At 71.9% G+C, this 54589-nt stretch carries 45 protein-coding genes and 1 pseudogene (1 of these 46 running past the window's edge); 21 read left to right on the top strand and 25 right to left on the bottom strand.

Translation table 11 applies throughout. From position 1 onward, the window contains the following. Positions 1-227 (top strand): annotated as a pseudogene (locus B4N89_RS44740) (SAM-dependent methyltransferase); the annotation flags it as partial. A gap of 102 nt (positions 228-329) precedes the next feature. On the opposite strand, the gene B4N89_RS44735 reads toward B4N89_RS44740, so the two are convergent. Further along, positions 330-1025: a response regulator gene (locus B4N89_RS44735; protein ID WP_078982345.1), complete on the bottom strand. Its 696-nt coding sequence runs from the start codon at positions 1023-1025 to the stop codon at positions 330-332. Beyond that, entirely contained in the window at positions 1010-2323 is a 1314-nt protein-coding gene (locus B4N89_RS44730) for a sensor histidine kinase (RefSeq protein WP_321170761.1), read from the bottom strand. The genes B4N89_RS44735 and B4N89_RS44730 overlap by 16 nt, the downstream gene beginning before the upstream one ends. A gap of 222 nt (positions 2324-2545) precedes the next feature. Between B4N89_RS44730 and B4N89_RS44725 the strand changes: the two genes are divergently transcribed. The 6 genes from B4N89_RS44725 (at position 2546) to B4N89_RS44705 (ending at position 9566) form a co-directional block, all read left to right on the top strand. Further along, positions 2546-3238: an ABC transporter ATP-binding protein gene (locus B4N89_RS44725; RefSeq protein ID WP_101897557.1), complete on the top strand. Its 693-nt coding sequence runs from the start codon at positions 2546-2548 to the stop codon at positions 3236-3238. Then, a complete protein-coding gene (locus tag B4N89_RS44720; protein ID WP_078982343.1) occupies positions 3235-5685 on the top strand; it encodes an FtsX-like permease family protein in 2451 nt (816 codons plus the stop codon). Before B4N89_RS44725 ends, B4N89_RS44720 begins: the two co-directional genes overlap by 4 nt. Before the next feature lie 135 nt (positions 5686-5820). Continuing rightward, on the top strand, positions 5821-5958 hold the full coding sequence (locus tag B4N89_RS50400) for a hypothetical protein (RefSeq protein ID WP_161501033.1): 138 nt from the start codon (positions 5821-5823) through the stop codon (positions 5956-5958). Positions 5959-6163: 205 nt separating this feature from the next. Next, complete coding sequence (locus tag B4N89_RS44715) at positions 6164-6469, top strand: hypothetical protein (RefSeq protein WP_078982342.1); 306 nt, start codon at positions 6164-6166, stop codon at positions 6467-6469. 158 nt (positions 6470-6627) lie between these two features. Next, the gene (locus B4N89_RS44710; protein WP_078982341.1) at positions 6628-8481 is read left to right on the top strand and encodes a DUF4157 domain-containing protein; all 1854 of its coding nucleotides are present in this window, start codon (positions 6628-6630) and stop codon (positions 8479-8481) included. 263 nt (positions 8482-8744) lie between these two features. Continuing rightward, positions 8745-9566, top strand: a complete 822-nt coding sequence (locus tag B4N89_RS44705; protein ID WP_078982340.1) for a tryptophan 2,3-dioxygenase — start codon at positions 8745-8747, stop codon at positions 9564-9566. Between the two features lie 15 nt (positions 9567-9581). On the opposite strand, the gene B4N89_RS44700 is transcribed toward B4N89_RS44705, so the two are convergent. Next, complete coding sequence (locus B4N89_RS44700; protein WP_161501032.1) at positions 9582-10649, bottom strand: KR domain-containing protein; 1068 nt, start codon at positions 10647-10649, stop codon at positions 9582-9584. Between the two features lie 229 nt (positions 10650-10878). On the opposite strand from B4N89_RS44700, the gene B4N89_RS44695 reads away from it, so the two are divergent. The 7 genes from B4N89_RS44695 to B4N89_RS44665 all read left to right on the top strand — a co-directional run bounded on the left by B4N89_RS44695 (position 10879) and on the right by B4N89_RS44665 (position 16603). Beyond that, complete coding sequence (locus B4N89_RS44695) at positions 10879-12087, top strand: cytochrome P450 (RefSeq protein WP_078982338.1); 1209 nt, start codon at positions 10879-10881, stop codon at positions 12085-12087. Between the two features lie 124 nt (positions 12088-12211). Continuing rightward, a complete protein-coding gene (locus B4N89_RS44690; protein ID WP_078982337.1) occupies positions 12212-12715 on the top strand; it encodes a GNAT family N-acetyltransferase in 504 nt (167 codons plus the stop codon). 309 nt (positions 12716-13024) lie between these two features. Beyond that, the gene (locus B4N89_RS44685; RefSeq protein WP_143658317.1) at positions 13025-13207 is read left to right on the top strand and encodes a hypothetical protein; all 183 of its coding nucleotides are present in this window, start codon (positions 13025-13027) and stop codon (positions 13205-13207) included. After that, entirely contained in the window at positions 13204-14109 is a 906-nt protein-coding gene (locus tag B4N89_RS44680; protein WP_078982335.1) for a sigma factor, read from the top strand. The genes B4N89_RS44685 and B4N89_RS44680 overlap by 4 nt, the downstream gene beginning before the upstream one ends. Next, positions 14106-14756 carry a hypothetical protein gene (locus B4N89_RS44675; protein WP_078982334.1) on the top strand — a complete coding sequence of 217 codons (651 nt, stop codon included), beginning with the start codon at positions 14106-14108 and terminating at the stop codon, positions 14754-14756. Before B4N89_RS44680 ends, B4N89_RS44675 begins: the two co-directional genes overlap by 4 nt. 144 nt (positions 14757-14900) lie before the next feature. After that, positions 14901-15884, top strand: coding sequence for a GlxA family transcriptional regulator (locus B4N89_RS44670; protein ID WP_078982333.1), 984 nt, complete (start codon positions 14901-14903; stop codon positions 15882-15884). 113 nt (positions 15885-15997) lie between these two features. After that, complete coding sequence (locus B4N89_RS44665; protein WP_078982332.1) at positions 15998-16603, top strand: isochorismatase family protein; 606 nt, start codon at positions 15998-16000, stop codon at positions 16601-16603. 27 nt (positions 16604-16630) lie between these two features. Here the strand turns inward: B4N89_RS44665 and B4N89_RS44660 are convergent, their stop codons facing one another. Both B4N89_RS44660 and B4N89_RS44655 read right to left on the bottom strand, forming a co-directional pair. Continuing rightward, positions 16631-17335, bottom strand: coding sequence for a hypothetical protein (locus tag B4N89_RS44660; RefSeq protein WP_078982331.1), 705 nt, complete (start codon positions 17333-17335; stop codon positions 16631-16633). A 138-nt stretch (positions 17336-17473) separates the two neighbouring features. Beyond that, positions 17474-17980 carry an Lrp/AsnC family transcriptional regulator gene (locus B4N89_RS44655; protein ID WP_078982330.1) on the bottom strand — a complete coding sequence of 169 codons (507 nt, stop codon included), beginning with the start codon at positions 17978-17980 and terminating at the stop codon, positions 17474-17476. 90 nt (positions 17981-18070) lie between these two features. Here B4N89_RS44655 and B4N89_RS44650 point away from each other — a divergent pair, with 90 nt between their 5' ends. The 3 genes from B4N89_RS44650 (at position 18071) to B4N89_RS44640 (ending at position 20608) form a co-directional block, all read left to right on the top strand. After that, positions 18071-19063 carry an EamA family transporter gene (locus tag B4N89_RS44650; protein WP_161501031.1) on the top strand — a complete coding sequence of 331 codons (993 nt, stop codon included), beginning with the start codon at positions 18071-18073 and terminating at the stop codon, positions 19061-19063. 157 nt (positions 19064-19220) lie between these two features. Then, complete coding sequence (locus B4N89_RS44645; protein ID WP_078982328.1) at positions 19221-19778, top strand: TetR/AcrR family transcriptional regulator; 558 nt, start codon at positions 19221-19223, stop codon at positions 19776-19778. A gap of 35 nt (positions 19779-19813) precedes the next feature. Further along, a complete protein-coding gene (locus B4N89_RS44640) occupies positions 19814-20608 on the top strand; it encodes a hypothetical protein (RefSeq protein ID WP_078982327.1) in 795 nt (264 codons plus the stop codon). A 30-nt stretch (positions 20609-20638) separates the two neighbouring features. Here the strand turns inward: B4N89_RS44640 and B4N89_RS44635 are convergent, their stop codons facing one another. Further along, entirely contained in the window at positions 20639-21133 is a 495-nt protein-coding gene (locus B4N89_RS44635) for a hypothetical protein (protein WP_143658316.1), read from the bottom strand. Between the two features lie 118 nt (positions 21134-21251). Here B4N89_RS44635 and B4N89_RS44630 point away from each other — a divergent pair, with 118 nt between their 5' ends. Then, positions 21252-21998, top strand: coding sequence for a hypothetical protein (locus tag B4N89_RS44630; RefSeq protein WP_143658315.1), 747 nt, complete (start codon positions 21252-21254; stop codon positions 21996-21998). Between the two features lie 52 nt (positions 21999-22050). On the opposite strand, the gene B4N89_RS44625 is transcribed toward B4N89_RS44630, so the two are convergent. The 5 genes from B4N89_RS44625 to B4N89_RS44600 form a co-directional block, all read right to left on the bottom strand. After that, a complete protein-coding gene (locus B4N89_RS44625; RefSeq protein ID WP_078982324.1) occupies positions 22051-23316 on the bottom strand; it encodes an aspartate kinase in 1266 nt (421 codons plus the stop codon). Positions 23317-23395: 79 nt separating this feature from the next. Beyond that, a complete protein-coding gene (locus B4N89_RS44620) occupies positions 23396-24754 on the bottom strand; it encodes a diaminobutyrate--2-oxoglutarate transaminase family protein (RefSeq protein WP_078982323.1) in 1359 nt (452 codons plus the stop codon). A 76-nt stretch (positions 24755-24830) separates the two neighbouring features. Further along, positions 24831-28898, bottom strand: a complete 4068-nt coding sequence (locus tag B4N89_RS44615; RefSeq protein ID WP_235619347.1) for a Pls/PosA family non-ribosomal peptide synthetase — start codon at positions 28896-28898, stop codon at positions 24831-24833. A 900-nt stretch (positions 28899-29798) separates the two neighbouring features. Beyond that, positions 29799-30017 carry a hypothetical protein gene (locus B4N89_RS44610; protein WP_078982321.1) on the bottom strand — a complete coding sequence of 73 codons (219 nt, stop codon included), beginning with the start codon at positions 30015-30017 and terminating at the stop codon, positions 29799-29801. 446 nt (positions 30018-30463) lie between these two features. Beyond that, positions 30464-31006, bottom strand: a complete 543-nt coding sequence (locus B4N89_RS44600) for a tetratricopeptide repeat protein (protein ID WP_078982319.1) — start codon at positions 31004-31006, stop codon at positions 30464-30466. 394 nt (positions 31007-31400) lie between these two features. On the opposite strand from B4N89_RS44600, the gene gyrB reads away from it, so the two are divergent. Beyond that, on the top strand, positions 31401-33410 hold the full coding sequence (gyrB, locus tag B4N89_RS44595; protein WP_268812612.1) for a DNA topoisomerase (ATP-hydrolyzing) subunit B: 2010 nt from the start codon (positions 31401-31403) through the stop codon (positions 33408-33410). 67 nt (positions 33411-33477) lie between these two features. On the opposite strand, the gene thrS is transcribed toward gyrB, so the two are convergent. Then, positions 33478-34728 (bottom strand): threonine--tRNA ligase, encoded by a 1251-nt coding sequence (gene thrS / locus B4N89_RS44590; RefSeq protein ID WP_321170762.1) that lies wholly within the window; start codon positions 34726-34728, stop codon positions 33478-33480. 351 nt (positions 34729-35079) lie between these two features. Between thrS and B4N89_RS44585 the strand changes: the two genes are divergently transcribed. Then, complete coding sequence (locus B4N89_RS44585) at positions 35080-37020, top strand: LamG-like jellyroll fold domain-containing protein (protein WP_078982436.1); 1941 nt, start codon at positions 35080-35082, stop codon at positions 37018-37020. A 19-nt stretch (positions 37021-37039) separates the two neighbouring features. On the opposite strand, the gene B4N89_RS44580 is transcribed toward B4N89_RS44585, so the two are convergent. Continuing rightward, entirely contained in the window at positions 37040-37429 is a 390-nt protein-coding gene (locus tag B4N89_RS44580; RefSeq protein WP_078982316.1) for a DUF1801 domain-containing protein, read from the bottom strand. Positions 37430-38059: 630 nt separating this feature from the next. Between B4N89_RS44580 and B4N89_RS44575 the strand changes: the two genes are divergently transcribed. Next, positions 38060-39748, top strand: coding sequence for a helix-turn-helix domain-containing protein (locus tag B4N89_RS44575; protein ID WP_143658314.1), 1689 nt, complete (start codon positions 38060-38062; stop codon positions 39746-39748). A gap of 14 nt (positions 39749-39762) precedes the next feature. Here B4N89_RS44575 and B4N89_RS44570 read toward each other — a convergent pair whose 3' ends face one another. The 12 genes from B4N89_RS44570 to B4N89_RS44515 all read right to left on the bottom strand — a co-directional run. Beyond that, positions 39763-40698 (bottom strand): hypothetical protein, encoded by a 936-nt coding sequence (locus B4N89_RS44570; RefSeq protein ID WP_078982314.1) that lies wholly within the window; start codon positions 40696-40698, stop codon positions 39763-39765. Then, the gene (locus tag B4N89_RS44565) at positions 40691-42241 is read right to left on the bottom strand and encodes a hypothetical protein (protein ID WP_143658313.1); all 1551 of its coding nucleotides are present in this window, start codon (positions 42239-42241) and stop codon (positions 40691-40693) included. The genes B4N89_RS44570 and B4N89_RS44565 overlap by 8 nt, the downstream gene beginning before the upstream one ends. Continuing rightward, the gene (locus tag B4N89_RS44560; protein WP_143658312.1) at positions 42238-44514 is read right to left on the bottom strand and encodes a transglutaminaseTgpA domain-containing protein; all 2277 of its coding nucleotides are present in this window, start codon (positions 44512-44514) and stop codon (positions 42238-42240) included. Before B4N89_RS44560 ends, B4N89_RS44565 begins: the two co-directional genes overlap by 4 nt. Then, positions 44511-45692, bottom strand: a complete 1182-nt coding sequence (locus B4N89_RS44555) for a DUF58 domain-containing protein (protein ID WP_078982311.1) — start codon at positions 45690-45692, stop codon at positions 44511-44513. Before B4N89_RS44555 ends, B4N89_RS44560 begins: the two co-directional genes overlap by 4 nt. Beyond that, positions 45692-46726, bottom strand: coding sequence for an AAA family ATPase (locus tag B4N89_RS44550; RefSeq protein ID WP_101897556.1), 1035 nt, complete (start codon positions 46724-46726; stop codon positions 45692-45694). The genes B4N89_RS44555 and B4N89_RS44550 overlap by 1 nt, the downstream gene beginning before the upstream one ends. 85 nt (positions 46727-46811) lie before the next feature. Continuing rightward, entirely contained in the window at positions 46812-49454 is a 2643-nt protein-coding gene (locus tag B4N89_RS44545; RefSeq protein WP_078982309.1) for a fibronectin type III domain-containing protein, read from the bottom strand. Between the two features lie 174 nt (positions 49455-49628). Further along, entirely contained in the window at positions 49629-51104 is a 1476-nt protein-coding gene (locus B4N89_RS44540; protein ID WP_143658311.1) for a hypothetical protein, read from the bottom strand. A 234-nt stretch (positions 51105-51338) separates the two neighbouring features. Beyond that, positions 51339-52001 (bottom strand): hypothetical protein, encoded by a 663-nt coding sequence (locus B4N89_RS44535; RefSeq protein ID WP_078982307.1) that lies wholly within the window; start codon positions 51999-52001, stop codon positions 51339-51341. A gap of 1 nt (position 52002) precedes the next feature. Further along, positions 52003-53166 carry an NlpC/P60 family protein gene (locus tag B4N89_RS44530; protein WP_078982306.1) on the bottom strand — a complete coding sequence of 388 codons (1164 nt, stop codon included), beginning with the start codon at positions 53164-53166 and terminating at the stop codon, positions 52003-52005. Positions 53167-53210: 44 nt separating this feature from the next. Then, positions 53211-53390 (bottom strand): hypothetical protein, encoded by a 180-nt coding sequence (locus B4N89_RS44525; protein ID WP_078982305.1) that lies wholly within the window; start codon positions 53388-53390, stop codon positions 53211-53213. A gap of 22 nt (positions 53391-53412) precedes the next feature. Beyond that, the gene (locus tag B4N89_RS44520; RefSeq protein WP_078982304.1) at positions 53413-53949 is read right to left on the bottom strand and encodes a DUF4913 domain-containing protein; all 537 of its coding nucleotides are present in this window, start codon (positions 53947-53949) and stop codon (positions 53413-53415) included. After that, positions 53946-54589, bottom strand: partial view of a type IV secretory system conjugative DNA transfer family protein gene (locus B4N89_RS44515; RefSeq protein WP_235619346.1) — the 3' portion only. It continues 1111 nt past the right edge of the window; the window shows 644 of its 1755 coding nt (coding positions 1112-1755); its start codon lies off the right edge, out of view; its stop codon occupies positions 53946-53948. The genes B4N89_RS44520 and B4N89_RS44515 overlap by 4 nt, the downstream gene beginning before the upstream one ends.

Here is a 54589-nt window from a genome sequence, read left to right as displayed (position 1 = left end):
GCGCCGAGACCACCGCCAACGTCACGGTCGAGTGGCAGCACGGCATCGGCGAGGTGGTCAGCGCGCTGACCGCGACGGGCCTGCGCCTGGAGTTCCTGCACGAACACGACCACACCCTGTTCGCCCGTTTTCCCGCGCTGGAGGAACGGTCGGGCATCTACCGCTACCCGGCGGACTCCCCGAGGGTCCCGCTGATGTACTCCCTACGCGCCGGCAAACCGGCGTAGGACCTGTCCGAACGGCCCTTCCCCGCAGGTGATTTCCGGCCGGGGACGGGCGCGGCGGTCGCGCCGGCGGGGCGGGTCGGGGGTGCGGGTCGGGGGTGCGGGTCAGGGGGGCGATCCCGGGGAGATCAGGCCGGATTCGTAGGCCAGGACGACCGCTTGGACACGGTCGCGCAGGTCGAGTTTGTTGAGGATTCGGCCGATGTGGGTCTTGATCGTGGTCGGGCTCAGGGTGAGGCGGTCGGCCAGTTCGGCGTTGCTGAGGCCGGTGGCGAGCAGGCGCAGGACTTCGAGTTCGCGGGGGGTGAGATCGGAGAGGTCGCGGTGCAGCGCGGCGGGGGGTTCGTCGCGGTGGGCGAAACGTTCGATCAGGCGCCGGGTGATGGTGGGGGCGAGCAGGGCGTCGCCGGAGCGCACCAGGCGTACCGCCGCGACCAGGTGTTCGGGGGTGACGTCCTTGAGCAGGAAGCCGCTCGCGCCGGCGGTGAGCGCGGCGTAGACATAGTGGTCGAGGTCGTAGGTGGTCAGGATGATCACCCGGGTGCCGTCGGCGCCGTCCGGGCGTTCGGCGAGGATGCGGCGGGTGGCCTCGATGCCGTCCATGCGCGGCATGCGGATGTCCATCAGCACCACGTCGGGACGGGTACGCCGGACCGCGGCCACCGCGTCGGCGCCGTCGGCCACCTCGGCCACGACCTCGATGCCGTCCGCGCTCAGGATCATCCCGAACCCGGTGCGCACCAGGGCCTGATCGTCGGCGATCACCGCGCGCAGCGGCGCCCCGCTCACGCCGTCCGCCACGGGATGTGCGCCCGGATCCGGTAGCCGCCGGTCAGCGTCGGTCCGGCGGTCAACTCGCCGGAGTAGAGCGCGAGCCGTTCGCGCAGCCCGAGCAGGCCCCGCCCGCTGCCGCCGCCGACCGGTGTCGGTCCGGCCGGCGCGACACCGGTGTCGGTGACCTCGATCTCCAGCCGCTCTCCGGTGTAGCCGATCGTCACGTGCGCGTCGGCGCCGGGCGCGTGCTTGATCGTGTTGGTCAGCGCCTCCTGCACCACGCGGTAGGCGGTCAGGTCGACTCCCGGTGGCAGCGGCTCGGGGGGCAGCGACACGGCCAGGCGTACGGGTGTCCCGGCCGCGCGGACCCGGTCGATCAGCGCGTCGAGCCGGTCCAGGCCCGGCTGCGGCTCGAGTTCGTCGGGGCGTTCGGCGTCGGGGGCGGCGAGCAGCCCCATCACGTGGCGCAGTTCGGCCATCGCGGCCCGCCCGCCGGCCTCGACCGCGAGCAGCGCCGCCTTCGATCGTTCCGGCGCCGCGTCCATCACCGTGCGGGCCGCCCCCGCCTGGATCACCATCACGCTCACATTGTGGGTCACCACGTCGTGCAACTCGGCGGCGATCCGGGATCGTTCCTCCTCGACGGCCCGGCGGGTGGCCTCGGCCTGGGCGCGTTCGAGGTCGGCGTATCGCTGCCGACCGGCCGCCAGCTGCCGCTGCCAGAACAACACCAGACCGGCCAGGGCGCCCGCGATCAGGATCACCACCCCCGGGCTGGACCAGCCGGGCAACATCGGCGCGGTGTCCCGGAACGCGGCGCCGGCCAGCACGGCGGCCAGACCCAGGACGACCACCGCGCGGCTTCGATAGCGGCTGTGCACCACGGCGCTGTAGGCGGCCAGGACGCAGGTGGTCACGTTGATCCAGGACGCGTGGTCCTCGCCGATGCGCACCGTCGCGCCGAGGATCACCGCGAAGGCGACCAGCGGATACCGGCGCCGGGCCGCCAGCGGCAGCGCGGACAGCACGACCAACGGCCAGGCCCCCGGGTCGAGTCCGTGCTCTTCCGGCGGCGCGAACCAGGGCAGCGGCGGCTCCGTCGGCTCCGGTGGCTCGGGCGGCATCGGTTGATCGCCCACCGGACCGATCGGCCCCGGCCCGGCGTCCGGATAGCGCGCCGCGACCACCAGCGCGATCAAGGTCAGCACCACCGCGAGCAACAGATCGGCGTACCGCGCCCGCCGCGACAGCGGCGCCGGCTCGGCATCAGGGCGCAGCACGACCCCCAGTTGCCCGCGCCATCGGCGCCAATCGTCCCTGAACACCGGCCCATTGTGCGACCTGCCCGCCGGCCGCCGCATCCCCCCGCACGACCGGTGCCCCGGGCCGAGCGGCGTACGTCGCAGGGATGACCCCGCCCGCGGATCCTTCCCGGGAAGGGCCGGATGTCGGCGCGGCGGCCGACGCGCCGCGAGCACCCGCGCCCCTAGCGTCGCCGGGCCGGCAGACACACGCCCCTCCCACAACGCCAAGGACGGACGACTCCCATGACCCCTGTGATCGAACTCGCGGGTGTGGCCAAGCGCTACGACGCCGGCGGAGCGCCCGCGCTCGGCCCGCTCGACCTCGGCGTGGCCCGCGGCGAGGCGCTGGCGGTGACCGGTCCCTCCGGCAGCGGCAAGTCCACGCTGCTCAACCTGATCGCCGGCCTCGACCGACCGAGCCAGGGCACGGTGACCGTGGCCGGGCAGCGCATCGACGGGCTGAGCGAGCACGCGCTGGCCCGCTTCCGCCGCGAACACATCGGCATGGTCTTCCAGTTCTTCAACCTCCTCGACGACCTCACGGTGAGCGACAACATCCGGCTTCCGGCGCAGTTGACCGGAACCGGCCGACGCAAGACGGCGGCGCGGGCCGACGAGCTGATGGAGGTGCTGGGCATCGCGAAGCACGCCCGCGCCTACCCGGGGCGACTGTCCGGCGGGGAGCGCCAGCGGGTCGCGGTGGCGAGGGCGCTGGTCAACCGGCCCGCACTGCTGCTGGCCGACGAGCCGACCGGGGCGCTGGACAGCGCCTCCGGCGCGGACGTGCGGGAGTTGCTGACCGAGTTGCACCGCGACGGGCAGACCATCGTGCTCGTCACGCACGATCCGGCGCTGGCCCGGGCGTGTGCGAGCCGGGCGATCCACCTCGTCGACGGGCACCTGGCGCTCGACCCGCACGCGGAGGCGATCCGATGATCGGGCTCGGCGGCGCGCTCGGCCGGGTGGTCCGCTCCGGGGTGTCCAGGCGGCGGGTGCAGACCGTGGTGATCGCGTTGGCCACGATGATGGCCGTGGCCTCGGCGGTGGTCGCCGGCTCGCTCGTGGTCGCCGCGAACGCGCCCTTCGACCACGCCTTCGCCCACCAGCACGGGGCGCACCTGAGCGCCCAGTTCGACCCGGGCAGGGTGGGCGCGGCGGACCTGGCGGCCACCGGGCACCTGACCGGCGTCACCGTGAGCGCGGGACCGTACCCGACCGCGACGATGCATCCCACCGACGGGCGCGGCGGGCACTTCCCGGCGCTCACCGTCGCCGGTCGCGCCGGCCCGCACGCGGCCGTCGACGACCTCGACCTCACCTCGGGCCGCTGGGCGGAGAAACCGGGCGAGATCGTACTGTCCACCGAGTTCGCCGGCCCCGACATGGCCCTCGGCTCCACCCTGACCGGCTCCGACGCCCCCGGCGCGCCGATCCTGACCGTGGTCGGCGTCGCCCGATCGGTGAGCCGCACGGCCGGTGCCTGGGTCACTCCGGACCAGGTCGCCGCGCTCGCGTCCACGAACGAGCCGGCCGGGTCGCAGATGCTCTATCGCTTCGCCGCCGCCGGGACGGACGGCAAGGTCGCCGAGCGCCGGGCCGAGATCGAGTCGGCGGTGCCGGCGGGGGCGTTCCTGGGCGCCCGATCCCACCTGGACACCAAGCGCGCGGCCGACGGCAACGCCGCGCCGACCATCCCGTTCCTGACCGCGTTCGGCGTGCTCGGCATCGCCATGTCGGTGATCATCGTCGGCAGCGTGGTCAGCGGCGCGGTCGGCACCGGGTTGCGCCGGATCGGCATCCTCAAGGCGATCGGCTTCACCCCGCGCGAGGTGGTGCGCGCCTATGTGGCCCAGGCGTTGGTGCCGGCCGCCGTCGGCATCGGGCTCGGCGTGGTGCTCGGGAACCTGATGGCGCTGCCGCTCCTGGCGGACACCGAACAGCTCTACGACGACACCTCGTTGTCCGTGGCCTGGTGGGTGGACGTGCTGGTCGCGGTCGGCGCGCTCGTCGTGGTCGGGGTCGCCGCGCTGGTGCCGGCGCTGCGGGCGGGTCGGCTGCGTACGATCGAGGCGATCGCGGTCGGCCGGGCGCCGCGTACGGGGCGGGGACGGTGGGCGTACCGGGTGACCGGGCGGCTGCCGCTGCCCCGGGCGCTGACGTACGGTCTCGCGAGCCCGTTCGCGCACCCCGTGCGGAGCCTCGCGATGGTGCTCGCGGTGGTGTTCGGCACCGTCGCGGCGACGTTCGCGGTGGGCCTGACCGCGTCGCTGAACGCGGTCGGGGACGCGCAGGACCCGGAGAACCGGGCGGCGGTCACGGTGATCGCCGGCGGCGCGGGCGGACCGGGCGGGGCGCCGGCGGGCGGTGCGGGCCCGGGGGTGAACGCGGGCCCGGCGGGCGGCAACGCCCCCGCCGGCGGCGCGGGGCCGGGCGGCGGCAACGCCTCTGCCGGGGGTGGTCCTTCCCCCGCCGACTCGGCGCGGATCCGGGACGCGGTGGTGGCCGCGCCCGGCACCGCCACGAGCTACGGCATGGCATCCGTCGACGTCACCGTCACCGGCATCCCCGGCGCGGTCCGGGCCGCGCTGTACCAGGGCGACTCGCGGCCCGGCGGCTACCCGATGATCGCCGGGCACTGGCTCGACGGCCCGGGGCAGGTCGTGGTGCCCACCCGGTTCCTGGCCCGCACCGGCACCCGGATCGGCGACACGATCCGGGTCACCCACCAGGGCGACGCCCAGGGCCTGCGGATCGTCGGCGAGGCCTTCGACACCTCGGACGACGGCACCCGGATCCACGCCGACATGGCCTCCTTCGCCTCGGCCCGCCCCGACGTGTACCTGATCGGCCTCAAGCCCGGCGTGTCCCGCGACCGCTACGCCACCGATCTCGCCCGGGTGGTGGAGCCGTTGGGCGGCGCGGTGCTCGGCCGCGACGCGTCCTCGGGCCGGGACGGCCTGATCCTGGTCCTGGACGCGATGGCCGCGCTGCTCACCTTGATGCTGGTCGCCGTTGCGGGGCTGGGTGTGCTCAACTCGGTCGTGCTCGACACCCGGGAGCGGGTGCACGACCTCGGCGTCTGCAAGGCGCTCGGGATGACCCCGCGGCAGACGGTGGGCCTCGTGCTCGCCTCGGTGGTCGGAATCGGTGTGGCCGGCGGCCTGATCGGAGTCCCGGTCGGCTACGCGCTGCACGGCTACGTGGTGCCGAGGATGGGCCACGCCGCCGGCACGAACCTGCCGCCGAGCGTGCTCGACGTGTACGACCTTCCCGAGTTGACCCTCCTGGGCCTGGCGGGCGTCGCCATCGCGGCCCTCGGCGCCCTCCTCCCGGCGACCTGGGCGGCCCGAACCCGCACGGCCACGGCGCTGCGCACCGAGTAGGGCGGCGACACGCGCCGGCACCCCGTACCGCCCCGCCCGATCCGCGCCGCCGATCCGCCCTGCCCCGATGCCCGGTTCGGGGCCGGGTGGGCCGGTCTCGCGGACGGGCGGGTCGGTAGGCCGCGTGTGTGGGGTTTGCGATCTTCCGGTCGTGTCGTCGGCCGAGCGATCGACGACCGGACCGACGGCGCCAGGGAACTCGCGAGCGTGGTGGGCGAGTTGCCGAAGTACGCGCAGACCAGGGTGACCGACTACGAGGAGTACGTGGGCTGATCGCGGGGCGACCGGGATCGAATCCGGTCAGTCTTCCATACCCGCGCGACCACGACGAGGCGCCTCGGCCGGCCCCCGCGCGCCGGTCGTCTCGTCCGCCTGGCAGCATGCCCCGCGTGAACCGTACGGCCCCCCGCCCCCGCCCGACCACCTCCCGGACTCCTTCTGGGAGCGCGTCGAGGACGTGTGCCGGGACCCCGGGGGCGTGGACGCCGCCCTGCTCGCCATGGACCCGGCCGACCTCGTCCGCTTCCACCGCGAATTCCTGGACGCCGTGGTCGAGTTGCCGGACGATCCGTTCACCCCGTACCTGCCGGACTCGGAGGACGGCGCCGAGGACGTCGCGCACTGGGTGGTGAGTCGGGGCCGGGCGTACTACCGCTCCCTGTGGGCGAAGCCCGAAACATTCCCGGCCTGGCGGCCCGGACTGCCCGGGGTGCACGTCGGGCAGATCGCGAGCGTCCACCACGACCTCACCGGCGAGTCGCTCGACTGGGATTGGGAGGACTGAGTCCGCCCCACCCGTCGTACCCCGCCCCTCCCGCCCCGGCCGATCGTGGCCGGATCTCGCCGCAGGTTCCCTCGGGTGTGCGCGAAACGCCGCCGAGCCCGTACCGGAACGCCTACTTTCGGGGCCATTGTCGGATCGGACCGACCTGGGGGGTTGGGATGAGCAGCGGGCATGGCATGGCGCCGGGCGTGCGCGGCGGGTTCGAGGAGTTGTTCGGCACCGGATTCGCGGGGGTGCGGATCCACGAAGGGATACTGGGCGAAGGCGGGTTCGGGACACGTCGAGCCGCCTGCGCGCACGGCGCGGACGTCGCGTTCGGGCCCGGCGACTACGACCCGTACAGCGCCCGGGGGCGCGAGCTGATCGGGCACGAGTTGGCGCACGTGTTGCAGCAGCGGTACGGCCGGGTGCGGCCCGGCGGGCCGGCGGCGGCCCTGGAGGCCGAGGCGATCGCGGCCGGGCGGCGGATCGCCCTCGGCCTGCCGGTGCGAATCCCGGGCGCGCCACGACCCGGCACCGGGCGCGGCCGAGCCGTCACGCAGTTCTACACACCGCATGCCGCGGGCGGCGGGGCGCCGTTCGTGGTCGTCGGGGGCGCGCACCACGCGCCCGTGCAGCCGCAGGACTCGTTCATCGTGCAGGCCAAGGCGCCCGGAGGGCAGTCGTTCATGACCGGCGGCGCCGCGCCGGTGGTGCGACTGGAGGCGACCGATCCGGCCGCGGTGACCCTGCGCGTGTCGGACAACCAGCGGATGGCGGTCGAGCACTGCGACCTGGGACTGCGCCAGCCCAAGTGCTTCTACGCCACGCAGGCCATCGTCGACGCGAGCAATGCCCGCCTGGCGCTGATCAATTCGCGATTCCGCCTGGTGGCCGACCCGCCCGGACCCAACCAGCGCCGGATCACCATCGGCGCGAACACCCTGCTGCGGGTGCTGCCGCGCAACCACGTTTCGGGGGTGACCGGCCTGGCCATGCAGTGCAATCAGCCGTGCAACGAGATGGTGTCCCACGTGATCGCCGCGCCGTTTCCGGCGCCGCGCTTCGAGAACGACCCGCACGTACCGCCGCACCACATGATCGAATACCACGTCGCCCGGGCGCTGTTGCCCCCGCCGCAGCCTCCCGTGCTCGACGACACCAGCCTGGTGACGGTCGCCGACACCGCGCGCACGATCGCCTCGGCGTACGGCGCGGCCGCGCACGCGCCGACCCCCGGGTTCACCGCCGACCTGCGTACGTTCGGCCTGAACGACCACGTCGCCCCGGCCGTGGGCGAGGCGTTCCTGACCGTCGGCCTGGTCGTCACCGCCCCCACCGTGGGCCTGGCCCAGGGCAGTTACCCCACCCAGACGGACTTCTACCGACCCACCGCCCTGGGCGTCAACCCCGTCCTGCTCAGCAGCCGCACCTGGGGCGACCACTGGGCGGGCGTGGTCGCGGCGGACGGGTCGGACGTGATCACCCTGGAGAACTACGCGCGCAACGCCGAGGACGCGATACCGAGCCCGGACGAGCGCTACTACTTCCAGATGTACCAGACCGACCCGGCCGCTCCCGGCACCACGTGGCACACCGCGTGGACGACCGTGCCGATGATCCCGATCCCCGCGCCGATCCCGGTCGTGCCCGCGCCGCACCCGGCGCCGACCCACCAGCCGGCCACGCCGGGCGTACGCAGCTTCGCGAATCCGCTGACCATGCGGGTGACCGGGCCGGTCACCCGCTGGAACACGATCGCCGACACGCTGTACGGCGCGGTGGCGACGAACACGATCTGGGACGCGTACGGCAACATCGCGGGCGCCGCCGACGCGGACGCCGAGATCCGCGAGGTGCTCAAGGGCCTGCGGTACGCCAACGTGCAGCTGGGCCTGGCGGACCGGGGGAGCAAGGTGCGCAACGACGCCTGGGTACTGGCCCTCACCCACGCGGTGGCGGCGGCCCGGTTCCCGGAGAACGTCCAGGCGCTGCTGCACACCCACGAGCGGGTGGTCCGGCTGGTGCGATGAGGCCCTGACACCGCGAGCACGGCGGGTGCGGGGACGGCGCTCGGGCCGCCTCCGCACCCCGGCTCGCGGCCCGCTTCGCAGCCCCATCAGGCAGGGTTTACGAACATAAGCACGACCCCGCACAACGTGTTGTGATCATGACATCCGACCCGCGCGTTTCCGTGTGTCGGCCATTCCTGAAAGGCCCCGACCGGCACAGGATGGTGCCCGTCGTCTCCGAGCCCATCGGAACGGTTGACAGCCCGCGAGGAGAGGACGCGCCGATGAGCGACGCGCCGAACAGCACGGACACCGCAGACACGGTGGACACCGCAGACACCGCAGACATCACGTACGGCAGCTATCTGCGGCTGGACACCCTGCTGTCCTGCCAGCAGCCGGCCACCGACGCGCACGACGAGATGTTGTTCGTCGTCATCCACCAGGTCTACGAGCTGTGGTTCAAGCAGATCCTGCACGAGGTGGCGCTGCTCCAGAGGCACCTGGAGACCGGGAACAGCGCGGGCGCGCTGCATACGGCGCGGCGGGTGGCCAAGATCCTGAAGACCGTGGTCGGCCAACTCGACATCCTGGAGACCATGACGCCCCGCCAGTTCGCGTCGTTCCGGGACGCGCTCGGCACCTCCAGCGGGTTTCAGTCGGCCCAGTTCCGCGAGCTCGAAGCGGTGCTCGGGCGCCGCGAGTTCGGCGGTTACGACCTGGACCGGGACGACCGGCTCAAGGCCGCCGCACACCGCCCGTCCGTGTTCGACTCGCTGCTGCGCCACCTCGCCGCCCTCGGCTACCCGGTGCCCGCGCGGGTCCTGGACCGCGATCCGAGTCTCGCGTGGCGGGCCGACCCGGATGTGCAGGCGAGCCTGGAGGCGGTCTACCGCGACGAGACCGGACACGCCGCGCAGGTCTGCGAGGCCCTCGTCGACATCGACGAGGGCCTTCAGGAGTGGCGCTACCGGCACATGAAGATGGTCGAGCGCACCATCGGCGCCAAGCTCGGCACGGGCGGCTCGTCCGGCGCGGCCTATCTGCGCTCCACCCTGTTCAACCCGGTCTTCCCGGACCTGTGGGAGGTCAGGTCGAAGGCCTGATGAGGCGAACCGCGATCAGGCCCCGGCCAGGACCGCGTCCAGCCGGGCCGCACGGGCCGGGATCTCGTCGACGGCGATCGGTTCGGCCAGGTCCGGCGCGATGCCCGCGACCGCGCGGTGTGCGGCGGCGGTGAGCCGGACCGTGCCGTCGGCGTCGATCCGGTCGATGCCGTCGCCGGCGGCGAGGCGTTCGTTGAAGGCGATCGCGTCGGCCTCGGCCAGGCCCGGCGGCAGGTCCAGGGACACGACGCCGTCGACGATCCGGACCGGGTATCCGCCCGGCCGGCCCGCCGGCGCGGCGGTGGAGTGGCGCAGCGCGCGGGCGCCCGGCAACAGCGCCTCCAGGACCGGGAGTACGGCGGCGCCGGTGACCGCGTTGTGGCGCAGGCCGGGCGCGAGCGGCGGCGCCTGGTAGGCCAGTGCGTCGTCGCGCAGGCCGTCCTCGCCCAGATGCACCCGGCAGGCCAGGTCCGGGTCGGCGGGCCGCCGCGCCGCCATGACGCCGATCACCTGCGCGTGATGGGCGAGGACGCGGATCAGCGGCAGCGGCCGATCGGGGTTCGCGGCGCGCAGCGCGGCCCGCACCCGCAGGTGGACCATCGCGGCGTTGCCCAGCCCGACGGTGGGGGCCAGGCCCAGGCGGGCCAGCACCGGCCCGGTCACGTCCGGGAAGGACAGGTTCGCCACGGGGCCGGTGTACCCGGCGGCACGGGTGGCCCGCATGACGGACAGGATCAGCGGCAGCTGGTACGGCAGCCGCAGGCCGAGGCCGGCGGCGACGACCGCCTCGGCGGCGGGATCGGTACGGCCGGCGAGCGCCCAGGGGCTGCGCAGCGACGCGCAGTGCACGATCAGGTCGGGGCGGAGCTTGTCGATCAGTCCGGCCACCTCCTCCGACCGGGACGCGTCGAGCCGGACCGCCTCGACGAGGCAGTCACGGGAACTGGCCACCGTCGCAGCCACCGCGTCGCCCTCGGTCGAGCGGCCGGCCAATACCAGGCGCCGTCCGGGACCGCCGGCGGCCAAGCCGTCGGCGACCCGCTCGCCCATGTCCCCCACGCCGATGATCAAAATCGTGGTCATCGGCCGATCGTAGGGGCCGGATCGACCTGCCGTAAGGCCAATGCAGGCCACGTGCCGGGAGCGGCGCCGGCCGCGTCGCACCGCACCCGACACCGGCGTCGGGACCGGACCGGGACGTGTGCGGGACCGCCGCCCCACGCGTTCGGGACGCCCGCGCGCCGATCGTGGAGGGCACATGTCGCCGGTATCGCCGGAGAACGACGCGCCCCCGTGGACTGGGAGACACACGATGACCACCGACGAGCAGGTATGGGCATGCCCGTTCCGGCACGACGAGGCCCTGGAGCCCGATCCGACGATGAGCCGGATGCGCACCGAGGCGCCGGTCGCCCGGGTCCGCATGCCGTACGGCGAGGGGCGCTGCTGGCTGGTCACCCGGCACGCGGACGTCCGCCTCGTCACCTCGGACCGGCGGTTCAGTCGGGCGGCGCTGGTGGGTACCGACTTCCCCCGGATCACCCCGGCGCCGATCGCCCAGTCCGAGGCGATCAACCTGATGGACCCGCCCACCCTCAACCGGGTTCGCCGACTGGTGGTCAAGGCGTTCGGCAACGCACAGGTGGAGAAGCTGCGGCCGTGGACGCAGCGTGTGGTGGACGAACTGCTCGCCGGGATCACCGAGCGCGGCGCACCGGCCGACCTGATGGAACTGTTCGCCGGGCAGCTGCCGTTGCGCACGATCAGCGAACTCCTCGACGTCCCGGAGGAAGACCGGCCCCGGATGCGTCGCCACGCCATCGCGATGATGTCGATGAAGCCGGCCGACCAGGCAGTGGCCGCCGAGGGAAAGGCCGGTCTGCGCGCCTACTTCGCCGAGCTGTCCGCCGCGCGGCGCCGCGAACCGGGCGACGACCTGATCAGCGCGCTGGCGAGTGCCCGCGTCGGCGACGAGATGTTGGACGAGGACGAACTCGCGGTGCTGGTGATGCTGTTGATGGTCACCGGGCACGACACCACCACCTACGAGATCGGCAACATCGTCTACACGCTGCTGACCCATCCGAGCCACCTGGCCGAACTGCGCGCCCATCCCGACCGGTTGCCCAGGGCCCTGGAGGAGTTGTTGCGCTTCATCCCCTTCCGCCAGGGTGTCGGCATCCCGCGGGTGGCCCTGGAGGACGTGGACTTCGACGGCGTCACGGTGCGGGCCGGCGACACGGTGCACGTGTCGTATCTGACCGCCAACCGCGACGGCGCGGTGTACGAGCGGCCCGACGAACTCGACTTCGACCGGGAGAAGCCGGCCTCGCACATGGCGTTCGGGTACGGCACCCACCACTGCCTGGGCGCACACCTGGCCCGGATGGAGATGGAGGTGTGCATCGGCTCGCTGCTGGCCGCCTTCCCGGATCTGCGACTGGCCGTACCGGCCGAGCAGGTGCGGTGGAACACGGTGTCCATCTGGCGCTTCCCGCTCGCGCTCCCGGTCGCCTGGTGACCGGGCGCCGTGCACAGGCGGCCATTCGGTGGCAGATCACCCGAACGGCTCTGCCGGGATCACTCGTTGGAGCGGGCGTCCCTGCGACGGCCTCGCTGTCCGCGAGCCTCGATAGCCTGTCGCAATGGGCAAGAGTTTGATGTATCTGGAGATGACCGCGCCCGACGAACTGCGGCCGTCACGGCCCGTCGAGGCACTGGGACTGCGGCGGGTCGAGCCCTCGCCCGAGGTGTACGCGCTCCAGGCGCGCATCGGCGCGCCCTACGGCTGGCGCAGTACGGAGCGCACCGACCGCGACTGGGCCGAACTTCGCGCCGCCCACCCGCTGCGCGAGTCCTGGCTGATCACCTACCGGGGGGAGAGCGCCGGCATCGGCAACCTCGAACCGCAGCCCGGCGGCGTGGTCGAGGTGGTCACCTTCGGCCTGCTCCCCGAATACGTCGGCAAGGGCCTGGGCGGCTGGGCCCTGACCCTGGTGCTCCGTCGGGCGTGGGCCACCCCGCCGCTCCCGGACGCCCCGTTCGTGCGCCGGGTCTGGCTGCACACCTCGTCCGAGGACCACGTCAACGCCCTGAAGAACTACCGCAGTCGGGGCCTGCGCCTCTACGGCGTGGAAGCACACGCCTAGCGGCACCCACCGGCCACCGGCCGGAACCCTACCCGGTACGCGAAGGCGTTTCCGCGGTTGCGGATCGACGCGATGGAGCCGGGTTCACCAAGACCGATCCGAACACCGGGCGGCGTTCGGCCTGGTGGGGCGACAACGCGTAGTCGTTCGGACGCGGTACGCGAGATTTTGCGGTTCCGGCTTGGACGGCGGGTGGTCGGCCGGCGAGGTAGGGGGTGAGAGGCCTTCGGGTCTCGTGGACACCGTCGGGCGCAACAGCCGGCGCGCCCGGCGGTGTCCACGCCGGACTTCACGGAAGGAACCGCTGCCTTGAACAACATCCTCGGCCCCGAGGCCAGACAACTGTGGCTGGTCATAGGCGTGTTGGTCGTCGTCGTGCGCGCGCCGCTCGGTGCCCTGATGCGTGGCTTCACGCTTCCCGAGCCGCACCGCCACTGCGGCCACGGGTATCGCAGCACACACTCCGCGCGCGGAAAGGGCGGCGGACGATGACCGAACCCCGACACCCCGAGCAGGCCCAAGCCGTGGACGTGGACCTGGTGGACCTCCTGCGCAACGACTTCGTCGCCTTCTGCCACAGCCACCAACTCACGCTCACCCGCTTCGCCTACGACCACCTGGGCTCGCGCCCGGAGGCCGAGGACATCGTCGCCGACGTGCTGCTCGCCCTGTTCCAACGTTGGGACGACGTCCTGCGCGAGCCCGCGCCGCCCGTCAAGCGCGCGTTCCGGATGCTCACCGACGCCCTGGAGGACCGCCGGCTGCGGCGCGACCTGGTCCGGGACACCGTGGACCGCCGGCGCCCCGCCCCCGGCGGTCCGGTGATCGACGCGCCCGCGGACTTCGTCCGGTTCTGTCGCGAGCACCAGCAGACCCTGATCGACCACGCCTGGAAGAGCCTGGGCTGCGCGCACGACGCGGACGAGGCGGTCGCCGACGTGCTGCTCGCGCTGTCCCGACGCTGGTCCGAGATCGTGCGCCACCCCAGTCCGCCGCTCGCGCTCGCCTTCGGGATCCTGCGTCGCCGGGTGGTGGACATCCGGCGACGGCGCGGGCGCTCCCCCGAGGTGCTGGTCGACTTCACCGCGCCCGGCGCCCCCGACATGGTCTCGACCGGCAACGGCGACCCGGCCGCGATGGTGCCCCACCTGGACATCCTGGATCGCACCATCGCCGCGATGCCGGTCAAGCGGGCCACCTGCGCCCGCCTGCACCTGGTCATGCAACTGCCGCTCCAGGACGTCGCCGACTACCTGGGGGTGACCATCTCCACCGTCCGCAGCCACGTACACGCGGCCCGCAAACAACTCGCCACCGCGTTGGAGCGGGCCCGCCACGTGCATCCCGACCCCACCCCGTCGTCCCCATCGCACCCTCGGGAACCGAATACATGAACCACCTCAATGCCCTCGACCACGCCCTCCAACAGCGCCGCCGCGACATGGACGCGGCCTTCGCCGACTACGACGCCGGCGCCGCGACCCGCCGTCTGGCCGAGCGCATCGTCCAGGAACAACTGCTGGCCGCCCTGGTCCGCCCGGGCACCATCGGTTCACAACGCGGCACCGGTTTCGCGGACGCGCACGCCGCGCAGAACGCGGCGGCGGCGCACCTGGAACAGCTGTGCCAGGCCGTGGTGGCCCGGCCGACCACCGGCCCCCTCCTCGGCGACTTCGTGCACGAACGCGAGGCCGACGGGGCGCTGGTGTTCGGGTGCCTGCTGTATCTGACCGGGCGGCCCGCGCCGGCGGCGTTCTGGTGGCGGTACGCGGCCGGCGCCGACGACGTCGAGGCGATGCGCCTGTTGACCCTGCACCACCGGATCGAGGGCGAACCGCAGGACGCCCACCACTGGGCGGGCCGGCTGCACGCGGCCAGGCCCACGCCGGCTCCCGCCGAGACCCAGGGCGCGGGCGACCCGGAGGCGTATGTCGCCCGGGTGGAGCCGGGCATCGAGGAGGTCGACGACCCCGACCTCGGCGAGATCTGTAGACCCAACGACCGCTTCCCCCGCCTCCTGGCCGCCGCCGGCCACGGATGACCGTCACGTGGCGGGCGCGCTCCGGGCCTCCCGGACGCGCCCGCCACGTTCGTGCGCGGCTTCTCCCCGCCTCGACGCGTCGATGGCCGAATGTGACAGATACCCGTCATTGCGGCCATCGGGCACGACCGCCACGATGGACGCATGTCCACTCCACACCGCGTCGTGATCGCGGTCTTCCCCGACGTCGACCTGCTCGACGTCACCGGCCCGGCCGAGGTCTTCGCGCTGGCCAACCGGGAGACCGCCGGCGCGGCGGGGTACGTGGTCCGCCTGGCGGGCCCCGAGGCCGGCCCGGTCGGCACGTCGGCCGGCGTACGGATCCTCGCGGACGTGGCCTTCGCCGAGGTGGGGGCCGCGGTGGACACGCTGCTCGTCCCCGGCGCCGTGGCGATGGGCCCGGACGGTCCGGTGGCCCTGGTCGACGACGCCGTCGTGGCGTGGGTCGCGGCCACCGCGCCGCACGCCCGCCGGGTCGCGTCGGTCTGCGTGGGCGCGCACGTGCTCGCCGCCGCGGGCCTCCTGGACGGGCGGCGGGCGACCACGCACTGGTCGACCGCCGCGCAACTGGCCGCCGATCACCCCGAGGTACGGGTCGACGCCGACCCGATCTTCGTGCGCTCCGGCCGGGTCTGGACCGGGGCGGGGATCAGCGCCTGCATGGACTTGGCGCTGGCCCTGGTGGCCGAGGACCACGGCGAGGACCTGGCCCTCGCGGTGGCCCGGCAGTTGGTGATGTATCTGCGCCGACAGGGCGGCCAGAGCCAGTTCAGCGTGCCGCTGAGCCGGCCCGCGACCGGCCGGCGGGACATCGAGGAACTGCGGGTGTACATCACCGAGCACCTGGACCACGACCTGTCCGCCTCCGCGCTGGCCGGGCGGATGTGCCTGAGCGAGCGCCAGTTCGCCCGGGTCTTCCGGCAGGAGACCGGCACCGGCGCGGCGGCCTACGTGGAGGCCGCGCGGGTCGAGGCGGCCCGCCGGCTCCTGGAGAGCACCGACGAACCCCTGGAAGCGGTCGCGGCGGCCACCGGATTCGGCTCGGTGGAAACCCTGCACCGGGCCTTCCGCAAGCAACTCACCACCACCCCGGCCGGCTACCGCCGTCGCTTCCGCACGGTGTCCTGAGCCCCGGCAACGAACCCGCGCGGCCCGGCGGCTTCGCCATGCCCGAAAGCCATGCCCGAAAACCATGCCCGAAGACCGGGCAACCACCGTCGAACGAAAGGCACTTCCCACTCATGCACCCCTCCGCGACCCTGCGCGAAGTCATCGGCCTCGACAACACGCCGCCCCGCCTCGGCGGCGAGTGCACCCTGATCATGATCGACTTCCAGAACACCTACCGCACCGGCGTGATGGCCCTCGACGGCGTCGAACCGGCCCTGGCCGCCGGAGCCCGACTGCTCGCCGCGGCCCGTGCGGCGGGTACGCCCGTCGTGCACGTCGTCAACGACGGCGGACCGGGCACCCCGTACGACATCCGTGCCGAGATCGGCGCGATCAGCGGCGAAGTGGCGCCGGTCGACGGCGAATCGGTCGTGGTCAAGCAGGTTCCCGACGCCTTCCACGGCACCGACCTGGAGCGGACGCTCCGTGACCTGGACGCCGGCCCCGACCTGATCCTGGCGGGGTTCATGACCCATATGTGCGTCACCTTCACCGCACAGGGCGCCTTCAACCTCGGCTACCGCCCCACCGTCGTCGCCGAAGCCACCGCCACCCGCGCACTGCCCGCCCTTGACGGCGCCGGCACCCCCGCCGAAGCACTCCAGTCGGCAGGCCTGACCATCATCGCCGACCTCTTCGGCCTGGTGGTGCCGACGGTCGCGCACCTGGTCGACTGATCCGCCGGCGTGGCGGGCCCGGGCCGGTCAGCGGCGGCTCGGGCGGGGTTGGGGTTCGAGTTTGCGGACTCTGGCCAGGCGGGCCGTGTCGCCGTGGTCGCCGCGGTAGCTGTACGGGCCGGTGAGCGGGGGTTGGTGCAGCGGGTCGGTGAGTGCGACCAGGAAGGGCAACTCCTCCTGGCGGTCCGCGGATTCCTCGAACTCCACGTGTCGGCCCGCCACCACGACGGCCGGTCCGGATCGGCGGCACCTGGTGTAGTCGATCAGGCCGGACAGGTCCTCGATGGAGGGCACCCCCTTCGCCCCGGACGGCAGGTGTCCGCGTCGGTACGCCTGCCGTTCCCGGGCGGACGCGTCGGCGTACTCCGGCACCCGTACGCCCCAGTAGGCGTGGATCGCCGCCCACAACACCGACTCGGGTGCGGCGACCACTCCGTCGGTCCAAGTGCGGCGGCAGCCGACCGCGAAACTCAGGAAGCCGCTGTCCCAGTTGTTCGGCTTGATCTCGGCGATGCCCCGGGCGCCGGAGTCGTCGAAGCCGAGGAGGTGGTGCGGGACGTCGATGTAGAGGGCGAGGCCCTTGTTGACCATGGAACGCTCATGTTCTTGTCCGTCGGCGGTGAAATATTTCCGTTGCCGGTCCGCGACGTCCTGGCAGCCGGCCACCGCCCGCGCATAGTTCGCCGACGTGTCCGAGCGCTGGGTCCACTCGCCGTACAGCTGAATGATCACGCGCGACTCCTCACCCCACCGTGATAACCGACGGAAGTCAGCCAATCACTATCCGCAAAGGGCGCGCAGGTATGTTTTGCGCCAAGCTCCGACCGTGCGCCGGCGTGCGGGGGGTGGTGCGGCCTGGAGGTGCGGGCGTTACGCGCGGGCGGCCGGCTCCGCCTCGTCGGCCGCCCCGGCCGTGGATTCGGCGGACAGCAGCGGGCGTTCGAAGACGGTGCGCAGCACGATGGTGGTGCCCGTGCCGCGGATGACCGGGATCGCGCGGATCCGGTCGAGGGTGTCGGCGAGCGCGGCGGTGGAGGCCACCCGGACCTTGATCCAGAAGCAGTCCTCGCCCGCCACCTCGTGCGCCTCCAGGACGGCGGGCTCGCGATGGATCGCCGCCTCCACCTGATCGCGCGCCGCCCGACCCGCGTCGAAGCGCAGCGCGATGAACGCGGCCGTGCCGGCGTCGACCTGCGCCGGGGCCAACTCCGCGTGATAGCCGGTGATCACCCCGTCGCGCTCCAGTCGTTGGATCCGCTCGCGCACGGCGGGTTCGGACAGATCCACCGATTTGGCCAGGGCGCGCACGGTGCGCCGGCCGTCCGCGCTCAGTGCGCGAAGGAGCGCCCGGTCGATCTCGTCGAGCTGCCGCGTCATGGAAAAGCCCCTTGTTCCGGCGATCGTGCCTGACCTACTCTAAAAAAGGTTAGCAGCATGGATCTCCTAATTTAATGAGGTGTGCTGGTCGTGTTGTCTCCTCAAAAGAGGGATCGGCTGTTGCCGTGGGTCGCCCTCGTGATCGTGTGGATCGTGTGGGGCTCGACCTATCTGGGCATCCGCTACGCGGTCGAGACGATCCCGCCGCTGCTCTCGGCCGGGACCAGGTTCCTGGTCGCGGGCCTGCTGATGTTCGCGGTGGTCGGCCCGCGACACGCCCGCGGCGCGCACCGCCCCACCTGGCCGCACCTGCGCTCGGCGGCGATCATCGGCGGGCTGCTCCTGGTCGGCGGCAACGGGCTGGTGAGCCTGGGCGAGCAACATCTCGACTCGGGCTTCGCCGCGCTGGTCGTGGCGACGGTGCCGGTGTGGATGGTGCTGATCAACGCGCTGGCCACCCGGACCAGGGTGTCGGGCGCGGTCCTGCTCGCGCTGCTCCTGGGCACGATCGGCATCGGCGTCCTGGTCGGCGGCCCGGGTGGCGACGTGCACATCGGCGGCGTGGTGATGGTCCTGATCGCGTGCGTGTTGTGGGCGGGCGGCTCGGTGTACGCGCGTACCGCGCCGCTGCCCCGGCATCCGCTGGTGGTGACCTCGTTGGAGATGATCACGGCCGGGGTGACGCTGTTCGTACTGGCCGCGCTGCGCGGGGAGTTCGGGCAACTGGACGTGGCCGCCATCTCGACCGCCTCGTGGCTGGGGCTGGCCTGGCTGGTGTTCGCCGGGTCGATCGTCGCGTTCAGCGCGTACATGTACGTCAACAGCGTGCTGCCCAACGACACCGTGGCGACCTACGCGTACGTCAACCCGGTGGTGGCGGTGCTGCTCGGGGCGGCGATCGCGGGCGAGTCGGTGGGCCCGAACGTCTACCTCGGCGGCGCGATCATCGTCGCGTCGGTGGTCCTGATCGTCGCCGCGCGCCCCCGCCCGGCCAAGTCGGTCGAGAGGGCGGTCGAGGAGCCGGTCGAAGGGGCCGCGCGCGTCCCGGACGTCGGCTCGCCGGAAGACGCCCGGCACGGGTGAGGGCCCCGGGCCGGCCCACCGGTGCCCTCGACGCGCCGGGGGCCGAGGGCGCACGATGCCCGGCACTGTTCATACGATGCCGTATGGATGCAGGCCGGCACCCACGAGTACGACACCGTACGGCGGGGCGTGACGCGAGAACGAGAGGAACCGGATCGTGGGCGTGACCCGTACACCGCGCGGCAGATGGGTCGAGGAGGGGTTGCGCGCGCTGGCCGCGGGCGGTCCCGAGGCGGTCCGGATCGAGCCGCTGGCGCAGGCACTGGGCGTCAGCAAGGGCGGGTTCTACGGGCACTTCGGCAACCGGGGCGCGCTGCTCGCCGAGATGCTCGACACGTGGGAGCGCGCGGTCACCGAGGATGTGATCGAGCGGGTCGAGGCCGGCGGGGGCGACGCCAGGGCCCGACTGGATCGACTGTTCGAACTCGCGTCCACGAGCGAGGGGCCGGTCCTGGGTACGACCGCCGACCTGGCGGTGCGGGACTGGGCCCGGCGCGACGCGGCGGTCGCGGAGCGGCTGCGCCGGGTGGACAACCGCCGGATGGACTACCTGCGTTCGTTGTTCGGGACGTTCTGCGCCGACCCGGGCGACGTCGAGGTGCGTTGCCTGCTCGCCTTCTCGCTGCGGATCGGCATGCACTTCGTCGCCGCCGACCAGGGCCCGTACAGCCGCGGGGAGGTGCTGCAGCTGACCCGGAAGTGGCTGTTGAGATAGCCGACTTCGGGGTCGGGTCCGTACCATGGCCCGGCATGACGGGGGTCGGGGATTCGAAGCGGCAGCAGGGCAATCTCGTACTGCTGGTGGCGGCGCTGCTGTTCGCGGTGCTCGTGCTGCCCCGCGTACTGGAGGACGACAAGGGAGCCGGGGGCGCGCCGGCGGCGTTGGCCGCCGCGACGAAGGGGGCGCCGACGGCGAGGCTGCCCACGGGGTTCCCGACGGTGCGCGGGCTGCCGGCGGACCCCCGGCAGACACCCGGGCGGACGCCGAGCGGGAGCGACTCCCGGCCCGGCGGCTCGGTGCCGACTCCCGTGCGCGACCCGCGTGCGGACGCGTTCGCGGCGGTGGCCCACAAGGGGACCTGTCTGAACGCGTGGCAGACCGGGACGGAGCGCGGCAGCGGTTGGAACACCGACATCCCGCGTGCGGTGGACTGCGATGCGGACAGCGCGTTCGTGCGCGTGGCCGGGGTGAACGCCACGAACTGCCCGATCAGTGACCCCGGGGTGACCAGTTGGCGCTACCGCGAGGTCGAACTGTGCCTGGAACGGCAGTTCCGCAAGGGCCAGTGCTTCCTGGTCTCCCGCTCGGGCGGGACCGAGAACTCCCCGCGCTATTCCGCCAACCTCTTCACCTGGATCGACTGCGACGCGGCGCGCATCCCGGCGAGCTTCGACTCGCTCCTGGCCGTCACCGGCGTCTACCGGGCCCCGGCCGACGTCCGGGCGGGTGCGTGCGCCAGGGTGGCCAACGACCGTACGTACTACTGGTATTGGGTCGCCCACAATGACACCACGCTGGTCTGCGCGACCCATCCGAATCGCTGACGCGCGAGCCGAACCCCCGTCCACGCGGCGTCATGTGCGAGTCGCGGTATGCATCACCCCGAGGCCGATCCCGAGGGCGAGCAGTACGATCGGCCCGGACGCGAACAGGTAGTACATGCCGACGAGGACGGCCAACGTGCAGTAGGCGGCGGAGACATAGGACAGGGCCTTTTGCAGCTCCGGTGACCCGTGCCGGTTGAGCCGCACGACCAGGGCACAACACACCGCCGCCCACAGCGCCGCCCGCTCCTGCCCGAACGACGCCGTCTCGAACAGGTCCGCCGCCGTCTTGTGCAACCCGTTGTCGGCCATCGACGCGGCCGCCCGGGCGAGCGCTTGCACCCGGTCCGGCGGCGCGGCCCCCGGTCGCAGACCGTCGATCACCGACCGCCAGTATTCGGACAGGAGCAACACGGCCGACCCGAGGCCGTGAAGCACCTTGACCGACTTGTCCTCGGACCCCAACCGCCCCCGGACGGGCGCCTGTTCGTCCCCTGCATCCCCCGAACCCCCGTCAGTCGCCATCCGCGCAGCGTAGCGAACGACGAACGGGCGCGAGTCCGGGATCTTCGAGGTGGAACCGATCCGGGTCCCGCCGCATCGGAGCGAGGTGACTTCGAGGGACGGCGGGGGTGTACGGGTGATGCGCAGGGGTGGACGGGTCGCGGTTGCCGGGTTGGTGGCGGCGGTCGTGGTCGGTGGCGCGGCGGTGTGGCGGCCGTGGGAGTCGGGCGGGTCGGGGCCGGCGGACGACGGGGCGGTGTTGGCGGCGGCCGATCGGGTGTACCCCGTGTTGTCCGATCCCTATGGGGACCGGTACAACGCGAAGTTGTCGCCCACGCTGATCCGGCAGCGCGAGGCGTTTCGGCAGCGGGTCGCGGAAGTACTCCAGCGGCATCTGCCGCCGACCACCGCCGTCGCCATCAGCGAGGCCACGTTCGGTGACTACCGGATCACGGCCGACGGCAGGGAGTATCGGGTCGGGCTGAACCTCGACACCGTGCGAGTCGCGAAACATCCGCCGAAGGGGGTGGTCCATCTGGTTCCGGACATGAGCGTCGACCCGTACACCCCGTGGTGCCGACCCCCCGACAAGCGCGAGAAGGATCTCGGCTGCGTCGACGGGCCGCTCCCGGGCGGCGGGGCGGTCGCCGTCTACTTCCCCGCGCGGACCGACCTGCCGGCCGCCGGCGTCGGTACGACCGGCCCGTCGGCGGTGTTCCGGTATCGGGACGCGCAGGTCGGTCTGACCGCGTTCGCCCACCCCGAGTCCCGCGCCCTTCCGCCGATCACCGGCGACCAGTGGCTCGCGGTGGTGCGCGACCCGTCCTTCCTCGAACTGGTCGACTACTGGCGGGCGCACCCCACCATCAAGGGCCACGGCTGGTGACCGCCGGCGCTAGGATGCACTCCCGGCGCCGGCGGCTTCGACGGTTGCGCGATCAGCGGCCCGAACCCGCGTGGACCAGGGCCTCCTCCGTCGTGTCGAGGTCGAACGCGGTGTGCAGGGCGCGCACCGCGTCGACCACCTGTGCGGCGCGGCACAGGACGGAGATCCGGATCTCCGACGTCGACATGATCTCGATGTTGACGCCCACGGCCGCCAGCGTCTCGCAGAAGGTCGCGGTGACCCCCGGATCGGCCCGCATCCCGGTGCCGATCAGCGAGACCTTGCCGACGTCCGCGTCGTGGCTCACCCCCTCGAAGCCGAGCTCGTCGCGCGCCGCGTCGAGGGCGGCCGGCGCGGCGGCCACGCCCTGTTCGGGTACGACGAACGTCAGATCGGCGCGGGGCTCGTCCGGTCGTGCCGCGTTTCGCACCACCATGTCGATCTCGCCCCAGGCGTCGCCGACCGCGCGGATCAGCCGGCCCACCGCCCCCGCGCCGTCCGGAACCCCGTGCACGGTGACCTTCGCACCGGACAGGTCGTGCGCGACACCGGTGATCCGCGACGGTTCCGCGCCGGCATCGCCGGGCGCGCCGGACACGGTGGTTCCGGGCTTGTCCCCGTACGAGGACCGGACCTGGATCGGAACGCCCCAGCGGCGGGCGTACTCGACCGAGCGCAGGGCCAGCACCCGACTCCCCGACGCCGCCATCTCCTGCATGGCGTCGTAGGTGACATGGGAGAGCAGCCGCGCGCTCGGCACGATCCGGGGATCCGCGCTGTACACGCCGTCCACGTCCGTATAGATCTCGCAGACGTCGGCCTTGAGCGCGGCGGCCAGCGCGATGGCCGTGGTGTCGGAACCGCCGCGGCCCAGAGTGGTGATGTCGTCGGTGTCCCGACTCAGGCCCTGGAATCCCGCGACCAACACGATGCGGCCCCGGTCGAGCTCCCGCCGCACCCGATGCGGGACCACCTCGACGATCTGCGCCCTGCCGTACTCGGCGGTGGTGAACACGCCCGCCTGCGGGCCGGACAACGAGCACGCCCGCGCGCCCAGGTCGCGGATCGCCATCGCGGCCAGCGCGTTGGAGATGCGCTCGCCCGAGGTGAACAACATGTCCAGCTCGCGCGGGTGCGGGAAGGGCGAGATCTTCCGTGCCAGGTCGAGCAGTTCGTCGGTGGTGTCGCCCATGGCGGACAACACCACGACGACGTCGTGACCCTCGTGATGCGTGGCTACCACGCGTTCGGCGACCTGCTTGACGCGCTCGATGCTGTGCACCGAGGAGCCGCCGTACTTCTGCACGATGAGAACCATGGAGTGAGGTCTCCTCGAGGCCGCCCCGGACGGGCGGCCGGTCGGCGCCGGGTCGGCCGGTGGCCCGGTGCGGATGGGCCTACGGGTGACCGGCTTCGACGGCGTCGACGAGGATCGTGCACGCGGTGTCCACGACCTCGGCGGTGACGTTGAGCGGAGGGAGGATCCGCACCACGCAGTCCTCGCGTCCGCCGCGTTCGACGATCAGCCCCCGGCGCAGCGCCCGGGCCTGGATCGCGCGGGCGAACTCCGCGGCGGGCAGCCCGGTCTCCGGGTCCGCGATCTCGATGCCCCACATCAGGCCCCGGCCGCGCACCTCGCGCACCCAGGGGTCGGCCATCAGCGGCGTGAGTCGTTCGGCGATCTGCGCGCCGCGCCGACGCACGTTGCCCAGGATGTCGTCGCGCCGGACGATGCGCACGGCCTCGACGCCGGCGGCGAAGGCGAGTTGGTTGCCGCGGAAGGTGCCGATGTGCGCGCCGGCCGCCCAACCGTCGAGCGCGTCGTCGTACAGGATCACCGCGATCGGGGTGCCGATGCCGCTGAGCGCCTTGGAGGCGACCACGACGTCCGGCTCGATCCCGTACTGCTCGAACGCGAACCAGGTGCCGGTGCGCCCGCAGCCGGTCTGTACCTCGTCCACGATCAGCGGGATCCGCAACTCCCGGGTGAGCACCCGCAGTCGGCGGACGAAGTCGGCGGTCGCGGGCACCACGCCGCCCTCGCCCTGCACGAGTTCGAGGAGCACCGCGGCGGGCAGCGGGATGCCGGCGTTGCCGTCGGTGAGCGAACGCTCCAGATAGCCCACGCAGTTCGTGGTGCACGTGTCGGGGCTCAGGGCCAGCGGGCACCGGCCGCAGTAGGAGAACGGGAAGAAGTGGGTGCCGGGCACGCCGTTGGGAACGGGCCGCTTCGCCGAGACCAGACCGGTCAGCGCCATGGCGGCGTGTGTGCTGCCGTGGAAGCCGCCCTGGAAGGTGACGACGTCGCCGCGACCGGTGGCGATCTTGCAGAGCTTGATCGCCGCCTCGATGGCGTTGGCTCCGGTGGGACCGCAGAAGTGCACCTTCGTGCGCTCGCGCATCCCGGCGGGCAGCATGGACAGCTGGGCCTCCAGGAACGCGTCCTTGACCGGCGTCGGGAAATCCAACCCGTGGGTGAGCACGCCCAGTTGCGCGGTGACGGAGCGGACCAGCTCGGGGTGGTTGTGGCCCAGGGACAGGACGCCGGCGCCGGCGAGGAAGTCGATGAAGACGTTGCCGTCGACATCGCGCACGAAGCTGCCGGCGGCCTCGGCCAGCGCGATGGGCAGATTACGCGGATACGTACGGGCGTTGGATTCGCGCCGGGCTTGGCGCGCGAGCAGTTCGGCGGAGCGCGGACCGGGTAGGTCGCACGCCACGTGGGGCTCGGTCATGGTGACCTGGGCAAGCGTCATGGGGATCTCCGATGGGGACTACGGGACATGGGGGATGGGACTGGGGGACCAGGGACGGGAACGGGAACGGGATGCCTCACCCGGGGCGGGCCGGGATGCCACGCCACCGGGTCTCGTCGGGCAGGTGTTCGCCCTTCATCACCAGGGACAGTGCGTCGAGCGAGGCGCCCGCGCCGACCCGCGCGTCGTAGAGCACGACGGACCGGGTGCCGACCGAGGCACCCGCGCCGATCCGGACCTCGGACATCTTCATCACGCGGTCCTCGAACAGGTGGGTCTGCAGCGACGTCACCTCCGCCACCGCCGCGTCGTCGCCCACCTCGACCAGGTCGAACTCGGTCAGATACGTGGTGCCGAGCCAGACCCGCCGACCGATCCGGGCGCCGAACAGCCGCAACACCGGGCCCATCAGCGGGGTTCCGGTGAGGATGTTGAGCAGGCTGGGCACGACCAGGTTCTCGTACAGCCCGGTGATCAGCTCCGTGCGCCGCACCCAGATGCTCCACAGCGGTTCGACCCTGGCCCGATAGCGGCCGACGACGAGCCACTTCAGCACCACCGCGGCCAGCGTGGAGCCCACTCCGACGGCCAGGAACAGGGCCGGACCGAGCAGGAACAGCACCCACGGCGAGCACGCTTCGGCTAGCCGGACGGCCGCGTACAGACTGCCCAGCGCGCCCAGCGCGGCGATCGTGGCGGGCAGCGTCACCCGGAAGTACTCGATCGCCAGCCGGGCCGCGATCAGCCCCCGACTGGGGTCGTACGTCAACTTGGCCGGGAATTCCCGGCTCTCCTCGCGGCGCGGCAGGAAGATCGCGGGCGATCCGAGCCAGGTGGTCTCGGGATCGATCGGCCGGGTCGGCGCGAGCGAGTGCACGCCGAGCAGGCTGTTCTCGCCGAGCCGGCACGAGCCGGGAACGAGCGCGCCGTTGCCGACGAAGCTGCGCGCGCCGATCTCGGCCGGGGCCAGCGCGATCCGCCCGTGATGGAACACCGCCGGGCCGACCACGCTGACGTCCGCCACGAAGCTGCGCTCGCCGATGATCAGCATCTCGGGGTCGACGAAGCTGACCGTGGCCACCTCGGACCAGCGTCCGGTACGGGCACCGAGCAGGCGCAGGAACGGGACGAGGTACAGCGTCGAGTAGAGCGCGTGGGTCAGGGTCAGACTGGCCGTCATCATGCCGTCGCCGATCCACTTGCGCACGCCCAGGCCGCTGCGTTCGGGATGGATGCCGGCCCGGGAGCGCGGCAGCAGTCCCCGCTTGACCACCAGCACCAGCACACACGTGAACAGCACCACCAGCGGCCCGGCCGGGAGTGTGGCAAGGATTGCCCAGCCGAAGCCGTACCGCCAGGCGACGACCCCCACGAGCGCGCCGGCGGTGCCGGCGACCAACAGCGGGACCAGGGCGAGCAGTACGGCGCCCGCGCCGAAGCCGATCAGGACCCGCAGCGGCCAGGCGCGGCCGTCGTCCTCGGCCGCCATCGCGTCGAGCAGGGCCGGCGCCCCCTCCTGACGGGTGACGGGTGAGCCGGCCCAGTGCTCGTCGGCGGGCAACACGTGGTCCGCCGGAACCAACGACTGCTCCCCGACCGAGGTGCGGTCGCCGATCACCGCGCCCGCGAGCACGACGCTGTTGGTCCCGACGAAGCATCCGGCGCCGATGCGGACCGGCGCCAGTCGCAACCACCCGTGCTCGACCACGTACGGCTGCACGCGTGCGCCGTAGCCGATGCTCGTCCCGTCGCCGATCTCCACGAACGCGGGCAGTCCGAGTACCGCCGACACATGGCAGCCGCGACCGACCCGGGCGCCGACCAGCCGCAACCACGGGGCCAGGAGCGGGGATCCGGTGAGGAACGCGAGCGGGCTGAACGCGAGCATCCGCCCGTACAGCCAAAACCGCAGGTAGGTCACGCCCCACAGCGGATACCACCCGGGACGTACGCCGAGCATCAACAACCGCGCGGCGAACAGCGTGACGAGCAGGCTCCCCACGAGCCACCCCACCTCCAGGGCGATGAACCCGGGCAGGTACAGGTGGGTGAGGCGGTCGAGCAGGCCGCCGGGCGCCGGCTCGTGGATCGGCAGGTCCCAGGCCAGGAACAGCCGGTACAGCAGCACGACCGCGGGCAGGCCCAGGGCGAGCAGCCACGCGTACAGCGCGACGAACTGCGCCACACCGCAGGCGAATACCCGCCGGCTGCGGTGCCGGAGCGGCGCCGGCGCGGGGGTGGCGGGCCGCGGTGCGGCACCGGCCGCCCGGTCCTCGGCCGCCGCCTCGGCCTCGACGTGCCGGGCCAGGCCGCGAATGGTGGGGTGGGCGTACAGGTCGCCCATCGCCACGCCGCGCAACTCCGGTTCCCGGCGCAGCCGGGAGATCAGCCGGGCCGCCGCCATGGAGTGGCCGCCGAGGTCGCAGAAGAAGTCGTCCTCGACGGAGATCTCCGCGCCGCCGAGCACGTCCGCCCAGGCCCGGGCCAGATGCCGCTCCAGCGCCGTCTCGGGCGCGACGGAGGTACCGGCGCGCCGGTTCAGCGGCGCGGAGGCCGGCGCGGGCAGCGCGGCACGGTCGACCTTGTCCGCGGCCAGCAACGGGAATTCGGGCAGCACCTCGACGTAGGAGGGGATCATGTACGCGGGCAACCGGCTCTGTAAGGCCACCCGCAACCGGGCCCGCAACGCGTCGGAAGCCGGGGCCGACGCCCCGTCGCCGCCGCCGACGAGGGTCACGTAGCCGACCAGGTCCTGCACGACGCCGTCCCGCTCCAGCGGGGTCACGACCGCGTTCTCGATCGCGGGGTCCTCGCGCAGCACCTCCTCGATCTCGGCCGCCTCGATGCGATAGCCGCGGATCTTGAGCTGGGTGTCGACCCGGCCGAGGTATTCGATCTCGCCCGTCGCGGTGAACCGGCCGAGGTCGCCGGTGCGGTAGATCCTCGGCACATCGGCGCGTTCGGCCTCGATCGGGTTGGTCACGAATCGCTCGGCGGTCAGGTCGGGACGGTTGACGTAGCCGACCGCAACGCCCGGACCGCCGACGCAGATCTCCCCGCCCGCGCCCTCGTCGACCGGGCGCAACCGCTCGTCGAGGATGTAGACCCGGTAGGTCGGCAGCGGTACGCCGATCGTCACCGGCCGGTTCGGGCTCAGTTCGCCGCAGGTCGCGGTGACGGTGGTCTCGGTGGGTCCGTAGGCGTTGAGGATGCGCCGATCGGGTCGCGACCAGCGCCGGACCAGGTCCGGCGGGCAGGCCTCGCCACTGACCAACAGGCTGCGCAGGAGCGGGAATTCGCCTTCGATGGTGGTCAGCAGAGTGGGTACGCAGCACAGCACCGTGATCCGGTGTTCCAGCAGGAAGTCGCTCAGCCCCTGCCCGACCCGGCCGCCGTCGGTGGGACCGGAGATCAAGGTGGCCCCGGCGATCCAGGCCGGCCAGATCTCCTCGACCGAGAAGTCGAACGCGATCGAGAGTCCCTGGTAGACCCGGTCCCGGGCGCTCACCCGGTAGATCGGGGTGACCACGTGCAGGAAGTTGGCGATGCTCGCGTGCGATACGGCCACGCCCTTCGGGCGGCCCGTGGTCCCGGAGGTGTAGATCACGTAGGACCACGAGCCCGGCTCGATCCGCACGTCGGGCCGATCGTCCGGTTGTCGGGCCAAGTCGGGGGCGACGACGTCGAGTTCGAGCAGCGGGCAGGTCGCCTCAGCGGTGCGCCGGCGCATTTCGGACGTACTGACCAGGTCGCACAGGTCGGCGTCCCGGGCGATGAAGGCGACTCGTTCGGCCGGGAACGACGGGTCGAGGGGGACGTAGGCGGCACCCGTCTTGATCACGCCGAGCAGGGCGACGTAGGCGTCGAGCGAGCGTTCCAGGAGGATTCCGACCGTGCGGCCCGGAGCGGCCCCGCGGTTTCGGAGCAGATGCGCCAAGCGGTTGGCTCGGCGATCCAGCTCCGCGTAACTCAACGAGGTGTTCTCGCAGACGACGGCGACGGCCTCCGGATTGCGGTCGCAGGAGCGCTCGAAGAAATGGGGAAGTACGCGGATCGGTGACTTGTCGAGAGGAGCCGTCGGGGGCGAAGCCCCCGGCGCGACGACCGAGTTCACCGGTCCGGGAGTGGTTCTCATACGGGTCATGACTCGTCCTCGTCGGGGGATTTATGTAAACCCGGTTGAATAATGAGATTCCGTCGGATATGCCTGAAGATCGACATACATCAGGGCGTGAAGGACCGCTGCGACACCGCCCGCGCGTGACCGGCGCTACGGGGAAGGGCGCGAGTTGCAGGCGCCATCGGTGCAGGTGAAGACGTATTCAAGGACCTGGAAGCACCCGCCGAAACGGCCCGAGACGAGCCGACGCGGCCGTTTCGCGCGGTGGATTCCGGCGAACGGCCGGAGAGCCGAAGAACGCCGTGACGGCGCCTGGGGTTCGGCTCTCTGTGCAATTCGAAGTCGTGATCATTCTTGACCGGGAAGATCACGGTCGTGCCGCCTATTGCGACTCGTGCCGGGCTCGACATTTGCCCGATAGCGCATTGAAGGCGAAATGAAAACTAGGTTCGCGAGCCGTCTTGGGAACAGGTGAATACGAGCCAACGTGGGGTGGCCCATTGCGGCGGGTGAGGTTTACCACGGGTAACCGGGGCCCGGCGCCGCACGCCGCCGCGGGCCCGCCCGATCGGACAACCGGAGGGGGGATGGAGGCGGGCATGGGTGGGGGAGGTATGCCCTCGACGGCCGGCCGGTGTCATGTGCGGGCGCCGGCGTGGAAGTTACCTACCGGAAACATGCGGCTACACAGTGTGTCCATGTCGGCGGCGCGGGGGCGACATCGCGCCGACGGCGCGTCGGCAGAAGTCGTCCGTGGGCTTCGAGAAGCTCCGACGGCGCGTAAAGACTCGCTTACGGTTGGTTCTCGGTTGCCTCTCGACGCACCGGGAACGACCGCGATCGATCATGCGGTTCGAACGTCGCCTCGTCGTCGGCGCGCGGTGCGTGGTGCGCGGCGCGCGGTGCGCGACGGCCGTGGGTGGGTCACCCGCCGTCGTGCCGGGGCCACTCGTCGCCGCCCTCCCAGGCGACCCGATCGCGGTCGGCGGGGTCCAGGCCCAGTTCGGCGGCGAGGGCGTCGAGTTCGCCCCGGTCGTGCAGTCGACGGTAGGTGCCGTCGGCGAGCATGGCCAGCCGATATGTGTCACCGGGACGGTACGCCTCGACGACCAGGTCGAAGCGCCCGTGTGCCTTGTCGCTCATGTCGTCCAGGGTCGCGCACCAAAGTGCGGTCGGCCGGCGCCGGCGGGCGCGCCGGATCGGGCCGCGGCCGGGAGCGGCGACGGGGATGAGCGCGGGCCCCCGGAGGGCCGGAGGCCGGAGTTACAGCGGAAGGACAGGGAGTGCTCGGGGACGCCCGCATGCTCGGGGCAGTCGTCATCGGCGCCGGGCTCGGGCGCGGCTGCGGCGGGTGGGCCGGGACGCGAGGGGCGCCGCGACGGGCCCGACCGGCGCGAACGGCACGTCGGCGTGGTCGCGGGAGGGCCATGCGCGACCGCCGGCGTCGACGCACCCGCATCACCTGAAGAACCGGCGGTAACGACCGTGAAGCCCACCGAGGCATGCCTGCCCGGTCGATGCCCGCCGGGATCTTCGTGGGCCGGGCGACGCGCGCTACGCGATCCCGCCGGGGCACGCGTGGGTGACGCTCAGCCGGCCGTCGTGGGCTCCGCGTTCTCGATCAGGGCGCGGGCGTAGTTGGTGACCGAGCGGGTGTAGCGGGGCAGGTGCGGCGCCAGGGCGCCCAGGGCGAGGCCGAGCGCTTCGCGTTCGCGCCCCGAGTCGACCAGGGACAGGGCCAGGAAGGCGGCCAGGGCGTCGTCGAGGTGGTCGGATCCGGCTTCCCGCTCGGCGGTCAACAACGCGACGCTCTCGGTGAGTTCACCGAGGTTGCGCAGCGTGCTGGCGAACTGGATGGTGGCGGGGCGACGCATGTCGTCGGGCAGCCCGAGGGCGAAAGCGCGCCGATAGTGCGGCGCAGCCTCGGCCTCGTAGCCGGTCGAGTCGTACGCCGACCCCATCCAGTAGGCCGCGATCGCGTCGTCGCCGGGCCGTTCGTCGACCAGCGCTCGAACGGCGGCCACGAAGTCGTCCGGCCGATGCGCGTCGAAGTCGGCCCACAGATCGTCCATGCGCCGCGTCCAGGTGTCGGTGCCGTGGTCGGTGCCGTGGTCGATGCTGTTGTCGGTCATGTGTGCGAAGCCTCCGCGGAGTCGGGACGGGTGGTGCCTCACCGCGGCCGGGCCGCGGTGGGAACGATCCTGCCGGGTGCCGGGTCGGGTGGTTGGCGGCGGGGTGGACCCGCATCGGCTCGAAGGGCTGTACGGCGATCTGGCGGCCTGAAAGGCTGGTTTGGGTAGGGGGATTTGCCTCCTGGGATTTCAGGCGCCCAGAAAGGCGTATAGAGGCCCTGAAGATCTGGTGTTCAGGTCCACATTGGGTATGCTGGACTGGTTCCCGAGGCGAGGAAATCCCTGCGTCCCGGGGCTTGTTCGGCCTGTCCGGGGCCGGTGTATCACCCGACGACACGACCGCTCCCGCCATCGCGGCGGGAGCGTGATTCGTGATGCCAGAAAAGAGGGCCCTGTGACTGATTCCGGCAGCCTTTCCGCCGTCGCGTCGACCGACGACGGCGGCGGGAGGGAGCGCCCGGCGTACGACGCCGGCGCGATCACGGTGTTGGACGGGTTGGACGCGGTGCGCCGACGACCGGGGATGTACATCGGCTCGACCGGCGAGCACGGGCTGCATCACATGGTGCAGGAGATCGTGGACAACTCCGTCGACGAGGCTCTCGCGGGGGTCGCGGACCGCATCGATGTCACGCTCCTGGCCGACGGCGCCGTACGGGTCGTGGACAACGGACGCGGGATTCCGGTCGGGCTGCACCCGGAGAAGGGGCTACCGGCCGTCGAATTGGTGCTGACCGTGCTGCACGCGGGCGGCAAGTTCGGAGGTGGCGGCTACGCGGTCTCCGGCGGGCTGCACGGCGTGGGGTTGTCCGTGGTCAACGCGCTGTCCACGCATCTGTCGGTGGAGATCCGCGCCGACGGCCGGCGGTGGACCCAGGACTACCGCCGGGGCGTGCCCGTCACCGAACTGGTCCGGCACGAGGCCGTTTCCGACACCGGCACCTCGCTCACCTTCCGGGCCGACCCGGACGTCTTCGAGACCACCGAGTATTCGTTCGAGACCCTGGCCCGTCGGCTCCAGGAGATGGCCTTCCTCACCAGGGGCCTGACCCTGACCCTGACCGACGCACGCCACGGCGCACCCACGCCCGGCACCGACGAGCCCGCCCGGTCCATCGTGTACCGCTATCAGGGGGGCATCGTCGACTTCGTCACCCACCTCAACGCCGGCAAGGGCGAGCCGGTGCACGCGTCGGTCGTCTCCATCCGGGCCGAGGACGCGGAGCAGTCGGTGTCCGTCGAGGTCGCGATGCAGTGGAACTCCCGCTTCAGCGAGGGGGTGTACTCCTACGCCAACGCCATCCACACCCGCGAGGGCGGCATGCACGAGGAGGGTTTCCGCGCCGCGCTGACCGGTGTGGTCAACCGCTACGCGCGCGAGCGACGGTTGTTGCGGGAAAAGGACGAGAACCTGCCCGGCGAGGACATCCGGGAAGGGCTGACCGCGATCGTCTCGGTCAAGCTGGGCGAGCCGCAGTTCGAGGGCCAGACCAAGACCAGGCTGGGCAACACCGAGGCGCGGACGTACGTACACAAGGCCGTGCACGAACAGTTGACCGACTGGTTCGCCCGCAACCCGGTCGACGCGACGGAGATCGTCCGCAAGGCGGTCCAGGCCCGGACCGCCCGGCTCGCCGCGCGAAAGGCGCGTGATCTCACCCGCCGCAAGAGCCTGGTGGAATCCATCGCCCTTCCCGGCAAGCTCGCCGACTGCCGGTCCACCGATCCGGCCGCCTGCGAGATCTTCATCGTCGAGGGCGACTCCGCCGGAGGTTCGGCCAAGTCCGGCCGCGATCCCGAGTATCAGGCGATCCTGCCGATCCGGGGCAAGATCCTCAACGTCGAGAAGGCCCGCGTCGACAAGATCCTGGACAACCAGGAGATCCAGGCCCTCATCTCGGCCTTCGGCACCGGCGTGCACGACGACTTCGACATCGACCGGCTGCGCTACCACCGGATCATCCTGATGGCCGACGCCGACGTCGACGGCCGGCACATCAACACCCTGCTCCTGACCTTCCTCTTCCGCTTCATGCGCCCGCTGATCGAGGCCGGCCACGTCTACCTCTCCCGCCCGCCGCTGTACAAGATCACCTGGGGTCGGGGCGACATCGAATACGCCTACGCCGATCGGGAACGCGACATGCTCGTCGAACGCGGCCGGCGCGAGGGCAGGCGGCTGCGCGAGGAGAGCATCCAGCGCTTCAAGGGGCTCGGCGAGATGAACGCGGAGGAGTTGCGGGTGACGACCATGGACCGCGACCACCGGGTCCTCGGACGCATCACGCTGGAGGACGGCGCACAGGCCGACGCGCTCTTCTCGATCCTGATGGGCGAGGACGTCGAGGCGCGGCGCGGGTTCATCCAACGCAACGCCGCCGACGTGCGGTTCCTGGACATCTGACGCGGGGGTTCGGGTGCCTCGCACCGCGGCGACCGCGGCGGCGCGAGGCATCCGCATCCCGTCGGACCTACACCTCCGGGGCCTTCTCCTCCCACAGTTCGCTCGCGTGCGCCGCGACGAGGGCGGCGATTCGGGCGAGTACGTCGTGCGCCGGCCGTGCGTCGAGCCGCCGGCCGTCGCGCAGGCGCAGGGCGACGTGCTCGGCGGCGGCTTCGCGGGCGCCGAGCACGGCCTGGTAGGGGACCAGGCGCGCCTCCCGGATCCGGGCGCCGAGGCTGCCCCGCTCCGGACCCGCGACCTCCACCCGCAGTCCGAGGTCGGCGCAGCGGCGGGCCACCTCCTCGGCGCCCGGCCACTCGGCCTCGGTGATCGGCAGGACCACCACCTGGGTCGGCGCGAGCCAGGCGGGAAAGGCCCCACCGTGCTGCTCGATCAGGTGTGCCACGGCCCGTTCCACGCTGCCGATGATGCTGCGGTGGATCATCACCGGCCGATGCCGGGCCCCGTCCGCGCCGATGTAGTGCAGGTCGAACCGCTCGGGCTGATGGAAGTCGACCTGGACGGTGGACAGGGTGGACTCCCGGCCGGCCGCGTCGGTGACCTGGATGTCGATCTTGGGGCCATAGAACGCGGCCTCCCCCTCCACCGCCTCGTACGGGAGGCCGGAGCGGTCGAGTACGTCCCGCAACAACGCGGTGGCCCGACTCCACTTCTCCGGCGCGGCGACGTACTTCCCGCCCGGGCCCGGGAGGGAGAGCCGGTGGCGGCTCGCCTCGATGCCGAGCACCCCATACGCGCGGCGGATCATCTCCAACGCGGCCCGCACCTCGTCGGCGACCTGGTCGAGGGTGCAGAAGATGTGCGCGTCGTTGAGCCGGATGGCCCGCACCCGGGTCAACCCACCGAGCACGCCGGACAACTCGGAGCGATACATGCCGCCCAACTCGGCCATGCGCAAAGGCAGTTCGCGGTAGCTGTGGGGGCGCGAGCGGTAGATGACCGCATGGTGCGGACACAGGCTCGGCCGCAGCACCACCTGCTCGCCGCCGAGGTCCATCGGCGGGAACATGTCGTCGCTGTAGTGCGACCAGTGGCCCGAGATCTCGTACAACTCCCGCTTGCCGAGCACGGGCGAGTAGACGTGCCGGTAGCCCGCCCGGCGCTCCGCGCCGCGGATGTACTCCTCGAGGGTGTGCCGCACGGTGGCGCCGTCGGGCAACCAGTAGGGCAGCCCCGCGCCGATCAGCGGGTCGGTGTCGAACAGGTCCAACTCGCGGCCGAGTCTGCGGTGGTCGTACATGGGGGTCTCCTCGCTGATGTCGGGCGAGTGACTCCAAGCCGAAGCCCCGGGGCACTCGCCCCGGGGCTTCTTGACCAGACATCCGTCAGCGCGCCGGGACACTCTCCGGCGTCGTCGTCGAGACGGCAGCGCGCTTCATGCCGGAAACCGTAGCAGAGGGGTACCCGGCCGGCGGTACGGTGCGTCGTCCCGACCCCGAGGGTTTCCTCCCGCCGGGTGAGGGCGCGGACACGGCGGGTGGAGCATCGCCGTGCGCCGGCGGCGAATTCACGCGGTCGTCGGCCGTTGTTGGCGGTGTGGATGATCTTCGTGGGTTTTCCGACCCATACGGTGCGCATGCCCCACCCCGCCTGCGCCCGGAGAAGCACCATGTGCGAGCAGCACGACGACGATTGCCCCCAGCCCGTCACGCCCCTGTCCGGGCCCGCCCGGCGGGCGTTCCTGCGCTCCGCGGCGCTGGCCGGAGCCGGTGCCGCCGCGGTGGGGGCGGTCGGCATCTCACCGGCCGCCGCGGCCGGGACGGACGGCGGCGCCGAGGGTGTGGCGGCCGACGCGCCGGTGGACGCGCAGGGCATGCCGGCGTGGCGTCCGGATCGCGACAGTCGGCGATTCACGCTGGTGGTGATGCCGGACACGCAGTACATGTTCGACGAGCCGAGCATCACCACCGCGCCGATCGAGGCGTCGTTCCGGTACATCCTGGAACACGCGCGCCAGGACAACATCGTCTTCATGGCGCACCTGGGCGACCTCACCCAGAACGGCCGCAAGCCCGAATTCGACGGCATCGGCCGGGCGTTCGAGGTGCTCGACCGCAAGGGCGTGGCCTACAGCGTGCTGGCGGGCAACCACGACATCGATTCCAACACCGACGACCGGCGCGGCCGGTCCGCGTACCTGGACACCTTCGGCCCGCAACGCTTCCGCGGTAAACGCTCGTTCGGCGGGGCCACCCCGGACGGCTACAACACCTACCACCTGTTCCAGGCCGGGGGACGGGAATGGCTCGTCCTCGCCCTGGACTGGCGGCCCTCGCCCGCGAGCATCGCGTGGGCGCGCAAGGTGATGGCGGACCACCCGCAATCGCCGGTGATCCTGACCAGCCACGAACTGGTCTCCGCCGACGTCCCGGGTCGCGAGGCGGAATTCTCCGACCACGGCCGCCGGTTGTGGGACGAGTTGATCAAGGGCAACGACCAGATCTTCCTCACCCTCAACGGCCACTACTGGCCGGCCGGCCGCAGCACGCGTCGCAACGACGCCGGCAACGACGTACACCTGCACATCACCAACTACCAGAACCGCTACTTCGGCGGCGCCGCGATGATCCGGCTCTACCACTTCGACCTGGACCGCGACACCATCGACGTGGAGACGCTGTCCCCGTGGATCCTCGGTCGCAACAGCCGCGACCTCAACGAACTCGAACGCCGCGAGATGGAGTTGACCGGACCCGACGACTACTTCTCGGTGCCGGTCGACTTCGACAAGCGCTTCGCGCGCTTCGCGCCGGTACCCCAGCGCCCGGCCCGCCCGGCCGCCCGCATGGTGGTGCCCGGCACGGTCGCCTACTGGCGCTTCGACGGCTCGCACAAGGACGGCGCGCCCGTGCCCGGCGGGCAGCGTGTCAAGGACCTGTCCGGGCGCGGCAACGACCTGACCCTGATCCCGGCGCCGGGCGCCGCGGCCGGGTCGGTGAGCTGGTCCGGGCAGCACCACCCGGACCAGCCCGGACACGGCAGCGTCCGGATCGCGGGCGGCAAGTCCCCGCTGCGCGGCGGCCACTTCCAGACGGCGACCGACGCACCGCTGAACCGGGCGACGTTCCGCTCCGGATACACCGTCGAGGCGTTCTTCAAGCTGCCCGCCGACTGGGACGGCGGCAAGGACGCGTGGTCGGCGCTGCTGAGCCGCTGGGGGATGAGCGGCGAGGCGCGCAAGCCGAAGGGCGACCCGCAGGAGCCGGTGGTCACGCTGAGCCTGTCGGGCGGACGCGAACTCCAGTGGTGCGTCTACCCGCTGGACGGCGACGGCTCGGCCACCAACTGGAGCCACGAGCTGACCCCGGACGCCTGGTGGCACGTCGCCGTCGTGAACGACGCCCGGCAGACCACGATGTACATCGACGGTTGCCCGGTGGTGCGCAACCCGACGGCCCGCGCGAACGGCCTGACCACGCTCAACCTCCCCTGGATGCTGGGCGGTTACGCGTACGACGGCAAGCTCGACCAGACCGTCAACGCCTGGGTGGGCGACGTGCGCGTCGTCGATCGCGCGCTGCGCCCGGACGCGTTCATGATCGGTCGTTAGTCGGGCCGGGTTGCCCGGATCACCGCTTGAGCCTGCGCCAACCTCCCGCGCGGTTGTTGGCGATGATCTGCTCGAACATCGCCTTGAGGGCGGGACCGTTGACGGTCTCGCCCTCGCGGACGGCCACCGTACGGGCGGTCTTGTTGTCGTGGCCGCCGGTGATGATCCCCTCGGGGTCGGGGACGATGGCGCCGTCGTACAGGAACACGTTGACGTGGTCCTTGGCCGCAAGGAGTGCGCAGATGTTGCCCTGGAGGACGAAGTAGGGCCGGACGGTGCGCTTGATGGTCTCGACCACCTCGTCGTCGGCGGCGTGCACCAGGTCCCGGACTTCGCGACAAATGGCCTGCTGCCACTCGGGCAGGGCCTCGATGTAGGTGTCGACCCGAGGGTCGGTGACGTATGTCATGGCCCGCAACGTAGCCGAAGCGCGCGTCCGCGGCCGGCGGTGAACCTCCACGGGTAAACGCGCCGGTAGCCCGTACTTCGTGCGGGCGATGTCCCCCCATTCGTGACCGACGTTCCGCCGACGAATTCCACGGCGTATCCCGCTGTAGTCGCCGGACGCGCGACATTTCGAAGCAGTCGCGTTATATTTGCTGTCGGTAAATCCGCGCGACCGAGCCGAACGAATGGCGGGCCGGATTCGATGCCCGGGTGACGGTGCCCCGGAAACACGCCCCTCGCAGCGAAGTTACCGAAAGGTATACCAAACTCTGGTAACCCGCTCGGCCTTATCGAGATTTCCCACCCGGTCAAAAATCCTGGGCAATGCGCCTTACACGGCGCGGAGGCCCGCAGGGCTGCGAAAACGCAATGATCCCGGCCGGGCCGGCAGGCGTGACGGGTTGACGGGGACCGCGGCGGAACACGCTTCGGGTGCGTTCACGGCGCACAGTCCCGTACTTCCGGACCGCCCGACCCACGTCCACACCGCGACCGGCCGGATGAACGGGGCGGGTATGAGCGAGCAGGACAGGGTCCTCCTGCGGGAGGCTTCGACGGGTACACCCACCGACACGCGGTGCGGGCGGCGGCCATGAGTGCCACGTACGCGGAAAAGAGCCGCGTCGAACACTCGCGTGCGACCGATCACCCCGGATTCGACGAAAGCCGTCTCGCGCACGTCGGCCCGCTCGCGGAGGCGCCCACCGACGCGTACCCGAACCCGTTCCACCCGGACGCCGACGACGAGCACGCGAGCGATCGGCGGGTGCGTGACCTGCTCACCGCGCAGCGCCTGGCGGCCGGCCCGAACGGCACCCGCGACCTGCTGCGGTGGCTCGCCCACCGCACCGGCGCCCACATGCGCATCGTGGACCACCAAGGGGCCGTCCAGCACGAGGCGTTCGGGGAGGCCGCGAGCCCCGCCGGCCGCGACGTCGCACCGCGATCCGGCATCGGGCACACGATCGCGCTGGGGATCGGCGGCGAGCGCGACGCACCGCGGGGCACACTGCAACTCGTCGCCCCGGTCCGGGCCGGGCAGCGGACGCAGGTCCTGCTCGCCGACACCGTGCCCGTGCTCGGCTGGGCCTGGAACGCGGAGCGCGCGACGGCCGAGCGTCGTCGGAGCGCCGAGGCGGACACGCGCAGTCGCCAGGCGGTGCTGCGACTGCTGAGCACCGGGCACACCTCGACGGCCCAGGACGTCGCACTGGCCATGGGTGCCCCGCTGCCCGACGTGGTGGGCGTGCTCGTGGTCCGATTCCCGGAAGAGCGCCGTCGCGGCATCGAACGCGCGGCGCACCGCCTGTCCGGCGACGGAGTGCGCTGGGCGCCGGACCTGACGCACGCCGATCGCCTGGTGTTCCTGGTACCGGCGTACGGATCGCCGGCCGGATTCGGCGAGCGTGGCGCCGCCGGAGCGGAACGGCCCGAGACCGCCCACCGGTTGGCCGGTCGGTTGAGCCGGGAGTTCGACGACGTCCTCGTCGGGGTCAGCGACGTGTTCGCCCTAGAACACACCTCGGTGGCCTACGAGCAGGCCGCGCGCGCGGTGTCGCGGGCGCCGGCCGGAGTGGATCGAGTGGTCGGGTTCGGGGAACACGCGACGCCGGACGAGTTGATCGGCCCCGACGGTGTGGCCTGGGCACGGCGGCGACTCGCGCCGTTGCGGGCCTACCGACCCGCCCGACGCGCCGACCCGGGCGCCGACGAACTGGCCACCACCCTGGAGACCTGGCTGCGCCTGGGCGGCCGGGCCTCACGCCGACTGCACCTGCACCGCAACACGTTGATCGCACGGCTGAAGAGCGTGGCCGCGCTGCTGGACGCGAACCTGGACTCGTTGGCCGTTCGGGCCGAACTGTCCCTGGCGTTGCGCATCCTGGCGCTGCACGGTGCGGGCGACCGGGATGGCGGGGTCGGAATCGGTGGGGAGGAGAACGGGACGGTCGCCGAAGCGGTGACGGTCGAGAATCTGCTGGCGCTGCCTCGGGTCCGGGCCTGGGCCGAGGATCTGGTCCGCCCGCTCGGTTCGGACGCGGGATCCCACGATCTGCGAACCCTGCGGACCTGGCTCGACCTCGACGCCCGGATCGAGCCGACCGCTGCGGCGCTGGCGATCTCCGGGCCGGGCGTGCGCAAGCGCCTGGTCCGGATCGAGGAACGCCTGGGCGCGGGGCTGATCGGTTGCCCCGCCGCCCAGATCGACCTGTGGCTCGCCCTGCGGGCGGCGGCCCACACCACGACCACCGCCCACCCCGAGCCCGCGCCGCGTTCTTGAGCCGACGCGGGCCGTCAGGCCCGCGTCACCCGGTCGAGAGCCGCCCGCGACCGACACCAGCGGGCGTTCTCGGCCAACCGGTCCCGCCAGCCGCTGGGATCCACCAGCCCCGGGTCGAACAGGGCGACGGCCTCGTCGTAGAGCCGGGCCGCCAGGTCGGCCCGGTCGGCCAACAGGGCCAGGTAGGCGTACAGTTCCCGGGTGGCCACGGCCGCGCCGATGTCGCCCGAGGCCGAGGCCGCCCTCGCCATGGTCTTGGCGACGATCAGGGCCCGGTCCGGCTCACCCTGGTCGAGTGCCCGGGCGATCACCCCGAGAGCGCGTTGCTGCTCGGGCGTCGGCGTGGGCATGTACGACGACTCGACCACGTCCCGACGAACGCCCTCGTACGGCCACGCGTCCTCGGCATCCTTCGTGGGCGGGACCGGCGACGCGTCGGCATCCCCTACCGGCGCCGGCGGCGGAGTGAACACCGCGGGTGTCGGCGCCGGTGGCGGGTCCACCGGTGACCGCAACGGCTCCGCGCCGCCGGACAGGCCCGGAAATGCCGGTGGTTCGTGCTCCGGCGCCCGCGGCGGGGTGGGCCGGATCCCGGGAGCCGAAGCCGCCCCCGCGCGCGGATGATTCGGCCCGGCGGCCGCACCGGTTCTCCCGCGACGCAGGCCCAACCCGCGGCGAGCCGGTTTGACGGGCGTGGGATCCCCGGCCTGGACGACATTGCCTTCCGAGTCGACGATCAACGGGAACGTCGTGCCGTCCGGCTCGACGGCCTGCACCCGCACCGCCCGACCGAGTACTCCGGCGGTTTCCGCGGCGACCGCCAACGCCACATCCCTCGGGTTGCGGCCGGGGTCCACCGGGACCGGGACCCCGCCGATCTCCACGGTGTCGTTCGGGCCCAGTTCGATCAGGATCACGGGCCAAGCGGGGACGGCGGCGTACTCACTCACTGGAGCCTCCCGATGCGTTCGGTGTCGCGGTGCCTCCGGTCGCCGGGCCGCCGGACCTGGTCGGCGCCGGCCGCGGGCAGACGGGGTCCGAGCGGGACATCATCATGCTCGGTTCGCCGCTGACGAGTGTGGTGACCACGACGCACGAGTTCACGCCGACCTCGGGGCCGGCCAACACCGCCGTCAACTCCCCGGCGCGCGGCACCTCGGTCTTTTGTACGGCACCGTCACGGCTTTGCGCGACGACGAGATACCCGACGATGAGGTCGGTGCGCTCCGGGACCTTCCAGGAGACCAACAGGCGCCCCTCGAACGACTTGACGGACACAGCCTGGGGTCGGTACGGCGCGGCCGCGTCCGGCGCCATCATGGTGGCCGGGGCCGGCGGTGTGGTCGGCGGTGCCGCGACGGGTTTCTCCTCCCGGGACGCCAGGACGATGATGCCGACCGAGGCGATCACGAGCACGACCAGGCCCGCGAGCACGAACACGACCCAGCGTGGACGGCGCTTGGGCGCGGGAAACCACTCGTGGGGCTCGGTCGAAGCCTGTTGGAAGTCCCATCCGAACGACTCGGTCGATTCCGGCTCCGGGCCCGACTCCGGCTCCGGCTCCGGCTCCGAAATCGGGAGCGTGAGCGGCGACTTGACGTCGGAGCGCGGTCCGGGCTCCGCCTCGCCGCCCGGCTCCGGAGCCGTCGACCAGGCTCCGACGGGCATCGGTCGGTGCTCGGCGGCGGGATCCAACGCCCGCGACAGCGGCGCGTACGTCTCGCCCGGGTCCGCGGGGGACCACTGCGACCGCGGTACGTCACCCGCCGATTCCGGGGCGCTCGACGGGGGTTCGGTCGGCCGCGGGGGAGGAGCGGAGATCGACTCGGCGACGTCGGCGACGGGTTTCGCCGCCGGAATCCACTCGGGGCCTGTCTCGACTTCGCGGGTCGGCGCGGCGAACTCCCGTGATTGCGCGGCGACATCGCCGACAACCGGTGCCACCTGCTCGGGTGCCGCCTCGCCGCCGCCGACTTCCGGCGCCCCCCGCTCTCGCGCCGTGTCGACGTCGTGGGACGCGGGCACGGGTTCGGGCTCGGACCCGGGCTCGGGCACGGGCTGTTCCGGTGTCGCCGGGGTGTCCTCGGGCGCCGGAACGACCTGTTCGGGTGTCGCCGGGGTGTCCGCGGGTGCAGGCACGGTCCGTTCGGGTGCCGGCTCGTCGTCGGGCGCCGGTACCGTCTGTTCCCGTGCCGCCGGGGCGTCGCCCGGCGCAGGTGCCACCGGTGCCACCCCTGACGACCCGACCGCGCCGACCGCCGCGATGAACTGCGTGCGTCCCGCGTCGGTTTCCGCGGCCGGCGGCGCGAAGAGTCCCGTCGGACCCGATTCGACCTCCGCGGGGGCCTCCTGCGGCGGTGCCGACGCCTGGTCGCGGACCAGGCCCCACCACCTCGGCTCGTGCAGGGTCGGCCCGCCGCTCGACGGGTCACTCCGGGGCGGGTCCGCGGGGTCCGAGGTGCCGAGTCGGTCGATGGTCACGTCAGAACTCACTCTCGTCCTTTGTCGGGCGATCGAAATACCAGCGCCACCGAACGCGGGCGCATCCTGCGGTAGGCCCGGACGTGCGCCCGGGGCCGGCCGTCGATCCGGCGTACGGCCCCCGCCACGATCGCCCGATCCCGCCACGCGGCATCCGCGTCCGCCTGTTCGACCCTGCGATCCCCATAGGCGATGTCGTTGACCAGGGAGGCCAGTTCGGGCAGTCGCGCGCCCGCCTCCGGGGGCAGTCGGGTCGCGCCGTAGTCGGCGATCTCGCCGACCGTGAGCGACCCGCTCGTACGCATCCCCGCCCCGACCAGGTCGTCGTTGATCTGTCGCCAGGCACCGATGACCTGCTCACGAGGCCCGCCCCGGCGGCGTCGGCGCCGGGCCAGGACGGGGCCGATCGCGGCCGCGGCCGGATACCCGACGACGCCCGCACCCGCGCCCGCCGCGACGAGCAGCCACCACCGGGCACCGTCCCCGTGCGCGGTGGTGCGGCTCGCGGTGTCCGGCGCGGGGCCCGAGCGCGCCTGCCCGGCGATCTCCCGGTCCTTCTCCGCACGGGTGACCGGTTTGGCCGGCGCACTGGTCGCGGGCGTCTTCTGCTCGGGAGCCTGCTTGCGGGCGCCCGAGTCGGTGGCCTGTCCGGGCGTGGGGAAGAACGGCACCCAGCCCACCCCCTCGAATTCGACCTCCGGCCACGCGACGATGTCACCGCTGCGCACCTCCCGGACACCGTTGGCGCCTTCGCGCCCGGCGGAGAAGCCCACGACCACCCGGCTGGGCAGATTGAGCGTGCGCGCCATCACCGCGAAGGCGGTGGCGAATTGCTCCGACGTGCCCTCCTTGGTCGTCTCCAGGAAGAACTGGAGGTTGCGATACGAGTGACCGGGCACCGCGGAGATGTCGTAACGGTGGTTGGCGCGCAGCCACTGGGCCAGGCGCAGGGCCTGCTGGTACGGGAACGTGCTGCCCGAGGTGGCGACGGTGGCCTTGGCCCGCAACGATTCCAGGGCCGGGATCGGCCGTCCCATCGCGTCGCTCTCGGGAAGGGCCGTGTTCGCGGGATCCTGTGCCGCGGGCAGGAACTGGAGGCGGTCCGGATCCAGCGCGGGAACGCGCGTGTCGATCCGGTAGCGCGTGCCCGAGCGCAGGCCCGAGCCGCTCGCGATCACCCCGCTGCCCGGGTCGACCCGCAACCGCAGGCCCGGCGCGTCCACTTCGGTCGGCCGATCGGTGCCCGGCAGCCAGATGTCGCCGAGGTCGCGCACGGTCACGGTGTTGACCACCGTGGACAGCACGGGTGGTCGACCGTCGGGCGACTCCGGGACGCGGCCGGCGGTGGCGCGCAGGTTCCGCACCGGATACCAACTCGACCCGTCGTAGCGATCGAGCACCGTCAGCCGCCAGTATCGATCGGGCGCACTGGGCCCGGCGACGCTGAACATCGGCTGGTCGGGGGACATCAGCCACGCGGAGATGCGATCGAGCGGGCTGATGCCCGTCAACCGCTCCGGCTGCGGCAGCGCGACCAGGTCGCGCAGATCGGGCGGGCGCCTGGTGCGGGTGCCGGGCAGGTCGGGGCCGAGCAGGGCCGCGACACACGCCAGGGCGATCACGATCGGCACGCCGACCACAGCCGTGCCCAGCGCCGGCAGCCGTTCCGGCGCCCGGATCAACAGCAGCAGTCCGATCGCGCCGATCATGGCGACCACGATCGGGAGATTGGAACCGGGACCGCCGACGCCCAGGATGACGGGGACGATCAGGGCGAGCAGCGCGGGCAGCGCGGGCAGCGACACGGTGGCGGTGCGCAGGGCCAGTTCGGCGCCCGCGAGGGCCGCCACCCACACGCATGCGGAGACCAGGACGAGCAGTTCCCCGTCGGCGGGCGCGGGCAGGACGGTGGTCAGGATCGACTTGGGCGCGTCGACGACGGCGGCGGCGATGTCGCGCATGCCCGCGGGAGTGGGAATCACGTGCCCGACCGCGCGGTCGCGAAAGAGCGAGGCGGAGACGACCAGGAGCCAGGCCAGCGCGGACAGTACGAGCGAGGGCCACAACGGCCGTGTCGCGCGGGCCTTCTCCGCGTCCGTCACGAACCGTTTGGGGCCGCCGGAGCAGGCCAGGACCACGAGGGTGGGCACGATCGCGGACAGGATCGCGGTAAGCATCACCTCGCCCGTGCCGAACACCCGGCGGAACGCGAACCCCACACACAGCGCGGCGCACGTGGTCGCGACCAGCGACCACCCGCGACGGCGAATACCCGGGCCGCTCATCGCACCGCCTCGCGGTGCCACGCGCGCGCGAGTTCCTCGAGGTCGGTGACCAGCAGCCTGGTCACCTGCGCGGGCAGCGGCAGCGCGGCCGGTGGCGGGCCTCCGGGGGCGGCCACCCGGATCACCACGACCCGGTCGAAACGACGCGTCACCCGGCCCAGCGCCTCGAGTTCGGCGGCCGACCCGACGCCGGTGACCACCACGAGCGTGTCGCTGTCGCGACGGCGCTCCAGGATCTCGAACGTGTCGCGCAGCGAGTGTGCGGCGTCGGCCTCGACCACCGCGAACAGATCCAGCAGGCGTCCGGAACCGGCCTGGCGATCCTGCGCGCCGGTGAGCGGCCCGGCCCCGGTGAACACGTGCAGGGGAAAATTCTTCCCGGCCACCGCGGCGGCCACCGACGCGGCCACCTCGACCGCGACCTCGAACGTCTCCGCCGACGTCGACCACGGTGGTCGGCCGGCGTACGACCCGACGCGGGTGTCCAGCACGACCGTGGTCGCCGGCAGGCTCACGTCGATCATGCGCCGCACCATCATGACCCCGGTACGCGCGGTCGAACGCCAGTGCACGCGCCGCAGATCGTCGCCGAGGGTGTACTCGCGCAACGAATGGAAGGTCAGCGTGCCGTCCTCGGCCGTGTCGGACGTGGGTCCTTCCAGGTGATGCGTGCGGCCGGCCGGCAACACCGGCAACGGGACGGTGCGCGGTCGGACCAACAGGGTCTCGACCGCGCCGTGTTCGCGCGCGCGTCGGCTCAGGCCGAGCGGATCGCCGCGCACCAGCGACATGGGGCCGACCGAGACCCGGCCGCGGACATGGGTGGGCAGCGGGTAGCGGGCGCCGACCTCGGCTCCCGGGGGCACCGCCGGCAGTGTGGCCGGATACACCGGCTCACCCGCGACGTGGTCCTCCGCACGCAGCCCGCGCAGCGGCCGGGTCCCGGTGTTGACCAGTACGACGACCGCGTGGGCGGCGTCGCCGCGGGCGACCTTGGCGGGGACGACGGTACGCCGGGCCCGTACCGACGGACGCGGCGCCGTCCACGCCAGTGCGAGGGCGACCGCGGCCAACGCGGCGACTCCCAGCACCCGAGCCTCGCCGTACCCGAGCCCCCAGCCCACCGCGCACAGGATCGCGCCGACCGCCAGAATTCCGCGACCGCCGGTGGAGAGCATCAACCGTGACCCTTCGCAGCGGTCGGCTGCGGCGCCGGCACCCGGTCGAGGATCTCGTCGAGCACGTCGGCGGCCGTGACACCGCTCAGTTCGGCGTCCGGGGCGAGCAGCAGGCGGTGGGTCAGGATCGGTCGGGCCAGCGCCTTCACGTCTTCGGGAAGGATGTGGTTGCGCTCCTGCGACGCGGCCCGCACCCGCGCGGCCCGGACCAGCGCGACGCTGCCGCGCGGACCGGCGCCCAGCCGGGTGTGCACGTTCTCGCGCGTGGCGCGGGCCAGCCGCACGGCGTAGTCGACGACCGGCTGCGCCGCGCCGACATGGTGCCGGGCCACCTGGACGAACTCCTGGATGTGCCGCGCCGTCGCGATCACGGGCAGCCCTTCGATGGTCGCCCCGCCGCCCGCGCCCGAGGCGACGGCGATCTCCGAGGCGAGGTCGGGGTAGCCGACGGTCACCCGCATCAGGAAGCGGTCGAGTTGGGCCTCGGGCAACGGATAGGTGCCGGACATGTCCACCGGGTTCTGCGTCGCGATGACGATGAACGGGCGCGGGACCTCGTGGGTGGTCCCGTCGACGGTGATCCGGCCCTCCTCCATCACCTCGAGCATCGCCGACTGGGTCTTGGGCGAGGCGCGGTTGATCTCGTCGCCGATCACCACGTGGGCGAAGACGGGTCCGGGAAGGAATTCGAAGGTGTTCGTGGTCTGGCGGAACATCGACACACCGGTGATGTCGGACGGCAACAGGTCCGGGGTGAACTGGATGCGATGCCACGACGCGTCGATGGACGCGGAGATCGCCCTGGCCAGCGTGGTCTTGCCGGTGCCCGGGACGTCCTCGACGAGCAGGTGGCCCTCGGCGAACAGGGCGATCAGCGCGAGGTCCACGACATCACGCTTGCCGACGACGACACGTTCGATGTTGTCTCCGAGCGCGCGAAAGCACTCTCGGAACAGCCGCAGGGCGTCGCCGGCGTGGAACTGGGGGGCCTCGGCCGGCTGGTTGCCGTTCGCCGGGGTGGCGAGCTGGGTCACGGTGCTCCAGATGGGTGGAACGGCGGACGACGGGCGAGAGAGCCCGCCGCCCGCGAGTGATCACACGATGGGTGAAACCGGGGTGTTACTCGCACTCCCAGAGCGGAGGCGAGAACTTTCCCCTGTCGGAATTGGGGGTTCGCACGTACAGGTCGCTGACGTAGCCCGAGACGGACTTGTAGTCGACCCGGTCCCACACGGCGCTGTGCACGTTGGTGGCCGTGCGGGTCACGCTCTGGCCCATGGTCTGGCAGTGCACCGTGATGCTGCCGGTGTAGTTGCTGCCGATCTCACCCCTGCGGGTGGCGGCGTCGATCCGCGGCCCGGCGTGAATGCCGATGCCGATCGAGTTGTTCCGGTTGGGACCGACGTTGTAGGTCCGCTTCGGCGGCGTCAGGTCGATCGTCGTGGTGGCGGAGCCGCTGCCGGCCGCGTTCTTCGCGGTGATCGTGACGGCGTACTTCTGGCTGTTCTTGAGGCCCTTGGCCACGTACGAGGTCCCGGAGACGGCGTACGTGTTCGCGCCGATCTTCACCTGGTAGGTGGTCTTGGGGTCGGTGCCCTTGGGCAGCGTCCACTTCAATGTGGCCCCGTGCCCGCCGCTTGCCACGGTGACACTCACGTTCTCCGGCTTGGGCGGCTTGACACACGGTTGAATCGGTTGGGACCAACCGGAGTTCATCTTCTTCTGGCCGGCGAACTCGGCGGTGACGAAGAACTTGTACTCCTTGCCGCACTCGCCTCCCGAGACGGTGAACTTCATCGTGCCGCCGGGAGCGACGGCGTCGGGGGTGACGCTGAGACCGGCGGTCACGTTGCCCAGGGTGTACCGGGTGGGCTTGGCGCCTTCCGACGGACTGAAGGTCAGGGTGATCTTCCCCTGGCTCGACGTGGCCTTGGGCGTGCCGGGCGCCTTCATCTCGGGCGGGGTGGTCGGTGGGGTGGTCGGGGGCGGAGTGGTGCCGGTCGGACTCGTCGTGCCGGTCGGACTCGTGGTACCTGTCGGACTCGTGGTGCCGGTCGGCTCGGTCGTGCCCGGCGCGGACGAGGTCGCGGACGCCGAGGCCGTACCCGGGGCGGTGGGCGTCCCGGCCGTCTTCGTCGGCTGCGGCTCGGGCGTCTCGCCCGGGTCGGCCGGCGTGGTCTTGCTCGGCAGCGGCACCGGCAGTTGCGGAGTCTCTTCCGTGGGCGGCCGAGGGTCGGGCTTGGGCTTCGTGTCGTGCGGGGGTGGCGGCGGGAACGGATCGTCGCCGGGTACGTCCTGCGGCGGCGCCTCGCCGCCGCCCGGCAACTGCTGGTCCTCGGCGGGCGGTTGCGAGGACGGAGGAGTCGAGGGCGGGGCGGAGGTCGCGCCGGCGCCCGGCGGCTTGGTCACGGTGGGAGTGGCCTGGTCGCCCGGAACACCGTCGGCGCCGGGTTCGCCGTCCTTGCCGATCCGATGGATGCGACCCTGGACGTCGACGACCGCCGCCTCGGCACTGTTCTGGTCGTTGACCCAGAGGAGGCCGTTGCTGACGTACGTCTCCAGCGTGCCCTTGGCGCCGGTGACCTTGATCGGCTCCTCGAACCTGGCCTGGACCGTGTTGTAGACGAGCAGCGCGCCCGTGTCGAAGTCGGGCACGTAGACCTTGGCGCCGAGCACCGACGGGCTTCCGTAGGTGTGCTTCTGCGTCTGTATCGGAGCCGCCTGGATGGAACCGCTGTTGACGTCGAGAAGGGCCAACGAGCCGGTGTCGGAGGCCAGGAAGGGCACGACCGCGCCCTCGCTGACGCCGGGCACCAGGAACCGGTCGGGCGCTCCCTTGGTCAGTTCGGTCGGCAGCTTGAAGGTGCTCGCCACGCTCGTCTGGGTGAGCGTCATGGCCTTGCCGGCGGTCACGTCGGTGACCACCACCCGGTCGGCACCGGACTTGCGCCCGCCCTCGTTGCCCGGCGGCGCGGCCTTGACGAGGGTCAACAGCAGCGGATGTCCGGGCTCGGCGACCTTGATCGGCGCGCCTCGGTCGGAACCCTGGATCGGCACCACCTCACCGGTGGCCGACAGCGGTACCCACAGGGTGCCGTCGGCGTCCGCCTGACTCTTGCCCAGCGGGATGCGCCCTCCCTGGGCGTCCTCGAAGACGATCGGCGGTCCGATCGTGGCAAAGGAGCCGAGCGCGTTGGCGGCGTCGGTGGTCGGTCGCGGGTCGATGCGCTGCACCTCCCCCTTGCCGGGGCTGATCCGCCACGCGTTCCCGCCTCCGGTGGCGATGTCCTGGTTGGGGGTTCCGTCCGGTGAGGTCTGGGCGACGGTGAGTTGGCGGGGGTCGATCTGGTTGAGCTGCCCGGTCTTCTTGTTCAGCACCAGGACGGTCTTGCCGTCCGTGCTCACCTGCAAGGTGGTGGGGTCCTGGCCGCCGGGCAGGGTGATCCGGGCGTCGACCCGTCCGGTCAGGCCGTTCACGTGCACGACGAGGTTCTTGGAGCCGCTGGGCAGCCACGCGCCCACGTCCGAGAGGTCGGAGTCGGCTCCGGCCGCGCCGATGCCTACCACGACCGAGGCGGCGATGACCGAGACGGCCGCGCCGATCGCCACGATCGCGGTCGGACGGTTGCGGTCCAGGCGCAGGCGGGACAGCCCGGGGATGCGGGACAGGCGGCTTTCACGCGGCGGGGCGGACTGTGGCTCGGGATCGGGTTCCCGAGCCGACGACGGGGTCGGCGAGTCGGGCGCGGGGCGCTGGGACATGGGGCTTCTCCCTGGAACACGGACCGGTCCACGATCCTTGGGTATCGAGTACACGGCCGGGGTCGGCCGACGTGAACGTCGACGCTTGCTTCGGATGCTGTGACGGAAGTGCCGGCCGGCCCCCGGCGGGACCGGCCACTGGGGCGGCGGGCAACGAAGTCGTGGGCAACGGACTCACTTCGCGGGCGGGGCGCTCGCGGGCGAGGCCTTGGCCGCCGGATACATCGCGATCGCGGCCGATGACGTGGTGTCCTCCTCGCGTTGGACGGAGAGCGTGAACAACCCCGCGCCCGACGCCGTGAGCAGATCCGGGACGGCGGTTCGCGCGGGAAGCGGATCGATCCGGCGCGTGGCCAGATCCACGACCGCCGGTTCCCTGGCGGGTTCCGCCTCGTCCTCCGCTCGTGGGGCCTGGCCGTCGGCGAGCAACGAGCCGAACGCGATGCCGTCGTCACCGACCGCGCCGAGCGCGACACCCCGGCGGTCGTGGTCGCCGGCCAGGCACGCGAGCGTGCGTGCGGACAGGTCGAGCACCAGCGAACCCGCCACGACGTAGCGCCCGTTGGGGGAGGCGGCGAAGGACGATCGCAGCCCCTGCGGGTCGACCTCGCCACCGCCCGGGGCGGGGCAGGGGCCGGAGAACAGGAGCGCGCCCGACCCGGGATCGTGTGCGGCGTACAGTGTCGGTTTGCCGGCCTCGCCGGCCCAGGCGATCACCATCGCGCCCGGCAGGGTGCCGAGAAGCGTCGCGCGCGTGCGTCCTTCGGGACCGATCTCGGAACTGCTCCAGCCGCCGACGAGACCGAATCGACCCTGGGGTCGGGCCGGTATCTCCGCGGTCAGTACACCCCCGGCGACAGTCGACACGGGCACGTCCCGCACGGTGCAGCCGTCGCCGTCGGCCTCGTCGCACACGGTCGATCGGCGCCGGTTCCCCGCGGGCACGGTGCTGCTCGCGCCCGTCGTCGGATTCCACAGTGTGGCGGGATCCGCCTCGATGACGCCTTCCGAGGCGTCCGCCACCCGGTTGCCCTGGAAGAGCACGCCGCCGTCGCCGATCGAGATCTCGACGGCGCCGAAGTCGCCGGGGGTCTCGCGTTCGAGATGTTGCGTCGGCGCCACGGCGTTGCCCGACGAGGAGACCGGGAAGGTGTCCACCACGGTGAGTCGGCGCGAGCGTACGAGGCCGTCGCCGGGAACCACGCCGAAGCGCACCAGGACCGCCACCTCGCCCACCGCGGTGTTCACCACCCGAAACAGCGGAGCGCGCCCGATCTGCAACCTCTTCAGGGGCGCGGACGACCAGACCACGGTGCCCTTGTCCGCGCCGCGAGCGATCACGACGGTCCCGTTCGGCTTCCCGTCGGCGGTTGTCGTGGGAGCGGGGGCAGTGCTCGCCGAGGGTTCCGGGGCCGGGAACCGGTCGCTCCCGGCGAACACGTCGAGCAGGAAACCGGTGCGGGGCGCGACCGTGTAGGCGCGGTTCGTCTCCTCGTTGCGCCAGCCCTTGGTGCCGTCGAAGGTCGGCGGCACCGACAGCGTGGCCGCGGCGACCGCCGCCGGCGGGGCCACGGGGTTGTGTTCCTCGGGTGATGGTTGCTCACCGCCGAACGACGTGCAGCCGGTTGCCGCGCCCAGGGTCACAAGCATCGTGGCCAACGTCGACAGCGCCCGGCGGCGTCTCAGGACACGCCGAGAGGCCAAGGTGTACTCCTGCGCTGTGCTCGATGTTCGAGATCGGCGTCTGGACGCCGTCGAATTCCCTGACGACGCTAGGCCGTCGCCATGGGGCCGACAACCTTTCCAACCCTCGACTGGGCAAGCCGATACCGCCCTCGGGCGACGGCTGTGCACTGCCTCACCGGGATCGTCGGTTTCGACCGATCAGTCGACGGCGCGTACCGATGAGACCTTCCACGACTGGGTCGCCGAAGCACGCTCGAGCGAGACGAAGACGGTCATGGTGGTGGCCGGACCCTCCCAGCCGTCTCGCCCCTTGGGCGTGATGGTCAGGGTGAACGCGTGGAAGGCCGTGGTCTCGCTGTCCTCCGGCTTGCCAAGGTCGTCGGCCGACGCGGCCGTCACCGTGGTGACGGACTTGTGCTCGGCCCAGGCGAGCCAGACTCCGCCGGGGCCCGACACCTGCGGACTCATGCGCAGGCTCTCCGCGTACTTCGGGGTCAGGAAGGGCGCGGCGCGCTGCGCGGCGTCCCACCGTGTCGCGTCGAGTTCGGTGTCCACCGTCCACATCGTGACCGCGGTGGCCCGCGCCACGGCGATCGCGCTCTTGCCGTCGACCTCGGCCGGTGCCGGCAGCGACGCGGAGGGCGTGCCGGTACGACCCACGAGCGCCGGCAACGGGGAGGCGGCGACGGAGGGTTGCGGGTAGGTCGCAGGCGCGCTCGCCGTCGCGCCGGATCCTCGGGTGGAGGCAGAGGGCCGCCCGGAGGAGTGGGCGTCGCCCTGGTTCCGGCCTCCGCCGAGGCCGCATCCGGCGAGGGAGGCGGCCAGCGTCAACGACGTCAGCAGCACGACGGGTCCGCGCATCTCAGGCCTGCGCCGTGGTGGTGACGGAATAGCGCTGGACCGTCCAGATGTCCGACCTCGAGAATCGGGAGAAGGGGTCCTCCCTGATGATGGTGCCGGTCTTGTACGCGTTGATCGTCGTCGAGTTCCCGACGTACAGGGCTGTGTGGTGGGTGGCAGAAGTGCCGACCCCGCCGCCCGAACTGGTGAAGAAGATGACGTCCCCCGGTTGCATCTTGGCTTCCTCGGCCTTGCTCGGAGGGCCGACCGAGGAGAGGATCCGCTGACCCACGCCCGACTGGGGACCCGTGGTACGCGGCAGCTTCAACGCCCCGCCGGACGCCTGGTAGAAGACGAATCGCACGAAGCCGGAGCAGTCGAATCCCACGATTCCGGCGCCCTGGGCGAATCCCTCGCTGGGGCCGGTGAAGGTGCCGCCTCCCCAGGAATACGGATACTTGCCGATCGTCTGCCTCGCGACATTGACGGCGCGTCCCGCGAGCGTCTTGGTGTCGCCCGTGTACACGGCGTTCTTCACCTGCGGCGCCGAGTACTTGCTCATGATGTTCTTGATCCCGGGGACGTATCCCTCGGTCTCGGGCCACGGCGGAATTCCCCGGTAGTAACAGACGGCGCCGGGGCCCGCGTTGTAGGACGCGAGCATCAGATCGAACACGTCGCCGCGCGTCTCGCCGGCCTTCGGCCCCGCGTTGGTGTAGACCCTGCCGTGCATGGTCATCGTGCACGTCTTGTACTGCCCCGCCTGGATCTTGCGGACCTCGCCGGCGAGATAGCAGTCGTAGCGCTCCTGAGCCATGATGTTGGCCCGGGGATCGGTCTGGGGATAGCCGCCACCCCAGGTCGCCCACGTCGAGGGGATGAACTGACTCAGCCCGACGGCGCCCGCCGGACTCACGATGTTCGGCCGCCAGCTGCTTTCCTGATCGATCTGCGCGGCGACGACCGTGGGAGTCACCTCGGGGCACACGTTTCCGGTCTGCGCGACGAACGATCTGAACGCGGCCGGAACGGCGTCGACGTTGAAGGCCATGTTCAGGAAACCCTTGGCCACGTTGAGCGGGTTCGTGACGGCGGCGATGAGAGTCGCCATCAGGACGACGAAGGCCACGAAGCCCCCCGAGAAAAGACCCAGGATCAGCCCGGTCTTCCTCTTCTTCTTGCTCATCGCCCTTTCCCCGCCCCTTGTGTGTTGTTCGACGAACGGCCCGGCTATTTCCCGGTCGCGATTCCCTTGGTCAGCTTGGCGGCGGTGGACAGCCCCGGGACGTAGTCACCGAGGCGCAACGTCGAACCCACCACGTCCATCGTCTGCTCCGCCCTGCCCATCGTTTCCCCGATGACGTTGTAGACGGATTTCAAGATGTCTTCGACGCCGGTTTCGTCGGCCATGACGGCTGCCCTTTCTCGTGGCTCAGAAGCCGATGTTCTTGTTCAGGACCTTGTCCTTGGGATATCCGGTCCGCGGTTCCCGCGGTTCCTCGTGCTCGTCCCGCCGCCGCATGTCCTCGAACAGCGATCCCTCGACCCGGAACCCGGGGTGATCGAGCAGTCCGGGGGGAACGGGGGTCAGGGGCAGGGCCGGCAACGGGCTGCCGCTGTGGCCGTCCCTGGGATCGCAGACGGCGAACGGCCCGATGTCGGGATCCATGAGCACGCGCAGGTGCGGGTCGGCATGGTGGGTCCACCAGATCGAACTGCCCAACGCCGCGTCCCGGCGCAGGTATTCGAAGGCCCGCCACAGGCTCGTCAGTCGGGCGACGGCCTCCGGATGAGCCCACCAACTGGGGCACCACACGGCCAGCGACCGGTTGAGCCGGCGGCGGAGCAGCGGCGCCAGATACTCGGTGACGAACACCTCCACCGAGGAGAAGAACATCTTCTCGGGCTGCGGCGCCGCGTTCGCGTCGTCTCGGCCCACGGGCGGCTCGGATTCGTCGGGATCGTTCATGAAACCTTCTTCAGGGCCATGGGCGAGTTCTGGGCACCCGGGTCGAATTCGGCGATCGACGCCCGAATCTCGTCGGCGTATACGGTCTCCCACCACGGGACCGTGCGGATCAACGCCGGTTTCGCTCCGCTGAACTGCACGAAGGCGCGACCGCGCGGCATGGACGCCAGGTCGGGTACGTCGAGCACGGGCTCGGTGCGGGAGCCCTTGGTGACGTTGCTCTCGAAGAAGTCGGTCGACTTGCGGGAGTAACTCCGGGTGCCCGGCTCGAAGATGCCGGAGGCGGCCGAGAGGTCGCCGAGGAACTTGGTGTCCAGGACGCCGCCCCCGTAGACGCGCACGTTGGCCGCGCCCCACAGTTTCGCCATTCCCACGTCACCCCACGCCGCGGCGCCCTGCGCCCAGGACTGGAGCATGGTCATCATCACGATGCCGCGTGAACCGAAGTGCGAGTACTTGTCCGGCAACGCCTTCCAGGGGCAGACGTTCGCCGCCTCGTCGAGCACGAAGAGCATCGGGATCGGCAACCGGCCGCCCGGGCAGTCGCGTCCGGTGTTCTCGGCCTCCTCGGCGATGGCCGCGGTGAAGGCCATCACCAGGGGAGCGGCCATCTTGTTCGTCTCTTCCGAGAGCATGTAGA

It is taken from the genome of Embleya scabrispora (assembly GCF_002024165.1).
Classification (GTDB): domain Bacteria; phylum Actinomycetota; class Actinomycetes; order Streptomycetales; family Streptomycetaceae; genus Embleya; species Embleya scabrispora_A.
Note: the sequence above shows the minus strand (reverse complement) of the source record. Positions and strands in the feature narration are given on the sequence as shown.

Coding starts and splice junctions, on each gene's coding strand:
- B4N89_RS44725 (WP_101897557.1), top strand. CDS start 2,546: ATGACCCCTGTGATCGAACTCGCGGGTGTGGCCAAGCGCTACGACGCC.
- B4N89_RS44720 (WP_078982343.1), top strand. CDS start 3,235: ATGATCGGGCTCGGCGGCGCGCTCGGCCGGGTGGTCCGCTCCGGGGTG.
- B4N89_RS44710 (WP_078982341.1), top strand. CDS start 6,628: ATGAGCAGCGGGCATGGCATGGCGCCGGGCGTGCGCGGCGGGTTCGAG.
- B4N89_RS44705 (WP_078982340.1), top strand. CDS start 8,745: ATGAGCGACGCGCCGAACAGCACGGACACCGCAGACACGGTGGACACC.
- B4N89_RS44700 (WP_161501032.1), bottom strand. CDS start 10,649: ATGACCACGATTTTGATCATCGGCGTGGGGGACATGGGCGAGCGGGTC.
- B4N89_RS44695 (WP_078982338.1), top strand. CDS start 10,879: ATGACCACCGACGAGCAGGTATGGGCATGCCCGTTCCGGCACGACGAG.
- B4N89_RS44690 (WP_078982337.1), top strand. CDS start 12,212: ATGGGCAAGAGTTTGATGTATCTGGAGATGACCGCGCCCGACGAACTG.
- B4N89_RS44680 (WP_078982335.1), top strand. CDS start 13,204: ATGACCGAACCCCGACACCCCGAGCAGGCCCAAGCCGTGGACGTGGAC.
- B4N89_RS44675 (WP_078982334.1), top strand. CDS start 14,106: ATGAACCACCTCAATGCCCTCGACCACGCCCTCCAACAGCGCCGCCGC.
- B4N89_RS44670 (WP_078982333.1), top strand. CDS start 14,901: ATGTCCACTCCACACCGCGTCGTGATCGCGGTCTTCCCCGACGTCGAC.
- B4N89_RS44665 (WP_078982332.1), top strand. CDS start 15,998: ATGCACCCCTCCGCGACCCTGCGCGAAGTCATCGGCCTCGACAACACG.
- B4N89_RS44655 (WP_078982330.1), bottom strand. CDS start 17,980: ATGACGCGGCAGCTCGACGAGATCGACCGGGCGCTCCTTCGCGCACTG.
- B4N89_RS44640 (WP_078982327.1), top strand. CDS start 19,814: ATGACGGGGGTCGGGGATTCGAAGCGGCAGCAGGGCAATCTCGTACTG.
- B4N89_RS44635 (WP_143658316.1), bottom strand. CDS start 21,133: ATGGCGACTGACGGGGGTTCGGGGGATGCAGGGGACGAACAGGCGCCC.
- B4N89_RS44630 (WP_143658315.1), top strand. CDS start 21,252: ATGCGCAGGGGTGGACGGGTCGCGGTTGCCGGGTTGGTGGCGGCGGTC.
- B4N89_RS44625 (WP_078982324.1), bottom strand. CDS start 23,316: ATGGTTCTCATCGTGCAGAAGTACGGCGGCTCCTCGGTGCACAGCATC.
- B4N89_RS44620 (WP_078982323.1), bottom strand. CDS start 24,754: ATGACGCTTGCCCAGGTCACCATGACCGAGCCCCACGTGGCGTGCGAC.
- B4N89_RS44615 (WP_235619347.1), bottom strand. CDS start 28,898: ATGACCCGTATGAGAACCACTCCCGGACCGGTGAACTCGGTCGTCGCG.
- B4N89_RS44610 (WP_078982321.1), bottom strand. CDS start 30,017: ATGAGCGACAAGGCACACGGGCGCTTCGACCTGGTCGTCGAGGCGTAC.
- B4N89_RS44600 (WP_078982319.1), bottom strand. CDS start 31,006: ATGACCGACAACAGCATCGACCACGGCACCGACCACGGCACCGACACC.
- B4N89_RS44585 (WP_078982436.1), top strand. CDS start 35,080: ATGTGCGAGCAGCACGACGACGATTGCCCCCAGCCCGTCACGCCCCTG.
- B4N89_RS44580 (WP_078982316.1), bottom strand. CDS start 37,429: ATGACATACGTCACCGACCCTCGGGTCGACACCTACATCGAGGCCCTG.
- B4N89_RS44575 (WP_143658314.1), top strand. CDS start 38,060: ATGAGTGCCACGTACGCGGAAAAGAGCCGCGTCGAACACTCGCGTGCG.
- B4N89_RS44560 (WP_143658312.1), bottom strand. CDS start 44,514: ATGAGCGGCCCGGGTATTCGCCGTCGCGGGTGGTCGCTGGTCGCGACC.
- B4N89_RS44555 (WP_078982311.1), bottom strand. CDS start 45,692: ATGCTCTCCACCGGCGGTCGCGGAATTCTGGCGGTCGGCGCGATCCTG.
- B4N89_RS44545 (WP_078982309.1), bottom strand. CDS start 49,454: ATGTCCCAGCGCCCCGCGCCCGACTCGCCGACCCCGTCGTCGGCTCGG.
- B4N89_RS44540 (WP_143658311.1), bottom strand. CDS start 51,104: ATGCTTGTGACCCTGGGCGCGGCAACCGGCTGCACGTCGTTCGGCGGT.
- B4N89_RS44535 (WP_078982307.1), bottom strand. CDS start 52,001: ATGCGCGGACCCGTCGTGCTGCTGACGTCGTTGACGCTGGCCGCCTCC.
- B4N89_RS44530 (WP_078982306.1), bottom strand. CDS start 53,166: ATGAGCAAGAAGAAGAGGAAGACCGGGCTGATCCTGGGTCTTTTCTCG.
- B4N89_RS44525 (WP_078982305.1), bottom strand. CDS start 53,390: ATGGCCGACGAAACCGGCGTCGAAGACATCTTGAAATCCGTCTACAAC.
- B4N89_RS44520 (WP_078982304.1), bottom strand. CDS start 53,949: ATGAACGATCCCGACGAATCCGAGCCGCCCGTGGGCCGAGACGACGCG.